34 protein-coding genes are annotated in these 42335 nt (G+C 47.1%); 15 read left to right on the top strand and 19 right to left on the bottom strand.

What is annotated here, in order from left to right:
• Positions 1 to 107: 107 nt before the first annotated feature.
• Positions 108 to 2819, top strand: a complete 2712-nt coding sequence (locus tag ACYVEA_RS14040) for an HD domain-containing protein (RefSeq protein ID WP_461114059.1) — start codon at positions 108 to 110, stop codon at positions 2817 to 2819.
• Positions 2820 to 3926: 1107 nt separating this feature from the next.
• Here ACYVEA_RS14040 and ACYVEA_RS14035 read toward each other — a convergent pair.
• The gene (locus tag ACYVEA_RS14035) at positions 3927 to 4208 is read right to left on the bottom strand and encodes a hypothetical protein (protein ID WP_461114058.1); all 282 of its coding nucleotides are present in this window, start codon (positions 4206 to 4208) and stop codon (positions 3927 to 3929) included.
• A 302-nt stretch (positions 4209 to 4510) separates the two neighbouring features.
• On the opposite strand from ACYVEA_RS14035, the gene ACYVEA_RS14030 reads away from it, so the two are divergent.
• Complete coding sequence (locus ACYVEA_RS14030; protein WP_461114057.1) at positions 4511 to 6088, top strand: PQQ-dependent sugar dehydrogenase; 1578 nt, start codon at positions 4511 to 4513, stop codon at positions 6086 to 6088.
• A 195-nt stretch (positions 6089 to 6283) separates the two neighbouring features.
• On the top strand, positions 6284 to 6487 hold the full coding sequence (locus tag ACYVEA_RS14025; RefSeq protein ID WP_461114056.1) for a hypothetical protein: 204 nt from the start codon (positions 6284 to 6286) through the stop codon (positions 6485 to 6487).
• Between the two features lie 84 nt (positions 6488 to 6571).
• Here the strand turns inward: ACYVEA_RS14025 and ACYVEA_RS14020 are convergent, their stop codons facing one another.
• On the bottom strand, positions 6572 to 6769 hold the full coding sequence (locus ACYVEA_RS14020; protein WP_461114055.1) for a hypothetical protein: 198 nt from the start codon (positions 6767 to 6769) through the stop codon (positions 6572 to 6574).
• A 166-nt stretch (positions 6770 to 6935) separates the two neighbouring features.
• Here ACYVEA_RS14020 and ACYVEA_RS14015 point away from each other — a divergent pair, with 166 nt between their 5' ends.
• Entirely contained in the window at positions 6936 to 7181 is a 246-nt protein-coding gene (locus ACYVEA_RS14015; protein ID WP_461114054.1) for a hypothetical protein, read from the top strand.
• Between the two features lie 675 nt (positions 7182 to 7856).
• Positions 7857 to 8282: a response regulator gene (locus tag ACYVEA_RS14010; protein ID WP_461114053.1), complete on the top strand. Its 426-nt coding sequence runs from the start codon at positions 7857 to 7859 to the stop codon at positions 8280 to 8282.
• 40 nt (positions 8283 to 8322) lie between these two features.
• On the opposite strand, the gene ACYVEA_RS14005 is transcribed toward ACYVEA_RS14010, so the two are convergent.
• The gene (locus tag ACYVEA_RS14005) at positions 8323 to 9234 is read right to left on the bottom strand and encodes an NAD-dependent epimerase/dehydratase family protein (protein WP_461114052.1); all 912 of its coding nucleotides are present in this window, start codon (positions 9232 to 9234) and stop codon (positions 8323 to 8325) included.
• A gap of 680 nt (positions 9235 to 9914) precedes the next feature.
• Between ACYVEA_RS14005 and ACYVEA_RS14000 the strand changes: the two genes are divergently transcribed.
• Complete coding sequence (locus ACYVEA_RS14000) at positions 9915 to 10172, top strand: hypothetical protein (protein WP_461114051.1); 258 nt, start codon at positions 9915 to 9917, stop codon at positions 10170 to 10172.
• Between the two features lie 240 nt (positions 10173 to 10412).
• Here ACYVEA_RS14000 and ACYVEA_RS13995 read toward each other — a convergent pair whose 3' ends face one another.
• Positions 10413 to 10853, bottom strand: a complete 441-nt coding sequence (locus ACYVEA_RS13995) for a DUF1810 domain-containing protein (protein ID WP_461114050.1) — start codon at positions 10851 to 10853, stop codon at positions 10413 to 10415.
• Positions 10854 to 11019: 166 nt separating this feature from the next.
• Between ACYVEA_RS13995 and ACYVEA_RS13990 the strand changes: the two genes are divergently transcribed.
• The 4 genes from ACYVEA_RS13990 to ACYVEA_RS13975 all read left to right on the top strand — a co-directional run bounded on the left by ACYVEA_RS13990 (position 11020) and on the right by ACYVEA_RS13975 (position 14275).
• Entirely contained in the window at positions 11020 to 11364 is a 345-nt protein-coding gene (locus tag ACYVEA_RS13990; protein ID WP_461114049.1) for a cupin domain-containing protein, read from the top strand.
• 278 nt (positions 11365 to 11642) lie between these two features.
• Entirely contained in the window at positions 11643 to 12230 is a 588-nt protein-coding gene (locus tag ACYVEA_RS13985) for a Crp/Fnr family transcriptional regulator (protein WP_461114048.1), read from the top strand.
• A gap of 263 nt (positions 12231 to 12493) precedes the next feature.
• Positions 12494 to 13465: an aldo/keto reductase gene (locus tag ACYVEA_RS13980; protein ID WP_461114047.1), complete on the top strand. Its 972-nt coding sequence runs from the start codon at positions 12494 to 12496 to the stop codon at positions 13463 to 13465.
• Complete coding sequence (locus tag ACYVEA_RS13975) at positions 13466 to 14275, top strand: helix-turn-helix domain-containing protein (protein WP_461114046.1); 810 nt, start codon at positions 13466 to 13468, stop codon at positions 14273 to 14275.
• A 207-nt stretch (positions 14276 to 14482) separates the two neighbouring features.
• On the opposite strand, the gene ACYVEA_RS13970 is transcribed toward ACYVEA_RS13975, so the two are convergent.
• The gene (locus ACYVEA_RS13970; protein WP_461114045.1) at positions 14483 to 15337 is read right to left on the bottom strand and encodes an NmrA/HSCARG family protein; all 855 of its coding nucleotides are present in this window, start codon (positions 15335 to 15337) and stop codon (positions 14483 to 14485) included.
• 57 nt (positions 15338 to 15394) lie between these two features.
• Positions 15395 to 15754 carry a nuclear transport factor 2 family protein gene (locus ACYVEA_RS13965; protein WP_461114044.1) on the bottom strand — a complete coding sequence of 120 codons (360 nt, stop codon included), beginning with the start codon at positions 15752 to 15754 and terminating at the stop codon, positions 15395 to 15397.
• Positions 15755 to 16031: 277 nt separating this feature from the next.
• Here ACYVEA_RS13965 and ACYVEA_RS13960 point away from each other — a divergent pair, with 277 nt between their 5' ends.
• Together ACYVEA_RS13960 and ACYVEA_RS13955 are read left to right on the top strand one after the other, a co-directional pair.
• On the top strand, positions 16032 to 16634 hold the full coding sequence (locus ACYVEA_RS13960; RefSeq protein WP_461114043.1) for a DUF305 domain-containing protein: 603 nt from the start codon (positions 16032 to 16034) through the stop codon (positions 16632 to 16634).
• A gap of 4 nt (positions 16635 to 16638) precedes the next feature.
• Positions 16639 to 18042: a YncE family protein gene (locus ACYVEA_RS13955; RefSeq protein ID WP_461114042.1), complete on the top strand. Its 1404-nt coding sequence runs from the start codon at positions 16639 to 16641 to the stop codon at positions 18040 to 18042.
• Between the two features lie 92 nt (positions 18043 to 18134).
• Here ACYVEA_RS13955 and ACYVEA_RS13950 read toward each other — a convergent pair whose 3' ends face one another.
• The 7 genes from ACYVEA_RS13950 to ACYVEA_RS13920 all read right to left on the bottom strand — a co-directional run bounded on the left by ACYVEA_RS13950 (position 18135) and on the right by ACYVEA_RS13920 (position 25874).
• Complete coding sequence (locus ACYVEA_RS13950) at positions 18135 to 18881, bottom strand: SDR family NAD(P)-dependent oxidoreductase (protein WP_461114041.1); 747 nt, start codon at positions 18879 to 18881, stop codon at positions 18135 to 18137.
• Between the two features lie 32 nt (positions 18882 to 18913).
• Positions 18914 to 19906: an alpha/beta hydrolase gene (locus tag ACYVEA_RS13945; RefSeq protein ID WP_461114040.1), complete on the bottom strand. Its 993-nt coding sequence runs from the start codon at positions 19904 to 19906 to the stop codon at positions 18914 to 18916.
• Between the two features lie 180 nt (positions 19907 to 20086).
• Positions 20087 to 20986 (bottom strand): oxidoreductase, encoded by a 900-nt coding sequence (locus ACYVEA_RS13940; RefSeq protein ID WP_461114039.1) that lies wholly within the window; start codon positions 20984 to 20986, stop codon positions 20087 to 20089.
• Positions 20987 to 20997: 11 nt separating this feature from the next.
• Positions 20998 to 21279 carry a GNAT family N-acetyltransferase gene (locus ACYVEA_RS13935; RefSeq protein ID WP_461114038.1) on the bottom strand — a complete coding sequence of 94 codons (282 nt, stop codon included), beginning with the start codon at positions 21277 to 21279 and terminating at the stop codon, positions 20998 to 21000.
• Positions 21280 to 21342: 63 nt separating this feature from the next.
• Entirely contained in the window at positions 21343 to 21954 is a 612-nt protein-coding gene (locus ACYVEA_RS13930; RefSeq protein ID WP_461114037.1) for an NADPH-dependent F420 reductase, read from the bottom strand.
• An 18-nt stretch (positions 21955 to 21972) separates the two neighbouring features.
• Entirely contained in the window at positions 21973 to 22836 is an 864-nt protein-coding gene (locus ACYVEA_RS13925) for a pirin family protein (RefSeq protein WP_461114036.1), read from the bottom strand.
• A gap of 419 nt (positions 22837 to 23255) precedes the next feature.
• On the bottom strand, positions 23256 to 25874 hold the full coding sequence (locus ACYVEA_RS13920) for a galactose oxidase (RefSeq protein WP_461114035.1): 2619 nt from the start codon (positions 25872 to 25874) through the stop codon (positions 23256 to 23258).
• A gap of 404 nt (positions 25875 to 26278) precedes the next feature.
• On the opposite strand from ACYVEA_RS13920, the gene ACYVEA_RS13915 reads away from it, so the two are divergent.
• From ACYVEA_RS13915 to ACYVEA_RS13905, 3 genes are read left to right on the top strand one after another with little or no spacing between them, the layout of a single operon-like run.
• Positions 26279 to 29458: a SusC/RagA family TonB-linked outer membrane protein gene (locus ACYVEA_RS13915; RefSeq protein WP_461114034.1), complete on the top strand. Its 3180-nt coding sequence runs from the start codon at positions 26279 to 26281 to the stop codon at positions 29456 to 29458.
• A gap of 12 nt (positions 29459 to 29470) precedes the next feature.
• Positions 29471 to 31261: a RagB/SusD family nutrient uptake outer membrane protein gene (locus ACYVEA_RS13910; protein ID WP_461114033.1), complete on the top strand. Its 1791-nt coding sequence runs from the start codon at positions 29471 to 29473 to the stop codon at positions 31259 to 31261.
• 12 nt (positions 31262 to 31273) lie between these two features.
• The gene (locus ACYVEA_RS13905; RefSeq protein ID WP_461114032.1) at positions 31274 to 32008 is read left to right on the top strand and encodes a DUF3823 domain-containing protein; all 735 of its coding nucleotides are present in this window, start codon (positions 31274 to 31276) and stop codon (positions 32006 to 32008) included.
• A 343-nt stretch (positions 32009 to 32351) separates the two neighbouring features.
• Here ACYVEA_RS13905 and ACYVEA_RS13900 read toward each other — a convergent pair whose 3' ends face one another.
• From ACYVEA_RS13900 to ACYVEA_RS13875, 6 genes are all read right to left on the bottom strand, one after another.
• Positions 32352 to 32576: a hypothetical protein gene (locus tag ACYVEA_RS13900; RefSeq protein ID WP_461114031.1), complete on the bottom strand. Its 225-nt coding sequence runs from the start codon at positions 32574 to 32576 to the stop codon at positions 32352 to 32354.
• Positions 32577 to 32701: 125 nt separating this feature from the next.
• Positions 32702 to 35230 (bottom strand): hypothetical protein, encoded by a 2529-nt coding sequence (locus ACYVEA_RS13895; protein WP_461114030.1) that lies wholly within the window; start codon positions 35228 to 35230, stop codon positions 32702 to 32704.
• A gap of 453 nt (positions 35231 to 35683) precedes the next feature.
• Positions 35684 to 37510: a helix-turn-helix transcriptional regulator gene (locus ACYVEA_RS13890; protein WP_461114029.1), complete on the bottom strand. Its 1827-nt coding sequence runs from the start codon at positions 37508 to 37510 to the stop codon at positions 35684 to 35686.
• A 249-nt stretch (positions 37511 to 37759) separates the two neighbouring features.
• On the bottom strand, positions 37760 to 38830 hold the full coding sequence (locus tag ACYVEA_RS13885) for an acyltransferase family protein (protein WP_461114028.1): 1071 nt from the start codon (positions 38828 to 38830) through the stop codon (positions 37760 to 37762).
• A gap of 216 nt (positions 38831 to 39046) precedes the next feature.
• A complete protein-coding gene (locus ACYVEA_RS13880) occupies positions 39047 to 39622 on the bottom strand; it encodes a dihydrofolate reductase family protein (protein WP_461114027.1) in 576 nt (191 codons plus the stop codon).
• A gap of 2052 nt (positions 39623 to 41674) precedes the next feature.
• The gene (locus ACYVEA_RS13875) at positions 41675 to 41884 is read right to left on the bottom strand and encodes a YtxH domain-containing protein (RefSeq protein WP_461114026.1); all 210 of its coding nucleotides are present in this window, start codon (positions 41882 to 41884) and stop codon (positions 41675 to 41677) included.
• Positions 41885 to 42335: the final 451 nt, after the last annotated feature.

The raw sequence follows: 42335 nt of genomic DNA, 5'->3' as shown, positions 1-42335 counted from the left end.
TCGGTCAGTGGTTGCCACTGCTTGGTCATTACTTTGTTTCTTGGTCGATACAAAGTTGACTCGGCTACCAGTCCTTATCAATTCCCCAACAAACTCTTAGTGGTATCGTGTATGAGAGTAAATTATATTTTTTTGATGAATATACAGATCATTCTACTGATCATATTCAAAAAGTATTGAGTGCAGTTGAAGATATAATAACTCAAGAAACATTTCTATTACTAAATTCTAAAGATATAACAGTTATAGTTTTGGCAGTATTATTACATGATATCGGAATGCATACCAGTTTTGCCACTTTCAAAGCACTTGTTGTAGATAATGCATATGATGATGTCCAAGAAGAATCAATTGATTCAAAAAAGTGGCACGTTCTTTGGGAAGAATATTTAGATGAAGCAAAAAAATTCAGTAGTAAACAAAGGAGTGCTATTTTTGGTGACAGTGAATTTGAATTTAGTAGACCGAATCTAGTTAGGAAAGGATCAATTACCGATGACGAAAAAAAATTAATAGGTGAATTTATTAGAAGGCATCATGCAAGGCTTGCTCATGAGATTGCATTTAAAGGAATTGTAGGAGAAAATGGGCAAACTATTGATTTTGCACCAAATCTACCAAAATTATTACGCCAATTGACCGCTATAGTGGCAAGAAGTCATGGAATAAATATTCGTCAAACTTATCCTTTTTTAGAATTAGTAGGGGACAAAGCTTGGAAATTACCTGACCAAGTGAATGTAATCTTTCTAATGGTGTTAATTAGAATTGCTGATTATTTTCAGTTTGGTTCTGATAGAGTCAATCCGAACGCCCTAAAGTTAAAAACCTTTGGAAGCCCTATATCTCAATTTGAACACGATAAGCATCTTTCTATAGATTTTATACAACAAGATACTACTGACAAGGAAACCTTATTTGTTAAGGCAAATCCTAAGACTAGTGTTATGTATGTAAAACTAAAAGATTTATTTAAGGATATTCAATATGAATTAGATTTATCTTGGGCTGTCCTAGGTGAAGTTTATGGATATGTTGACAGGGAATCACAGCCCAAGATAAAATATAGGAGAATCAATTCAAATTTAGAAAGTTTAAATTTTCTTAATAGTATACAATACATACCTGCCAAGATCACATTTGAAACGGATGTTGATTTACCAAAGTTACTAGTAGCTCCCCTTTATGGAAATGATCCATCTTATGGAGTTAGAGAAATGACACAAAATGCTGTTGATGCTTGTAGAGAAAGAGAGTTTGAAGAAATTAAAAATACTATTAGTTATTCCCCTACGATTACAATTGGAATAATTAAAGAAAATGATATATATTTCTTTATAATAAAAGATAATGGAAAAGGAATGACTTTATCTGAATTAAAAAACTATTTCCTTAAAGCTGGCTCGTCTTTTAGAAAAAGCCTTGATTGGCAATTGAAATACACCAATGAAGAGGGTAAAACACAAATCCAAAGAAATGGAAGATTTGGAGTTGGAGTATTAGCTGCTTTTTTATTGGGAGAGAAACTATACATTGAAACTCGAAACATGCACAGTACAGAAGGATATTCCTTTGAAGCTGAGATAGATACAGAGCAAATAGAAATTAACAAAAGGACAGATCTGAGTGTAGGAACATTCATAAAAATACATATAAAAGCAAACGTCATTAAAGCATTGAATAACCCTCAGCAAAAAATTTGGCATGAATGGTATGTTTTAAATTCCCCTTATATTGAGTATATTAATGAGTCAGACCTAAAGTTCAAACCTAAAGTTTTTAATCTACCAAATGACAACGATAGATTACCAAAAACTTTTCATTCAATAAAACCGAGCGGTTTAAATAAGGTTATTTGGACTTATGATAAAGATTACAGACAAAATAAATTAACATGTAATGGCATAGTAATTCCAACGAAACCAACAATTTCTTATCCAAAACTCCTAAATTCATACGAAACAGATACAATTATTAGAGTAACACCAACAATATCTATCTTTGATTATGATGGAACATTACCTTTATCATTAAATAGGAATAAGATTGATGGAATCCTTAGTTTTTCAGATGAATTAGTGAATGATATTTATAAAGATATAATTGCCTGTTTACTTTGTTTTAAATTCGAATCCTATTTAACTGAAAATCAAATTCATATCACAACTCAATCCTTTTATCACCCAGCTTTTTACGATCCAGGCAATGCTGTCAATCGAAGTGACATAAGTAATATTTTACATTCAAAAGACGGATTTATCTACAACTATGGATATTTTACGAATAAGCTTACATCAAAAACATTAATTAATATTTTCTCTAAGTCAGATGAATTAGATTTAGCATTCGAGGAATCTATCAGTAGTCAATACTTATTTAATATTCAAGTTGAACAGAAAGTTCGATTATCCTATAATGACAATATTGTCGAACCATTACAAAGATGGGATGTAGGAGGTCGAATTACAATGAGAAAACAGGATTATGATGCGGTATTTGATCCCACTAAAAATAGAGCACGTAAAGGGTTAAAAGATAATCATGTAATTGACTTAGAGAAAGATGGTTGGGTAACATATTCAGAGAAATATATTAAACCTATTAATAAAAAATTATTAAAAGTGTTTACTGAAAAGCAAGATATAGTAGCGATAAAAGAAATTCCGCTGATAAAAACAAAATCCGAAAAGATTTTTGATTCTTTATTGGAAAGATATATTGGAAAAAATGTGATTATTCCTTACGATATTGAATCGCGTCAAGATATGTTTAAAAAATCCTTTACTGAACTCGAAGTTTATTGTGAAAAGTATTTGTGATACTTCTGCTGTAAGTTTTTATTCAGCAAAATTTTTTTTCACAAAACTTCAATTTAGTTATAGTTATTTTTTGAAATGATGTGTGAATGAGCCTGTAAAGCTTATGATTGCTTGGTAGAGCTTCTAAAAAAGCCATATTACTTCTGTGAACCAACTACTTTATGGACTGATTCACGCATTAATAAACTATTTTAGAGTCTAATTTAAGTCAATCTTTTCCTTGTTACGTTTTATTTGTCGTATCCTTCTGTATTTTGCATGCTTCCTCACCTCGATAGTCCTTCAATAGTCTTCTGTGTAGACCTTCGATAGTCCTTCGAAGTCTTATTGAAAGTCCTGTCCAAAGTCCTCTTGTTATCAAAATAGGATGCATTTTAGTGTATACGGTATCATTTCGTAAAAGTCCCTGTAATTCTGCCATAAAGAGACATGCACTTTCACAAGTATTCTAAGCTACTGCTTCCTTGTAGGATTGTTAACACACCCCGCCCGTAAACAACAAATGCCCTTAGGTAAGGGCATTTGTTTAAATTTACTATCTGGTCAAAAGGTCATTCAAGATTGGATGTTCCGCTTTCTCCTTGCGGCTTTAGCACATCCATAACGGCAGTATGCGGAATCCATCCGTATGCTTTCATACTCACCATTACAGTGTAAACATATCTTTTGATAGTATACACTGCCGCTAATTCGTTTAACACGTAAGTATTTGAAATTTCGTACTGGTTTGGTCTCGTTTTTTGTTTCTACTTATCTGTTGTTTAGTCGTTTTTGGTCTCGATAGTCCTCTCATAGTCTTTCATTAGTCCTGTCAAGTCCTATTGAAAGTCCTCTTGGTATCAAAATAGGACGCATTTTGGACTTTGTAGTATCAGGATTATTTGGTGGCCTGCTTTATAAGACTGGGCGAACTACTGGCAAACAGAAACAATACCACTACGTAGTAGACTCGTTTCATAGGGCCTGCCCAGGGTGGTTTCCTGTGAATGAAGACCACGATCACTCAAGGCTCAACCTGGATTGACTAAACAGGCATAAAAAGCCCTGCATCGATGGGGATTCAGGGAGATCGATAAAATAGGGAAAGTCTCCTCTGCTCCGGCATGGCTAAGCTGGGCTGTCAATTAAAATCCAGAAGTTCGGGCTGAATTCATCACCAGCTATTTTTAGTATTGTATCCCCACCAACGGGTTTCAATTTAAACCATATGCCATCCTCTTTGTAGGGATCTTTGTTTATCTCAATAACACGAAATTGCGCGTTGGGCATAAAACCGCCAAAGTAGATGGTATCCGTACTGAACTTCCACGATTGAATCCTCTGCACGGAGATTTGCGTTTTAGGACAAACTGTATCTCCCACTTTGGGGGCCCGATTGGTGATGTACATTGATCTTATAGGAAGAAGTTAATTAGATAGGAAAGATAAAGCGCAGAATTATATCATATACCTTACCCAACTAGTGGCGGCAAAAGAAAGGGCCAGGTTGCTGGAATAACGTATCATTGACCATTGATACGTCTCATGAATTAAAGAAAGTGTTTTATCAATTAGTTGACTTAGTTATATCGGTAATTACTACTTTCGTATTCAGCAAGTTAATAAAAGCACAAATTATCTAAACAATTTACAATCCCTTTGGTATAAGTGATTTAACGTATAGTCTACCATAAGCCAAAACGACTACCGCTATGCATCGCTTTATCCGCTCACAGGGTCTATTGTCAACTCATTTAAGAGGGGCTTTCGTTAGTTTATGTCTATGGTGTCTGGTATTTTTTGACTGTCAGCCAGCAAACGCCCAGACGTTTCCAACCAACTTTACACAGGTAGCGGTGGCCACTGGGCTGAATGCCCCAACGGTAGCGGTGGCGGCCCCGGATGGTCGGATCTTTGTGGCGTTGCAAGGCGGAACCTTACGCGTTGTAAAAGACGGAACTCTGCTGCCTACTCCCTTCGTACAGCTCACCGTAAATTCAGCGGGTGAGCGAGGGTTGCTGGGCATCGCATTCGATCCGGCCTTCACCACCAATCAATTTGTCTACCTCTATTACACGGTTCCAACCAGCGGGACGGTTACGGTGCACAACCGGATCAGTCGCTTTACGGCCAATGGAGACGTAGCGGTAGCCGGTAGTGAAACCATCATCCTGGAGTTAGACGCGCTTAGTACAGCCACCAACCACAATGGGGGAACCATTGTATTTGGTCCTGATCAGAAACTGTATGTAGGCGTGGGCGAAAATGCTAATGGCAGTAATTCTCAAAATTTAGCTAATTACCTGGGCAAAGTACTACGTATTAATCCAGACGGTAGTGTGCCACCAGGTAACCCATTCACAACGGGGTCGGAAGCCCAAAAACGCATTTGGAGTTACGGTTTGCGTAATCCCTATACGCTTACCTTTCAACCTGTTACGGGCCGGTTATTTGTGAATGATGTGGGCCAGAGCACGTGGGAAGAAATCAACGAGGCCACGACAAAAGGGTTGAATTTTGGCTGGCCAACTGCGGAAGGAACGAGCAGTAATTCATCGTTCACCAACCCGGTGTATGCCTATCCGCATGGCAACGGCGACGGCGTTGGTTGCGCCATTACCGGCGGAGTATTTTATAACCCAACTACACCCAGGTATCCTGCTTCCTTTGTAGGCAAGTATTTCTTTCAGGATTATTGTAACAACTGGATTAACGTACTGGATTTAACTGGCCCAACCGCTGCTCGCTCTCCTTTCGCTACAGACCTGCCCGGTAATAGCTTAGGCCTAACGTTGGGTACGGATGGGTATGTGTATTATCTAAGCAAAAATTCGGCTTCTCTTTACCGAATTGTTTATACGGGCCCTGATTTGACGACGGTCTTGAACGTCACTCCCTCGCTGGCCTACAGCACGACGCCGGTAAGTCTGGTGCTTGACGTGTTTGAGATCAACTCAACCCCCACCAGTGGTACCATCAAGGTGTATATTACTAAAGACCCTCTTCTGACGCTAAGTTTCGATCCAACGGCCACAACCCTGGGAAGCCGCCCGGTGCAGAACAGCAACTGGAGTTTTGACGCGCTAAGCAATCCCAGCGCTTACGTACTGACATCAACACAGACCACCGGAGCCGGGGGTAAACTCTCGGTAGGGCTTAGCGGTACGCTCACACCGGGAAACACCAAAGGCAGCCTCAGTATCAGTGCCCTGGTGGAAGGCAGTGCTGTCGGTGAGGTGAGGGTGGTCAATAATTCCGATGCCGAGATGATCAACTATTTCAACAAGTGAGTTGGACTGGCGTAGGTAACTATTGAAAGGCCTGTAACGCCAGGTGTTCCACATACATGGTTGTTCGGTATATGTACTTAAGAACTGAACTTATCAGGAGTAGAATCAGAAAAAGGGTAGTTTAAATCTGGGCGTATTTTGTTGTTTAAATCGCTGAAAAGCTGTATCTTAAGGCAAACAACAACGACTAATAACATGCCACTTCGTCCAGATTATAGCCTGGTAAAAATTAACCATTGGCGACTGCTTTTCCGCAATCATTGGTCCAATCATTTCAACGAAAACTTTGTCTTTATCATGGGGAGTACATGGCAGGGCTACAACCTGAAAGTTTATCAGATAGGCCTTTTTAACTTTAGCCTGTGCCTGCTGATCGATCCCAGTTGGCAAAAGAGATGACTCGTTTTGCACCAGGCCAGTTCATAAAGCTGGGGTAATTTCAGGTATAAAGTACCTGAAAAACGAACAGAGATAGGTAAGTGATTAGGGGTAAAACACGGGCAGCGTATTGAAAACGTAGCGTTGTTCGAGTAGGTTACGGATGAGAATTGTAACCAGAGTCGGGCAGTTTGCCGTCTTGAGAATCAACGTAATAAGAAGAGTACGAAGCGTATGGGTCCAGATAGGCGAAGTACAATACGTATTGAGGGAAACCACAATAGCGTCTTCTTTGATTTTCAAGGCCTTATCTGCAATTTCAATAGTGACTTCACGATGATCTGACTAGTTATTTTGGCAAAGGGAGTTTTGCCTTGAACCAAATTCATTCGTCCGCAGGTAAGTTATGTTGAACCACTTAGGCTTATAAAGGTTGAGTGGGTAAACATACCTTTTAAATGATACGGCCATGAAGATGAACACGAAGCCTATAGTCAACCTGGAGGTGAGTCTTAAGGAATTGACCGATGCCTTTGCCCAGTTGCCGAACAACCCCGATGATCAACAACAGCACTATGCAGTCAGATTTCCCGTCACTGACGATTACGGCAATACGTCTGAACGACAACTGTTGTTTAGCTGGAACCACCACTACAACGACTGGGAGATCAATACAAAAGGGCACGATTTGCTCATCACGGCTTCCAGCCGCTAACTAGTCACGTAGCATAGCTATACATCAACCACTGGATGGACCATTACAGCAGGCATTGGTCGATTCAGTGGTTCTTTCTGGCACAGCGCCAGTTTAAAATTAGCACCAGCCTCTTCTGCTGCTGCTGACCGGGTGATTAACACGTATAGTAACGTTCGGCCTCATGCATTACTGAATTATTTAACCGCACCAGCTCCATCAAGTACATCAGCGAAAGCCTAAACTTCGCCGGAAGCGGTGCAATGGTGTTCATACAGGAAGGTGATATACGGAAGTGAGGATTATGAGGGGTTGTTCTGGTGATTTCAATACGTGCCCAACTCAATCGGTAGCCTATACGAGAGTGAGGAGCCGAATGACCGGCGAACCAGGGAGAAGTTGAGGAGTAAGCCCACAAAAGTGTGCAAAAAAGTCACCAATTTTCGTCAATACTAAGGCTTATACAATTGCTCAACCATTTGATTTACAAAATCTTATAACCCATTTACACTATTGGCATAATTTAGGTTAACCAACAGATGAACGAGCCTTTATCTCCAGTTGTTCGTTGCCCAAGGCAACCCTACCATAGATCGATATCGTTTTACTCAACGTTAGGAAAAACAAACATATTAAGAAGCTCGGTAGTGAACCGGGCTTTTATTTTAGCCTTATTTTACAATCCCAATAGCCACCATGGACGAGCACCCCATCATCTTTATTGACGCCGATGAAGATGATCATGATATGTTCAAACAAGCCCTGTCGGAGTTAGCCCTTTCTTATCCTGTAGTCGTTTTCGCCAATGGCCAAACCGCACTGGACTACCTGACGACAACCAATGAGATTCCCTTTTTAATTATTTCCGAAATTAGTATGCCGGGTATGAGCGGTCTGGAACTTCGGCAGCAAATTGATCAGGACCCTGAGCTTCGCAAAAAGTGTATTCCGTTTGTGTTCATGACCCACCCGATCGAAGATCAACTGGTAGAAGAAGCCTATGAATTAACCATTCAGGGACTCTTTGAAAAAAAGTCTACCTATACTGCCTGGAAATCTCAGGTAGGGGCCATCATCGCCTACTGGAGCGAGTGCCATCATCCCAAACGTTTTACGCGGTGAGTTTGGCTGGTTACCATAAAATACAGACAAAAGTCCATGATTACCGTAGGTTGTCCCCTGTCACGTATTGCTGCCAGTTATGCTGTTCAGTAAAGCCCAGCACGTCACGGATTTTGCGATTGGAAAACAAAGCTTCATGCTCACCTAGCTCACGCGTAATGGGCACCCCAGGAAAGAACCTTTCAGCCAGCTCTTTACTAGGAATAATAGCCCCGTTGTGATCGTTACCAGCATTGAAAATCTGATAGCCAAGGCCCTCTTTTTGCAAACATAAATCCACAATCTGGCCCAGATCACGTGCGTCGATGTAACAGAATGCATTCCGGCGTCGCACTTCAGGGTGCGTAAAATAATAGGGAAATAGCTCCGTGTATTCGTGCGGTTCGATTACATTGCCAATACGAAGGGCATATATATCAAAACCGGACCGGCGCTGGAAGCTGCGAGCGGTTTGCTCATTGACCACCTTCGATAAGCCGTAACTATCCATAGGATCCACATCATAATCCTCTTCCAGCGGCAACGATTTGGGATTGGTTTGTCCATCGGAAAAACAGATCCCATAAGTAGTCTCCGAGGAAGCAATAATAATCTTCTGAATGCCCAGTTTAACAGCGGCTTCAATTACATTGTAGGTACCCAGTGTGTTGACCCGAAAGGTTTCATTGTCCGGCTTGATTAAAATCCTGGGTACGGCCGCAAAATGGACAACCGCATCAAATTTGGGTACGCCGGTCCCTGGCTCCAGTTCAGCTAAGCCAGCATATGAACTCATGGCATTGAACATTTGTCCGGAATCAGTAATATCAGCGATCAGGTTGTCGACTCCTGGGTAATCCAGGGGCATCAGGTCTACATTCATGACGGTATGCCCTTGGGCAAGCAGGTAAGGAATGACGTGCCTGCCTGCTTTCCCCGATCCTCCGGTAAAAAATATTCGCTTTTTAGTCATAGGTGTGCTTCGGCTTGTGGTTGATCGTTAAAGCAACTGCTCTAACCAAATATGCATTTTTCAAGCCTGCTGTTATATAAACATTAGATTTGGAACCCTAAGGGCAACCTATAGTAGCGGTCAACTGCAATCAGTAGCACACAGAAACGAATCTGCTCAGCAAGCACACGTGCTCAAGTTTATCAGTTGTCATTGATACGTATTACTTCTCTGTTGGCAAGGCGATGGCCCTGTTTCATTAAAAAAGAGTGCTGTTCATAGCCCAGGGAATAGTGTTGCATTGCCCCAGTGGAAACGTCTATATAAGTGGGATTGTTTCCCTTCGTCCCAAACTAGCCAGGCCCGACACTTTTGGCCGGTAGTAATTCCGCTAAACATCCAGTTTCGGCACGAATAGGACAATAAAGTTTCTACAGGCGATAATTTATCTCGGCTAATCACACACGCACGTTTGAAGTGAATAAGTAGCTTTCGTTCGACACTACGCAGCAAGCGTCAAACTTCAAAGCCACCCACGTATCTTACAAAGCTGCGGATGCACTCATTCAGTTTACGGTCGATCTGGCGCAGGCGTATCCAAACGATGCGGGCGTGACCAGCGGGCAGCGAACGGTGCAATTAAATTGGGGTCAACATGTGCAGATTCAGGATGTCATTACACTTCTTTAACGCAGCATGTCATGACGTGCTATTCAGCCGAAGTTGGGAAACCCGGCGAATTGATCATTCATTATGCGCTAAAACTGGGACAAGCCAAAGACTTTGTTCTGACCTACAACCACCAACAAATGCAGCCTGCTATCGAGAAAATAAAACTGGAGGCTCCAGAAGATAAAGGCATTATCATGAAATGGGGCGATACTATTTATCGGATTAACTTTCAGATACTATCCCCGAAGACGTCCGACAAGCTGACGATCAAACTAGCCGAGAAGTGAGGCACTGGAGATTCTATCGACCTTTATCACCTAATAAACGGTTCGACTAAAGCACGTCGATTCAGTTTATGGCGGTTTGCGTTGCAGATTGAATCGCACTGGCATGACGCAAAAAAGCCCCGATGGATAGGACCATTGAGGCTTGAGACGTCTAATGAATTATAAACGCTGTTTTGGCTCTTTTATTGTGTCCTATGAAACAGAGCGGGCTTTATTTAGCACTATATTTATAGACGCTAATTAGCGTCCCGTTCCGTCTTTGGCTACCAAAGTAATTGTTTTTTGATCAGGCTGACCACTGAAAAATCTATCCAGTACCGCCTGAAAAACGGGGTCAGTGTTTTCTACCAGGCTGAATAAAGTCATGCTGGACCGCAGTTTCAAATCATCGGGACTTCCCAGGATCTGATTAGCCGTTTTACCCTGGATACGTAGCATCGCGTTGGCTATTTCAATCAGGCGACTTCCCAGAACAGGGTGGTCCAGGTACTCTTTGGCTTCGGCTAAATTGTTGATGGCATAGTGGGTGGCCATATGGCTAAAGCCTAACCCCGTAAGCTGGGGAAAGATATACCACATCCAGTGACTTTGTTTTCGTCCATTCCTGATCTCAGCCAGTGCTGTATGGTAGTCTCGCTCCTGGGCGTCAACAAATCGCGTCAAGTTGTTTTCTGATGTCATGATGATTCCGTTTACTGTAAACTTATGAAGGCGCATACTGATCTGGTAAACCTTTATTGGGCTCGTTTGTCTTACTCTTTAACCACTATTCATCGGTGGAAGTGATTTAGCTGCATCTGGTAGCCTGAAGCATTCACAAAACATCGACTCCTTAACGTAATCGCTTATGAATGATGCGCCATTAACCCTATATGACACTAGCGAACTCGCCCGTGCTGTCACGACCCGGTATGAAAACATCCTGCTTGCTGCGGTGAATGACCATGTAGTTAAACTAAGTGTCATGACGGAGCCCTATTACTGGCATTATCATCCCAACTCAGACGAGACCTTTATCGGGATGGAAGGTGTATTAATCATTGAGCTGGAAACAGAAACGATCGAGTTACGGCCTGGTCAACTGGTTACGATTCCTAAAAACACCGTTCATCGAACTCGGCCCCAAGGCGCACGTTCAGTGAATGTAACTATTGAGCATGACCAAATTGAAACCGTGCCGATTGAGATTTAAACAGGTGGGTAGCGGGTTACTTGTTTGTTATCAGCAACTAGTCCTAAAACCGGTCAGAAAAACCTCCGGTTTATAGTCGATAGTTACAACTATCATCTACGACGCTTACGCATAGGACAGCCATACGCTATTTATTTTCAGTCTGGACTGACTTCTGGAAGTCCAGGTTATACACAACTTTCTTTTTCGGTCAACTCTGGTTTGTCAGCCCTTATCTTTACAGGGCTAAATTTTTGTAACGTCCGTTCCATATACAACCTATTATATATTCCTGTTTGATGCTCACGTCGCTTATCCATTATATACAAGAACGGTCATCCAGTTTGCTTACCGAAGCAGATATCAGCTTGCTCGAGGAAGCGTTTATTCCTAAAAAATTAAGAAAAAGACAATTTCTGTTACAGGAAGGTGAAGTCTGCAAATACATTGCCTTCATTGTGAAGGGAGCTACCCGCCAGTATACCGTCGACGAAAAAGGGTACGAGCATGTACTCAACTTATGCATCGAAAACTGGTGGACCTCTGATCGCGAGAGCTTTCACAAAGAAATACCCTCTATCTACAACATAGATGCCTGGGAAGAAACCGAGTTGCTGTTATTACCCAAGGCCAATGGTTATTACGAACGGGTTAATACTATTCCTGCCTTCAACGAAATGCGGATAAAGCTCGATGATAATCAGCACATAGCGGCTCAGAAACGCTTGAATACGTCCATCAACTACACCGCTGATTATCGCTACCAGGAATTGATCAAACTATACCCCGAATTTTTGCAGCGTTTTCCGCAGCACATTGTAGCGTCTTACCTGGGTATAACCAAAGAAACACTTAGCCGGATTCGGCATCAATCGACAAAAAAGTAAAGTGGAACGGTTCGCTATAGCTACTCAATACGGCCTTTTTGAGTACAACAAACTATAAAACGCCTGTTCCTTCTCCTACAAAGAAGGGATTTGTGAAACGCCCTCATTTTCGACGTGGGCAGTTCCTCTTCTAACTAAACTTACTGCTGTGGTTTTGCTTCACCAACCAATTTTCCACGGTATATGTAAATTTGAGCCGCAGGGACAAACGATTTGAGCCGTAGAAGAAACTAATTCGCGTTTCGACGTTTGATCTTTGTGGCATGAAAAACAGCACAAAAATTCAGTTGGGCCCAAATGGCCCTTTCGTGTCTAAACTTGGTTTAGGCTGCATGCGCATGTCTTCCATCTGGGGCGGTTCCACACCTGACGAGTCAGAAAGCATCGCTACGATCCAGGAAGCCCTGAATCGCGGTATTAATTTTTTGAATACCGGAGACTTTTACGGGGCTGGTCATAATGAAATGCTGATCGGCAAAGCCATTAAAGGAAGGCGCGAAGATGCCTTCATCAGCGTTAAATTCGGTGCCATCTTCCACAACGGTCAGTGGTTGGGAATGGATCTGCGACCCATTGCTATCAAGAATTTTATTAACTACTCGCTGACTCGCCTGGGTATTGACACCATCGACCTCTACCAGCCTAGCCGAATGGATAATAGCGTGCCGGTGGAAGACATCATTGGAACCGTTGCCGACCTGATAAAAGAAGGTAAAGTGCGTACCATTGGCGTATCGGAAATTACGGCTGACCAGCTTCGTAAAGCGAACGCCATTCACCCCATCAGCGCGCTGGAAATCGGCTATTCGCTGGCCGACCGTCAAATCGAAAGCGACCTGCTGCCAACAGCCAAAGAACTAGGTATTGGTATAGTGGCCTTCGCCAACACGGCCGAAGGCTTATTGACCGGTGAACTGAAAGCACCGCTTGCCGAAAACGATTACCGTACCCATTTCTCCCGTTTTCAAGGTGAAAACTTAATCCATAACCTGGAAAAAGTCGATGTCTTGAAGCAATTAGCCAGCAACAAAGGATGTACGCCAACCCAGCTGGCCATCGCCTGGGTGAAGGAGCAAAGTGATCATATCATGCCGTTAGTGAGCATGAGTCGTCGGTCGCGCTTACCGGAAAATATCGCAGCGATGGATATTGTCTTTACATCGGAAGAAATGAACACGTTGAACACTACGTTTGCCATAGGCGCTATACACGGTGGCACTTACTTACAACGCTAAATGACTAGTCCAGCCGAAATTCTTCCGGGCGTGATTTTCTATTCGTACCTCTCCGCTGAGCGGAAGGAGAAAGTTTGTTTCTGGAACCACCATACCTTGATATTGCAGGTTTCGGGACAGTTTACCCTGGAAACCTCCGGGCAAAAAATTTCGATGACCGGGGGAGAAATGCTGTTGATCGGTAAAAATCAGTTGGGTACGCTCACCAAAACACCGCTCCCTGGCGGCCACTATGAAACAATCGTGATATCCCTGCAGGAGGACCTGCTGCGCAAGATCGCATTGGAAGACAAGCTCGAAGCAGACCGGAAATATATCGGTCCGCCAAACCTCCTGATTCCTTCCAACGAATTCCTGCAGGGCTATTTTCACTCTATTGTTCCTTACGCCCGAAGCTCAGGAGCGGCCATGACGGACGAAATGGGCATCCTGAAAGTGAAAGAAGGCGTTAAATTGTTATTGCTTGCCCTGCCAGGGCTTCGCAGCTTTTTATTTGACTTTTCAGAACCTTACAAGATTGATCTGGAAAAGTTCATGCTTACTAACTTTCATTTCAACGTTCCCATTGAAAGATTCGCGCAGCTTACCGGCCGCAGTCTGGCCGCTTTTAAACGCGATTTTGTGAAAACGTTCGGCGCCCCACCCCGTCATTGGCTACAGGACAAACGGCTGACTGAAGCAAAGCACCTCATCGAAGCCAAACATCAAACCCCCTCGGCCATTTACCTCGACCTGGGGTTTGAAAGCCTGTCGCACTTCTCCCATTCCTTCAAGAAAAAGTTTGGTATGGCCCCTACTGCCCTGAAGTAGGGGCTTTCTCCAGAATAATTTACCAGTTTCCAAAACAGTGGCTTAAACTGTCTCAGATAGGGATAAGAACCTGTGTGCTAAACGGGAAAGCCGGACGTTATGACAGCAAAGGGCATTACGTTACTATTCGTTCTGGTGGGAAATGGTCGATGAAAGTGGCGAATAGTACGTTATGATGCAGACTAAACTGGACTGTAAACCAGCCAGTTAGTTAGCACCCCAATTTTGGGCTAGATACCTATCAACGGAGGAGAGCGGGAAGAATATCGTTTCTAATTCTGTTACATTGGCCGAATAGCCAACGGTTTCAAACCAGGTAAACATAAGCGCTGTTTCTTCGCCTGCCTGTTCCCGGAAGCTATCAAACGACATTTGCTGATACCGCACGGGTTTATTAACTACCTGGCTGAATGTTTCGGCCAGTTTTGTCATCGGTATGTCAACGCTGGCTACGTCGATCTCTTTTCCAACAAATCGATCTCTGTCGGCAAACACCGTGGCGACCATGCTGCCGTAATCCTGCTCAGATAGTTGCTGTAATGTTGTTTCGGGACGTAGTGGAAGTTCGATAAGACCTTTATCAATCATATCCCGCATACCCCTGTAATTATACATAAAGTAAACAGGGCGTAGAATGGTATAGGGTAAGTCAATCATTCGGATATGCTCTTCGATGGCGTACTTACTCTCAAAATGCGGAATGCCCGTATGACGATTGGCACTACCCACCGACGAATAGACGAAGTGATTGACAACCGCTTTTTTAGCCAGATCGGCTAGTGTTTTTCCCTGTTTGACTTCCGTATCGGCACCGTGTGAGAAGTCCTGCATGGAAAAGACACCATAGGCGTCGAGTAGGGCCTCATCTAATGACTTTATGTCCTCAAAATCACCTTCTACTAATTCAGCTCCCAGCGATTCGAGTGCTTTTGCTTTCTCGCTCGCTTTATGCCTAACCAGCGCCCGAACCGTGAACGTCCCCTGTTCCAATAGGCTTTTCGTTACAGCACTCCCCTGATTACCGGTAGCGCCTGTAACCAGAATAACGGGTTTCACAGTCATGTGGTAGCTAATTTTAATACCAAAAAGAATGGCTTTACACTGGCCTGATGTAGTCCTTTACTGAGCATCCATGAACACAAACAGGTGCGCCACTTTTTCATTTTCCAGTACAAAAAAATCCATGCCGGTTAAGACATTCGGCTTGGGCCCGGTACGGATATCCCAGTATAGCCGAGCCCCATTTTGCGTACTTTCCATGGGTTTTGTCACCGTAAAGGTAAAATTGGCATCGCCCGCAAACAGCTTATCAATAAAGTCAGAAACGGCACTAGTGCCGGTAAGAATAAAATCCTTGTCATACATTTTTATCTCGTCGGCATAGATGGTTTGCATCAGTGCATCACGTGTTGTACGATCTTTTTCATTCCAGACAGCGGTATGGGTTTGCTGGAGCGTATTCATTAACTGGGCATCCATAAGTAGACTGGCTAGTTTGTTTCCTAAAACGATACGACATTACTGCTCAAAAGTAAGCGTTGTCGTTGGTGTCAAACGTTGATGTAGATCAACAAAACTAATTGCGTCACTCAGTTCTCCAGATCAAGATAGGCCCCCGAATGAACCTTGCGCCTGGTATCGCACTTAGTTATCATATATCAACAAGTGGCTGTGCGGCCCCAGGTTACCTTTGCCGTGGTTATGAATTACCACAGCACGTTTCTACTTTGAGAGGATCGAAGAATGCCATTTGCACATGAAAAAATACGGGTTTCTTATCGCCTTCCTGGTGTATGCTCAAGGTTTGCAGGCGCAACACCATCAGCACGTAACGCCGGATCAGACGCCTAAGCAAGTTTATCTGACCATGATGGATACGATGATGGTCCGCATGGGAGAAACACCGGCTGGCAATAGCCCTACCACTTCTTTTCTGCACCAAATGATCGTACATCATCAGGGAGCCATTGCTATGGCGAATTATGAAATCATTCATGGCAAAAATAGGGAGATGATTCAACTGGCCAAAAGCATCCGGGTCGAACAGAAAAGCGAAATTGAGCAGATGCAGCTCTGGCTGAAACAAGCTAATGCCGATGGTACGGGTACTCCCCCTCTGTTCCAGTCAGCCATGGACCAGACGATGGCCGTCATGATGAGCATGATGCCCCTAACCAATGCGCTGACGGATACCGATAAAGCGTTTGCCGCCGTCATGAAGCCACACCATCAAGCGGCTATCGACATGGCTAAAGTGCTGGTGCATTACAGCGGGAATGGGCCTGTAACCGCGTATGCCAAACAACTTATGGCCAGCCAGCAGATTGAAATTGACCAGATGTCGGACTTTTTAAAGTAATATGATGAACCAGAAACGTTTTCTTTTAGGCATGTTGCTATTGGGCAGCGTTACTACCCACGCCCAATCACGCTACGCACACGACCGGGTCTATACAGCCAACCAGGTGTCCAACACAGTGTCGGTAATAGACCCCTCGACCAATACCTTTTTGGGCGAAATCGACTTAGGTAAACCGTACCCCAACGTACTGTCGCCCTTGTATCGGGGGCAGGCGCTGGTGCATGGCCTGCGCTATCTGCCGACCAAAAAGCTACTGGCGGTGGTATCCATCGGCTCCAACTCCGTCACGTTTATTTCTACCGAAACCAACAAGGTGCTAAAAACGGTCTATGTCGGGCGCTCGCCCCACGAGCCGACCTTCACGCCCGATGGCAAACAGGTGTGGATCTCGGTGCGGGGCGAAGCCTATATCAGCGTGATCGACGTCGCCACCATGACCGAAGTAAAGCAGGTTCCGGTGGCTGATGGTCCGGGAATGGTGTCCTTTTCGCCCGATGGCAAGCTGGCCTACGTGTGTTCCAGCTTCACGCCTGAACTCGATATCATCAATACCACTACGTATAAGTCCGTAAAAAAGATACCCGTGGTCAGCCCGTTTTCGCCAAATATCTTCACCAGCCCGAAAGGCGAATGGGTTGCGTTTACGCACAAAGATGTCGGGAAGGTAACGGTATTGAATACCCGCACCCAGACCATCGCCAACGTGCTGAACACGGGGGCCATTACTAACCACGTAACGTTTACGAACGTTGGCAACAAACTGCTGATGCTGGCGACCGTGGGTGGCGAAAATAAAGTACGTGTGTTCGACCCGGCGCAGAATTTCAAACAAACCGATACGGTCAATGTGGGTACCCTGCCGCATGGCATCTGGGCGGCACCCGATGGGAAACTGGCGTATGTAGGCCTGGAGTATGCCGATGGCGTGCAGGGCATCAACCTGGAAACCATGCAGCCGCTACCGCCGGTGAAGATTGGGCAGAGTCCGCAGGCGTTGGTGTATGCCGGAAATGCCGTAACTGATATCAGGAACCCAGCCAACCTGACCCCATTAACCGATTCAGCCGCCACCCAGCTTATTACGCTTAACCCGGCAGGCAATAACGACCATGGACTGGGAAGGCTGGCCGTTCGTCCGGTTGGCCTAGCCGATCTAGTGGAACAGATTTTTTCAAATCTGCAACCCAATGGTACGTATATACTGGCGTTTACTCGCTCAAAAACAGCGCCTTACACAGCCGATTATGAGATTAATCGGTTCAAGGCAGATGACAAAGGAAAATACATGGGCCAGTCAACCGGCCTGGTCCGGTCAACCGAAAAAAAGGCAACTACGGACGCATATACGCATATCGTATTGGTTGACAATACAAGCCAGGACGTGGTTTTGATTGATCAACGCTGAATTAAAATAGACCGTAACCAAAAAGAGCACCTTTGACAGGTGCTCTTTTTGGTTAAATAATCGGCTATGTCTTCAGAAATAACGCGGTTACCTCACGTGGTCTGTCCGCCATCTACGTTCAGCGTTACACCGGTGATGTATTGAGCATCCTCACTCGCCAGGAACGCCACTGCAGCGCCAATATCTGCCGGGTTTCCATACCGCCCCAAAGCTACGGCTTGCAGCATGGCCGAACTATGCGGGCCATCAGCCGGATTCATATCGGTGTCGATTAGCCCCGGCTGAATGATGTTCGCGGTTATGTTTTTGCTTCCCAGATCTCTAGCCCAGCTTCTTGTATAGGCTGCCAAGGCCGCTTTGGTTGCCGCATAATCGCCTATCCCCGGATAAGCGGAGCGGCTGCCACCGGTAGAACCAATGCTGATGATCCGGCCTCCGGTACCCATGTAAGGCAATGCTGTACGAACGGTATGAACCACACCGTGTACATTGACATCCCATTGTTTTTTGAATGCAGCCTGATCGGTATCGGAAGCATCGATGGTTCCGGTAATAAACAAGCCTGCACTGTTGACCACAATGTCGATTTGGCCGAACGTTTCAACTACCAGTTGGATGGCCGCATTAATCTCCTCGTCGCTGCCAGTATCCGCTTTGATCGCCAGGACCCTGACGCCCAGGGTTTCAAGCTCAGTGGCCAGTTTTTCCGCTTTCTCTTGTGAACTAACGTAGGTAAAAGCGACACTGGCACCTTCTTCAGCTAACCGTTTTGCAATACCGGCACCAATGCCCCGGCTACCACCGGTAACAAAAGCAACCTTCCCTTGAAGTTTGGCCATAGTATTCTCGTCTTGTCTATTTTATGGAATGGTTAGGCCTTTAGCGCGGCTTTGATTACCGCAGCCGCCTGCAACAGGGCCGTTTGCACGGCCGGAACGGTGGCAATGGGGTTCAGCAACCCATAATCATGAATCAGACCGCTATACCGGGTGTGGGTTACGAGTACCCCCGCTTCGTTCAGCTTGCGGGCGTAAGCTTCGCCCTCATCCCGCAATACGTCATTTTCGGCGGTCTGTACCAGCGCTGGTGGTAATTCTTTCAGCTCATCCATAGTCGCCAGCAGGGGCGATGCATAGATCTCGTTTCGCTTGCTGGCATCAGGCAGGTAATTGTCCCAAAACCACTTCATCATGTTCTTGGTTAAGAATCGGCCGCTGGCAAACAAGTTGTACGAATCGGTATCAAAATCAGCATTTGTAACCGGCCACAACAGCACCTGCAACTTGATTTTGGGCCCGTTGTTATGTTTAGCCATCAAGGCCATAATTGCCGACATATTTCCGCCGACGCTGTTGCCTACCACCGCCAGATTGCCACCATCCACGCCTATTTCGCTGCCATGTTCCGCTACCCATTGCAGCGTTGCATAAATTTCGTTGATGGCCGTTGGATACTGCGCTTCGGGCGAAGGCGTATAATCGGGAAAGACGGCCACGGCACCACTATACACCACCAGATCACGTACGAGTCGTCGGTGCGTTGGATAGTCGCCCAGCACCCAGCCCCCTCCGTGAATAAAGATGAACACCGGTGCGCCCTCCTGAACCTGCTCGGGCTTTACAATATGGACGTTTACCTGATAGCCGTTTTGCGAAATCGTCTGTTCGGTTTCGGTGATACCCGAGTAATCGACCTCGACCGATTGTTGCGCACCGGTCAATACCTGTCGGGCATCGGCGGGGCTTAAGGTTTCTACGGGTTTACCATCGCCCGAATTTAGTGCCTGCAAAAAAGTCCTGACCTCCGAAAAAATCTGTGGATCTTGCTCGCCTTTAAAGGGACGTTCCTGTGCCGTACTGCTCATTACTTCTAGCGTTAAGTTTCTGAATGATAAATCCTGAGTAGTTTCTTCAGGGACGCGACAAAACTAGCGTTCACGAAAGCGGAGGGCGTTGAGGTATGATAAAAAACGCCGTTGATTTACATCAACAAAGCTTAATAAACACGGTTGTTATTTTACTGTTATTGTATGCCTTAATCCTGTTTATCGGTCGGTTGGAAACGAAACACCGGTTTCTTTTTCGGCGTAGGCCCATAAGGTCTCGGCTTCTGCTCTATTGGCCGCCGTTTCGTTGATGAACGCGGGTGCCGGGTAGCCTGTCAGTTCCTTTTCGCCATCGGGACCATAATAGCCCCCTTTAATAGCCTCGGGCGACGTAGCGGCAAAGAGGGCCGTTAACGCGCCCTGCCAGGGGTCCATTACCTCGTTATAAGTGTTCAGGGCCATGGCATCAATATGCCGCTGCAACCCTGTCCGAACAATACCCGGATGAGCCGCCAGGGAATACAGATCCCCACCGGTACGGTCCATTTTTCGTTGCAGTTCCAGCGCAAACAACATATCCGCCAGTTTGCTGATCCCGTAGTCACGAACGGGATCATACGATTTTTCGGAGCGCAGATTGTCGTAGTCAATCCCGGTTGCCCACTTATAGGCACCGCTACTCAATGTAACGACCCGTGCGCCGGGCGTTTGTTTCAGTAGTGAATAGAGATGCCCCGTCAGGGCAAAATGCCCCAAAAAGTTAGTACCAAATTGCAGTTCATAGCCATCATCGGTACGGCTTTGGGGCGGCATCATCACCCCGGCATTATTGATCAGAATATCCAGGTGGGCGTGCGTACTGACGTAATCCTGCGCAAACTGCTTTACCTGTGCCAGATTAGCCAGATTCAGGACCGCCGTTTCTACATTACCCCTACCCACCAGCTTATTTATTTCTTCGGCCGCCTGACGTAACTTCTGAGCATCGCGACCGGCAATGGTTACGGCAGCACCGGCCTTATATAAGGCTACCCCCATTTCATAGCCTATCCCTGAATTACCCCCGGTTACCAGTGCCTGCTTCCCGGCCAGATCAGGAATATTTTGAGTTGTCCACATCGTTTCAATTGTTAAAAGAGCACGTCCTGGTAATCAGGCGTTTTATCGAATACCGATCTGGCGAATGGACAAAGCGGCAGTATTTTAACTTGTTTTTCGCGGGCGAAAACGACGGATGCCTGCACCAGTTGTCTGCCAATACCCTGGCCTTTCAGGGCTTCGCTCACGCCGGTATGGTCGATAATAATTCGTTGATCACCCGCCCATACGTAGGTCATCTCAGCTTCTGTTTTACCATCTACCGCTACGTAAAACAGTCCTTTTTCTCCGTTGTCTTTATGCTGAATATCCATGCTAGTTACTATGCGTCTGCGCTACACTGTAAGCATTAGTCTATGCTGAAAGTAGACTAATGCTTAGCGATTTACCTTAATAAGTTCAATTCCGGATAAAGCCCCGCCCACATCCTGAAGGTGACCGCCCTGCCTGAACGTGCCTAGATCAAGCGGCTCAAAACCCATTGTTTTCGTAATCTCAGCTACTTCTTTTTTCGCGTCGGCATCATCACCACTCATGACAATAACCGAACTGCCCAGGCTGGTCTGCGATGGCTGTGCAAGCGTAGCAGCCGCGAGGGTATTGAACGCCTTAACAACCCGCTGTGCAGGAAACAGGCCCGCTACATACTCGCCCGTTGATTTACCCGCCGTATCGGCCAGCCGAAAGGGGCTGACCGAGACAATATTGTTGGTAGCATCGATAATAATCTTCCCGTTATAGCCATTTAATTCGCTGGCCAGATCCGGTAATTGGGTCCAGGGAACGGCGATAAACAATACGTCGGACTGGGCAATGGTTTGGCTAACCTCAGCGGCCGTCAATGATCCGCCAATGGAGGCCACCAGGTCTGTCAACGATGCGGGTCCCCGACTGTTGGTGATCAATACCCGGTGGTTTGTTTTGGCCAGATGCGTGGCCAGGCCACGGCCAATATGGCCCGAACCAATAATACCGATTGTGTAACTCATGCTCGTTTAGTTTAAAAGTTAGTAGATCAGTTTCTGGTCTTCAGGGGCGGTAGCGATATGTTTCATCGTTCCACTTCTGTATTGTTTATACAGGTCGGCAATCTCTGCCTGGGTGTCGGCAATAAAAGGTCCATAGGAAAAGATGTTTTCATGGGTTGGCTCTGCCGCATACAACACAAAGCGCACGCCGTCTTCACCTGCCTGCATCGTCAGGTTACTCTCTTCTTCGGAGTCGAATACATCCAGCCAGGCTACCTGATCCTGATTTATGTGTTTCCCCGCGATCCATACCGAACCGCTGATGACATACATAAAGGCGTTGAAACGGGCTGGAAACTGAACGCTGGTATCAACGCCTGCTTTCATAGTGAACTCGGCGACAATGAGGGGCGTGTAATTCTTTATCGGGGAATGAATACCGGCCAGCGAACCGCTGTACAGCCGCATGTTGACACCTTCTTTGTCCAACACCGGCACCTGTTCGGCGGGCAAGATCTGAATACGGGGCGTAACCCAGCGGTCTTTCCGGGGGAGGTTCAGCCACATTTGCAACAAACGCCCTTGGGTGGGGCCATCGATCGTTTCGGTGTGAACCGTGCCGCTACCGGCCGTCATGACCTGGAAGTCCCCCTTTTTCATGGACTCCATCATCTCTTTTATTTCCCCATCGATTAGAAGCGAGACTGTTTCAAAGCCTGCATGAGGGTGAGGCCCACCGGCGGGTTCATCATCTTTTTTGTCCAGCATGTCGTCCATCAGGAAAATGAACGGATCTGTTTGGGTGAAACCGCCGGTCAAAACGGTACGGGCCACATGACCAGTGCCCAGAAAGCCCTGTTCGTTGTGCGGTGTATATAGGCGATAAACGGTTCGTTGTCTCATCACATTTGCTCTTTTTATCCGGGAGCAAACTTACTCGTAGCTACCAGGGCAATCCGATGAGGTATGTTAATTAAATGTGTTGATGTAGATCAATAGTTTGTCAAATCAACCCATAGGCGTGTAGGGTCGCCTATCAACAAAAAAGGCTAGAATCGATTCGTACTTACTTCCCGGCTAGCCACATTGTCGTGGGCTAGGATCAACCTGGCAGTTAGACGCAGAAAGCCATTCAGGTAGCCGGCAGGGAAACTCCCTGAGGCCGTGATCTCTGCGTCTCGGCTTATCGGGCCGTGACTAAAACAAACCACATTGGCGGCCTGTTATCCCAGACGTTGGCATCTATTTTATCTTGTGGCGTTGAGTCTGGCCTTTCTGGTTCCAGAAAATAAACGTACCCCGGTAGGATATGATTCATTACCTTAATCAATGATAGTCGAGAACGATTGTTCGTAATCTTCGCCGTAGATTGCTTTGTAGTCTCTAACAAACTTCTCGAACGTATTTTTCGCCAGAGTATGTTTGCCCATCAGTGCCAGCGCTTTACACCTTAAAATGATGGCATCTTCGTTGACGGGGTCATAATCAAAAATAAAGGTCGTGATCTGAATCAAAAACTCCGGATCTTCACTAACAGGCAACGTATCAACGTATTTCAGAAATGTATTTATAAGTTTATTGGAGATATCCGCTTTAAAATCGTCCAGCCACGGGTACTCTGTATTCTGTAAAAAAGAGCCGCGCTTTGTGATTTTGCCCAGTTCAATAATTGTCTGTTTTGTAAGCGGGACTTTATCCTCAATAATGGCACTGTAGCATTCATAATCAACGTATAGCTGACTAAAATCAAACTCGATTTTCCAATAGCCGGATTCTTTGGAAAGCGAACAGAATGCCACCTTCTCCAATAGATTGCGCAGCTTTGTAATATTAACGGATCGGTTATTGCCAGCGTCTCGTTCCGACTTGTCAGGCCAAAGAATTTCGTTCAGCTTTTGAGAGGGCACCCCCCGATGTTTACCAATGCTGTTGAGCGCCAGCAACAGAAATAGCTCTTTCAGCAAGGGCGTAAACGCCTTGGTTATGTCGTAGCCTGTATGATCCAGGACCTGAAAATTCCCAAAAAAGAAGATGCTCGATGGTAGAGGCAATGGTTTCGTAGCCAAGGTAACCGCCTGTAGACCAATGACTTCCGGCGTAACTTGTTCTGGGTTGGCGTTTTGTAAAACCGCCCTGGGGATGTCGGGCTGATACGGCTCTGGCTGTTGGTCCCCTGCCGGTCGACGGCTTCGGCGGATGTACAGAAAGATGCCGGCACCCGCTACCAGGGTAGCCAGGGCAAGCCACACGTAGTTTATAGGATATGACTCCTCTTCAGCCGACTGAACCTCCAGCAGGTTCGGTGGGAACGAAATTGAAAACAATTTTACGTCTGTACTGTGGTTAGCCTCGTTCTGATACAACGTAACCACTATTAACTTTTGGCTGATTGGACAGTAGTATAAATCGGCGTACGAGTGAATATCGTGGAAGGAATAAGGAATGGGATTACCAATTACGTCATAGGTTGGTTTGGCTAAAGAGCCTCGAATGAGTTGGAGGTGAGATTTGAACTGGTGATTGGGGAAAATAAGCCCGTAATATTGGTTCGTTTTTGGCTCGATGACCAACGAATTAGCAAAGGCAAAATCCGTTTTAGGAACGTTCAGTTCGTAGAGTTTTCTGAACTCATTTTTTTTTACTACGTACTGCAGAAGGTCGTACGAATTTTTCGGATTGAGCATCTGTTCGCCCGTTATGCTACCATAGCCTCCCATCATATAAATGGTATCCTTAGTAAACGATGTGCCTAGCGCAGCTAGATAACGGGGTGTATATACGTCCTTCCCTACAGCGAGCGTATCCCATCTACGAGTGTTGAAATGATAGCGCAGGATACTGTTCTTGTACGTTAGCTGGCCGTAGCCACCAAGTACATACAGCGATGAATCGGCCCTGGCGATGAATTTGTTGGCGTGCCAGTATTCCGTTACCTGTACGTGATTGGGACTGATTGATTCGTTCGACCAGTTGCCTGTTACTGGATCGTAAACGGCGACCGCTTTTTGGTCCACAAAAAAATTATAGAGCTTTCCGGTAATGGGATTGTAAACGGCTTGACTGCCCCGGAAAAGGTTCGTTGGGTAAATTTTGTGAGGCAGACGGTTACCCTGACGCTTTTGAACCGCATACTGGTAGAGTTCATCCGACCCAACTACGTATATCGTTTCGGAGGTAGGGTCGAAGGCAACGTTGGCATATCCCTTGATCGTAAACTGATCGGTCAGTTTCCAGTCGTTATGCAGCGATTTTATCCAAACCGGGTTTTTCACCGAAGCGATCTGACCAGTAATTTCATCTTTGGCCGTCGTTCCGTCTATTTCCCGCAAAGGCCAGTAATATTTCCGCTGATCATCCTCATACAGGCTAATGTCTTTTAAGTTCATTGGGGGTAAATCCGTTGATTTGAATTCCCGGAACTCATTACTACCAAAAAAAACTTTAAAGCAGCCTGCTTCCTTAAAATATAGTTTGTCGCTGACAACCAGCTTGTTATTAACGAAGACCAGTAAGGTCTTATGAGGCAAATCCAGTTGAATCCTGAACTGATTCCACTGATTGAATAAGTGCGTTGAATCGAGTCGGATAACAGACTGGGAAAACCGTTCACCAAGTATGATTTTGAAGCATTTCGATTTCTGATCGTACAACAAATCAAGGTTCTGTTTTTCATCCTGGATCATCCGGAAGATATAGCCAAAGTAGGTTTGGTAATTAGGCATTAGCGCCATGTCGAATGTAAGGTCGACCTTGCCCCGAAGGCATAATGGTCGTTCTGAAGATAAGTCCAGCGATGTCCGGCTGTCCTGAATGTCTTCATGGCCCACAAAATGCAGGCCATACGACTGGGCATTAAGGCCTGACGGGAGCCATAGACACATAGCCGCCACAGGCAGGCAGATGCGCGCAAATAAGGTGTATATGTACCGATGAAAGGTCAATGTGTTTGTAGTTATGCTGCTACTCTTTTTTTGTCAGCCAAACGGGCTTTCAAGCCCCGTATTACTTCATTATCCCACAGTTGTTAGCCAGATTGATACGCTGCCTCTACTGCGTCTAATTTACCTAACATTCATTAGTCATCAAAACTATAGACTATTCTATTATTCCTGACAAAACCCATATTTTATTGCTCAAACAGTAAGAAAATTAATAAAATTTAGTCATATACTTCAACATTTAAGCTTTTGTTAAGGTATTTTTAATTGCCTCCCTCGTTCTTCGTGGCCTGTTTAATCCAAAAAAATCAGGATTTATGCAAAAAAAATTATCTAGCAAAAGGGGAGTAAGGCGAGCCGTTCGCCGATCGGTTTGGGTAAGCCTACTCCTGTACACTGCGTTTACGATGACGGTAAAAGCTCAGTCGTTGCTGGCGAGCCGGACCTACGTACCTGCCAGTACATTAACGGGTAGAGGCCTGATTCCCTCGTATAATCGTGCCCCAATGGACCGAACGATTACGGGTAAGGTTGCCGATGAAAAAGGAGCTGCTTTGCCGGGCGTGAGTGTTGTTCTAAAAGGATCGACCCGCGGTACGACGACCAGTGATAAAGGTACGTATTCGTTAAGTGTGCCGAATGGACCGACCGTATTGGTTTTTTCATTTGTTGGGTATGAATCGCAGGAAGTTGAAATTGGCAACCGAAACAGCGTCGATATCTCGCTGAAAGAAGATGCCAAAGCCCTGAACGAAATAGTCGTCGTTGGCTACGGCGTTCAGAAAAAAGTAAACGTAACAGGCGCTATTTCCACCGTTACTAACAAAGAACTCGTCATTAACGCCAACAGCGACGTAACCAATACCCTGACGGGCCGGGCGCCCGGTGTTCGGGTGACGCAACTATCCAGCCAGCCGGGCAAATACGATTCGCAGATCGATATTCGGGGGTTCAGTTATACCGATCCTAATGACATTAACGGCAATCAGACGGGTGGACCGCTGATTATTGTCGATGGCGTTCAGCGGGATAAAGCTGGCTTCGACCGACTGGACCCCAATGAAATTGAAAGCGTGTCGGTCCTGAAAGATGCTACGGCGGCCATCTACGGCGTCAAGGCAGCCAATGGGGTCATTCTGGTTACCACCCGAAAAGGAAGCCAGGGTAAAGTGCAGGTAAACTATACCGGTCACTACGGCCAGCAGATCATTACCCGATACCCAGCCCTGTCGAATGCCTATCAGTACGCAACACTGTATAACGAGCAGCAGATAAATAATAACATCAGCAATCGGCAGGAGATGACGCCACCGAAGTATTCTGACCAGCAACTAGCTGACTTCCAGAGTGGCAAAGTACCCAGTACGGATTTCCTGAAAGCGGTGATGCGCGACCGGGCGGGCCAGCAGCAGCATAATCTCACCGTTAGCGGAGGTACCGATAAACTCCGGTATTTTGCGTCGGCGGGTTATTTTGGGGAGAATGGCTTGTTCAACTCGGATATTATGATCGGCAAAAAATACAACCTCCGGTTGAATATCGACGCTGAACTGACAAAAGGCCTGACGATGGGGGCTAATCTGGCTTTTATCAACTCCGTCAGCCGGGAACCAAGTCAGGCGATCTGGGCCCTATTAAAGAATACCTGGCAGTGGGACCCAACGGAGCCACTCTATTCCAACAATGATCCAAACTACCTCCGGCAGCCGCTAAGTTCACTTAGCCACCCTGTTGCCGATTTTTCAGAGGCTTATAGCGGGTACAACCGAAACGACGAGAAATTTCTGACGTCCACTTTCCAACTGACGTATAACGTTCCTTTTGTGAAAGGGCTGACGGCCAAGGCCCAGTACGCATACGACATCAATTATAATTTTAGGAAGCAGTTTACCAAGAAATACAATCAGTACGATTACGTAGTTGACCCAACGACTAACCAGCTTACTCAGAAAGCGTATACACACCTGGCTCCTTCCCGCTTGACGGAAGCGTTTGGGCAGGGAAGCCGCAATGATATCCAGTTGTCATTCAATTACCAGAATACCTTCGGCAAGCACAACGTGGGCGCGCTGGGATTATACGAGCAGATCGACCGGGTAAATAATAGCAACAATGCCAACACGCAGTTTATCATCGATGCCGTCGATCAGTTGGTAGCCGGTAACCGCAAAACCGACGCTATCGGTTCGGGGTATAGCTCAAGTGCCAACATGAGTTACGTAGGTCGCGTGAATTATGACTACGCTGGGAAGTATCTGGCGGAAGCCGGTTTCCGGTATGACGGTTCATCCAGTTTCCCGAAAAACAGCCGCTGGGGATTTTTTCCTTATTTCTCGGCTGGGTGGCGACTGTCCGAAGAAGCGTTTATTCGGAACCATGCCCCCTTTATCAGTAACCTGAAACTACGTGGTTCGTACGGCATCCTGGGCGACGATGGCATTGCGGGCGCTTCGTTCCAGTTCCTGACTGGCTACACGTATCCAAGTAGCGGGTATCAGTTCGGAACGACCTTCGTGGGCGGCCTCGGGTTCAAAAACTCAGCCAACCCGAATATTACCTGGTATACATCGACCACAACCGACTTCGGCATCGAGGGCGCTTTCTGGAACGGCCTACTGTCGTTTGAGGCAGATGTATTCCGGCGCGACCGGGACGGTTTACTGGCGGACCGCATATCGACGATACCCGCTACCTACGGCGTAAACCTGCCGCAAGAGAACATCAATCAGGATCGCACGCAGGGATTTGAACTGGTGCTGGGACATCGCAATAAAGTCAAAGGCGTTACCTACTCGATCTCGGCCAACATGAGTTACGCCCGAACGCAGTATCGTTACCGGGAAGAAACCCCCGCCAACAGCGATTATGATTACTGGCGCAACCGAAACGCCGGCCGCTATAACGACATTGTGTGGGGCTATAAAACGGATGGGCAGTTTACCAGCTACGAAGAAATCCGGAACTGGCCCATTATGGATGGGGCCGGCAACCGGACGGTCCTGCCTGGCGACATTCGCTACGTTGACCTGAACGGCGATGGCCTTATCAATAACCTCGATGAAACGGTCATTGGGCGGGGGCAAAGCAAACCGTCCATTTATTTCGGTACCAACCTTACGCTGTCGTGGAAAGGCTTTGATGTCGCTGTGTTGTTCCAGGGCGCTACCATGTATCAGGTGGCTTATCAGGATCAGCTATCGAGGCCCTTTTATTTTCAGACGGCCAACCCGATATCTGCCTTCAACGACCGCTGGCACCGTTCGACAATTGCCGATGCCACCAGTGAGTGGATTCCGGGCAAATATCCCTCAACGGGCCAGCGCCAGAATTATAAGAGCAATGAGTTCTGGCGGTTCGATGCTACGTATCTGCGGCTCAAAAGTCTGGAGGTGGGCTACAGCCTCCCGAAGGGGTTGATCAGCAAAGCCCACATCAGAGGGTTGCGCGTTTTCGCAAACGGCTACAACCTGGCTACCTGGTCGAAGGGGCTTGATTTTGTCGATCCGGAATATACGGACGACCGGTTGTACAGTTACAATTATCCGCTGACGATGAACCTGAATCTGGGCGTCCAGCTTTCTTTTTAATCCGTAATGACCATGAAGAGTCTGAAAATATACATTATCCTGCTGTGCATCGGTGGCTTATATGCCTGTAATGACAGCCTGCTGGATAAACGACCGGTAGATTTATTGACGCCTGAACAGGTTTACAACAGTCCGGAAGCGGTAGAAGCCTATTTCGCTACGTTATACAAGGACCTCCCCATCGAAGATTTTAGCTTCTGCAACGGCCGGTTTGGCGAATTTCCGGGCAACGGTGATGGCTATACATCGAACTGGACCTGGGAAACCACTAACTCGACCAATGCCTCGAACAACGACGAGAACTGGGGGAAACTATACCGGGCCATCCGCAACGTGAATACGTTTATTAAAGAGATTGCCACGGTTAGTGTTCCTGAGGCTACTAAAAATGCCTATGTTGCCGAAGCCCGGTTTGTGCGGGCGTACTATTACCAGGAACTGGTAAAGTTTTGGGGTGGCGTTCCTATTCTGTTAGAACCGCAAACTATCACCAACGGTAACACGGCTGACCTCAACCTGCCCCGGAGTAAAGAATCTGAAGTCTGGGATCTGGTTGAGTCGGACCTGGACTTCGCGGCCGCCAACCTGCCCCCTGCCAGCGTATACGGCCGAGCCAATAAGTACGTAGCGTTGGCGCTATTGTCCAGAACCATGCTGCATGCCGGTTCTATTGCCAAATTTGGAACAGTTCAACTGGACGGTTTAGTGGGTATCGATCCGGCAAAGGCTACTTTGTATTTCCAGTCCGCCTACGATGCTGCCAGGAAGATCATCGATGACGGAAAATATAGTCTCTTCAACAAATACCCGACGGATAAAGCGCAGAACTTTCAGTTGCTCTTTTACGAACTCCAGGGTAATCCGGAAGCGATTTTCTGCAAAGGCTGGGACTATGAGTCGACCCGACGGACGCATTCGCAGGATCTGATGGCGTTGCCGGTGGTCATCCAGTCGCCCATTGGCTATGCCAACCGCATGACGCCCACCCTGGATATGGCCGAGCGGTTTGACTACGTGGACGGCTCACCCGGCACCCTGAATATTGGCACGCCCACTGCCTATGTTCATTATAAAAATCCCCAGGATGTGTTCAAAAACAAGGATCCACGCTTTTTTGGATCTATTATCCCGACCGGAAGCCCTTTCAAAGGAGTAGAGGTTACCGGTCAGCGGGGTGTTATTTACAATGGCATAAAATACAATGGCACCGCACTCAATCAATATTTTGACATTGACAAGAAGCAGATTTTAGCGGCACCAACGGCCAATTCTGTCCGAGCAACCGGCAATTCCGATAACGGTGCTATTACGTTCTGGCAGAAGAAGTTTTTAGATCCTACACGCCCCGCCAATCTATGCGTGGACTGGTCATCGGAAACCGACTGGCTGGATATGCGTCTGGGCGAAGTGCTGCTGAATTATGCCGAAGCCGCTTTTGAAGTTGGCAAGCCTGCTTCAGAAGCGCTGACTGCCATCAACCAACTCCGTACACGAGCCGGTGTAGCCCCCCTGACCACCATCGACCGGGATAAAATTCGTAAAGAGCGATCGGTAGAATTAGCCTTTGAAAACCGAACCTTCTGGGATCTACGTAGATGGCGCACCTTAACGACTGAATTCAGTGGCTGGATTCCTACTGGGCTCTATATCTATTACGACGTCAATGCGAAAGACTATGTCTTTGAGAAAACACCGAATGGTGGTGGAAAAACCTATCAGGCTAAGGATTATTACTTCCAGATTCCGGCTGCCGAACGTAGTAAAGCGGGCTCTAAACTAGGCAACGGAAACCCGGGCTATTAACTGTACTAAACGATGAAAACCCAACAACTCATTTTTGCCGTTTCAGCGCTGCTGAGCATTACGTTTAGTGGCTGCAACAAATGGGACAATTTTGTCCAGCCAGCATCTGGCATCTATGGTAAACTGACCGATGCCGAAAATGGCCAGCCGCTGGAACTTCGGCAGCCGGGCGGAGGAACCGTGCGATTTATTCAGTGGGATAAAGCCAAATACCCGAATCCAGGTACGACCGATATTGAATTAAAAGCTAACGGTGAATTCGCGTCCACCCAGTTTTTTGCCGGTACCTACAAAGCCTTCCCGCGCGACGGTGCCTTTCTGTATCAGCCCGCTGATTCGGCAACCATACAACTGACAAATGGAAATCGGACCGAAGTAAATTTTAAGGTGACCCCATTTTACCGGGTTACGGCGAGCGTATCCGACAGTACGTTTACATATACAATCACGAAACCGGCCGCTAACACGAGCACGAAGATTTCACAACTCATTTTCATGATCAGTGATTATCAGATTGTGGATGAAAGCGTCAGTTCCAATGCGTCAGGGTATTTTATTAACCTGTGGCGACAGGATATCCCGTCGGCAACAACGGATGCCAGCATCGTGGGCACTCCCCGAATTTTCACGTTCAAATGGGCAGATACCCATTTACCCAAGGGACAGTATTACTTTAGAGTCGGAGTCAGAACAACAGCCGTGGCAAAGTATAACTACAGTCCCGTTGTAAAAGCCACTGTTCGTTAGTATTGCTTATGAGCTATACTCCAGCGTTCCAGTCCGCTATGTAGATACGTCCGTTAAATAGATTGTAGGGACATCCATCTACCTGGCGGACTGGCAAAGGGTAAAAAAGAGCCAGGTAGATGGATGTCCCAGTGTTGAATTGAGACCAGCATAGAGTGCCCTTTGTCGGTTGCTGGAATCGTTTCAATCAGTTCTGTTTGTGCCAGGGTCACAAAATGCCTTTAATGCCTTTGTTTCAAAGTAAGACGATTCGCAGTGACAAGTGGTCCTTTTGTAGAGATATTGGATTAGCAAGAATAGAATTTGAGCTGGTTCATTAAACCCTATCTTCCGGTGGCTCTCTCTAATGCCTTTCAACAATGAATAACCATTCACCCCATTCCAGGTTTCTCTTTTCGCCTGTACACGTATTAAACTGGTCTGTTTCGACTTGATTCAATCGCTCATGTGTAGCCCAAAGTTGGTCGAACAAAACCCTTCCTGGCAGCGTCACACTGACACCGTGGGAAGGAAGTACCGGCATCGCCAGTAGAAACAGGAAGAGTAAACGCACGTTGGTCCGTCTCATTAATCGTCTTCGTTTGTGGCCTTTTCCAGATCAACCTGACCGCGTAAATCCAATACGAGCCATTTGACTAAGCAACCAAAGCGTATTCTTGCCGGGAGCGTACCTACTAGCAGTGGCGGTAGGCATCATTTATTAAAATAGTCTATCTTCTCTGCGTCCGTATTATTGGTAATGCGCACCTCCCCTCCACTGTCACCCTCTAGTACGGCACTTACACTCAACTGACCCCGCGTATTGCCCACCACCAGGCTGCCCACCAGCCCCACGGAAAGCTGACTACCTGACCCTAAAACCTGACTCGTGCGCAGCACATAAACGTCAGGATCGCTGCTGTCGAGTGACCATAGCTCGTTCTGAACTTTCCGAGCGCCAACCGTCGTGGCACTGGCCGGTAAACTTAACTGCAGCATCGGGTCCCGGCTGATTCGCAGGTTGATAGGGCCACTGGTGGCCAGGGTGCCCACATTGACTACTGATACGATCACGCTCACCGAGCTGGGACCATACACCAGGCCGGGGCTTACATACAGCAACGGCACCAGGTCGGAGGCCGGACAGGCGCCATCTGAGCGGACCGTCAGCGTAAAGTAATCCGACTGAACCGCACCAGGTCGACAGGCGTAGTTGATGTAGACCTGGTACGTACCGGCGTCGGCCCCACTCACGCTGGAAAAGCTCAGCACTGGGCCCGACTCGGCCAGCCGCTGGCCGTCTTTGTACCACTGGTAGCTGGCGGCCCCCCGAGCCACGAACGAGAAGCTGAAGGGGCTGCCCACGCAGGCCGTCGCCGAGCTGGGTGCCTGGCTGATGACCAGTTCACTGCCGGTGCCATTGCTACAGAAAGCCCCGAAGTCCCCTCCACCAGGCAGGTTAGGGTTGCCCGTAAAGTTGATCTGAGCCCGTCCGCACAGGGCCGTATAGTTGCCGGGGAAGCAGCCGCTCAGTTGGTTGGTATAGAGTTGCAGGTTCTGGAGCTGAGTGAGGTTACCCAGGCTGGCGGGCAGGGTACCGGTAAGCGCACTCTCATTGAGCAGCAGGTTCTGCAACTGGGTGAGCTGGCCCAAGCTGGTGGGGATGGTCCCCCCCAGTTGGGTGCGGCTGAGGTTGAGCGTTTGCAGGGCCGTCAGGCTGGCGATGCCCGAGGGGATACCGCCTGTCAGGGCATTGGCCCCTAATTCGAGGCTTTGCAGATTGGTGAGGGCCGATAGACTGGTGGGCAGCGTACCGACGAGGTTATTATTGATCAGATTAAGCCCCGTCACCCGGCCGTTGGTACATGTAACCCCGTACCAGCCGCAGGGCGAGCAGCCCGTCAGCCAGCCCGTTTTGTTGGTCCAGTTGGCTCCGCCCGTAGCGTTGTACAGATCAGCCAGGGGCTGGTAGTCCGGAGTTTGGGTTGTCACCGTCAAGCTGGTGGTGGCGGTGACTACACTACCACCGCTAGCCACGGTGAGGGTGAAACTCTGGGTACCTGAGCCCGTGGCCGTCAGGCTCTGGCTAAAGACGGTGCCCGTAGCCGTACCCTGTTTAGCACTGCCCGCCCCATTAGTAAGCGTATAGTTGTAGACTCCCGATACGTTGCCTACCGTAGCGTTGAACGTGACGGCGCTACCCACACACACGGGATTTGGGCTAGCGGATAGGCCCGAAAGGGTGGGCAGCAGGCTAAACCGCTGAATCCGATTGTTGTAAGGGTCGGCCACATAGACGTTACCGGCTGCGTCCACCGCTACATCCACTGGTTGAGTGAGTTGATTAGCCGCGTTGCCTGTTCCATTGCCTCCAGCCACAGTCGTGCCAGACGTAGCCCCGGGCGCCCACTTCTGGATGCGGTGGTTTAACTGGTCAGCCACATAAATGTTACCCGCTGGATCTACCCACACGTTCACAGGATTAGCTAACTGGTTAGCCGCGCTGCCCCGTCCATTGCCTCCGGCCACGATCACGCCCTGGTTGGACCCCGGGCCAAACTTCAGAATGCGACTGTTCCCCCCATCGGCCACATAGATATTGCCCGCTGCGTCCAAATATATGCCCAAGGCTTCAGGACCGCTGGCCACAGTCGTGCCACTGCTGGCACCCGGCACCCATTTCTGAACCCGGTGATTTTGGGCATCGGCCACATAGACATTGCCCGCTGCGTCCACCGCTACGTCGTCTGCAAAATAGAACTGATTAGCCGCCGTGCCCTGACCATTGCCCCCCGCTACGGTTACGCCCTGGCTAGACCCCGGCGCAAACTTCTGGATGCGGTAGTTGCCGAAATCGGCCACATAGAGGTTCCCCGCTGCGTCCACCCACACGCCTTGGGGAAAATTAAACTGATTGGCCGCGTCGCCTATCCCATTGCTCCCGGCCACGGTCGTACCGCTGCTGGCGCCCGGCGCCCACTTCTGAATCCGTTGGTTATACGTATCGGTCACATAAAGATTGCCTGCAGGGTCTACATAGATGCCTAGTGGGTTAAACAGTTGATTGGCCGCGCTACCTCGGTCATTGCCCCCGGCCACGGTCACGCCGTTAGGATTGTAGGATTGGGCCAGAACCGTCGGGATGCTCAACACTAACCACAAAATAGTTAAGGCGAGGACGGCTGAACGCTCTCCCAAATTAATTGCCCGGTGCAGCCAGGTAGAAATAAAACGTAAAGACATATCAAAAGTAGAGTAAGAAAAAGAGATTGGCTTGCTGGTGAAATGAATCCGTCGGAGCGGTTATGGGCTAACGCCTGCAAAGTTGGTTGTACGTACCCATCAGCGTTGGTACACAGGTAAAGTGGATTAGAGAATACCCCAGCACGGCGTACTGGCGTTAGCGACTCCCCGCAGGTCAGCCATGGCGCTTGCCGAATCCGCCTTCGGGTCTGTAAGTGGGTGTACGTTAGCGAATGGATTGAGCCCTAGCCAGCAGGGACAAACCCGGTGCCGACTTACCAAACAGCAGAATTGAGAGGCAACAAGAACAGGTTGTTTTCATAAATTATAATGCGCGTTGAGTTCAGACAGTAGCTTAGTTTAACTACGTCAAAAGACGGCTATAAACTATGAAAGCCCTATTTAGGGGCGTGGACAAACGCGTGGACAATAGTAAAAGGCACTGTCAGTCAGTCAACTAGGCGGGACGTCCTGTGATTCATTCAGCAGGGGTAGTAGCGGAGAATCACCGTGGATACCGAGTTTTTTGCGGAGCCGATACCGGGTTTTACGGAGTGATTCGGGCGAGATACCCAACATGCGGCTCATCTGCCGGGAATCTATCCGGAGTTGAGAAAGGGCAAGCAATCGCTCTTCAGCGGGGCTGAGATCGGAGAATTGGGTTTTCAGCTGCCAGAAAAAGCCCGGATGCACCCGCTCGAACCGTTGGCGAAACTCGTCCCAGTCGTCGTTGGTCAGCAGGCTGGAGTTAACCAAATGCTGGCGGGTATCAGCGATCGGGTGGGTGTTGGGGCCGGTCGTCTCTGAGATGGCGCGATCGGCCAGTTGAGCAGTAATGGTATCAATGAGGGACTCCTTTTGGCTTAGGTTATGCATGAACCCTGCCAAGTCAGCTTTGGCCCGGCTCAGTTCATCCTCGATTAATTGCTTTTCAAGACGTAGCGATTTTTCCTTTTCTGTATCAATAACCCGCTCCTGACGGCGTCGGATTTGGCTGAGGGAATAAAGCCGGATAAACAGCCCGGCCAGCAACGTCAGCCCGGCGGCTACCAGCCAGAACAGCGTTCGCTGGGATTTTTTTTCGACTTCAATAGCGGCTACCTCCGCTTGGTGCTGCTGAATCATGAGCCGTTGATTGACCAGCGACAGGCGTTCGGAGTTATAGCGTTTGTTGATGCGCTCCTTCAGTACCGTCAGGCTATCCAGGTATTCATAAGCAAGGGGCAAATTACCAACTGCGTAGTAGTAAAGCCGGGACAGGTCATAGTAGTTTACTGTACCGTATTCATCCTGTAGATTCGAAGCAAACTGGCGGGTTCGTTTTTGTTGACGAAATTGAGTAGTTCGTTGTAAATAGTAACGGCAGCTGTCTAATTGACCAAGGCGAAAAAACACATTACCAATCCGCAGGGCTGCCTCGTTGGGCAATTCGCGTGTTTGGCCGAACCGGCGAATAAGATCATAACCCACTCGGTATAACGGCAGTGCATCAGCCCATCTCTTTTGGTAGGCATATTCATTGGCCAGGTTGGTGGAAATAATACCCACCCACAACGAATCGCCATAGGTGATGGCTACCTGACGGGCTTTCAGGAAACTGCGTTCGGCCAGTACAGATCCGTCTGTTCCCGTCTTGGTATAATGGAACATGTTATGCGCCAGCCCCAGCGTATTGTAGTTTTGGATGGCCAGGTTCGAATTAAAGGGCGGGTAGCGGATCGCTTGCTCAAGCAAACGAATGGTCTTATCGTATTCCCTGAAATAATGATAATCGAACGCTAGTTCGTAGAGATACCGGCTGATTTCGGGGATGTGCTGGTAACCAATTTCCTGAAAAGCTTTGTTGGCACTTAATAGATGCTCAAATGCCTTACCATATTCTTCGTTCAGAAAAAAATACTGCCCGGCAAAGTGCTGGCAAACAGCCGCAATCTGCGGATCGTCGTTTTCAGCGGCCTGCTTGCCGACCGCGAGAAACAGGGCGGCTTTCTGAGCGTTACTTAGGGCCGTATTTTTAGCGTAGGTATCCCTTAAATAGCGGCTATAGCGAGTCAATTGATCATCGTCGGCTTTTTTTGCCAGACTATCAATCTCCTTCAGCAGTTGAAACGCATACGTTCGATTTTGGGTAACGACCACCGAGGTATCAAACTGATTTAGCAGCAGAATCACCCGGCGGGCAGGTGTCGCTTTTTCTAGTTGATGCAGAAATGGAGTAGCTGATACGAATAATGAATAAAATACACTAAGAAGTAATAAACAGATATAACGAGTAGCCATGAAATCGTCTTAACTAAAAACAGAGTTAACCAAATGCATTAAAAGACGGCTGGTCTGCTAAAACATTGGATAAACTACGAATTGTACCCAATATATATACGCTCCGGCGGTGTAAACCGGTTTTACCAGTAGGGCAAAAACCCGTTAAATGCCGTTTTTTTGCTCTACTGATTCGCTAAGCTGGATTAGCTAAAGCCTATCCTATTATTCACCACCTTATCCAGTTAGTATCGTGGCCACAGCTTTTGGTTACCGACGGCCGGACAAATAACGCCGAATGGGTTCATCATATAGGATCAGGACCAGATAGGCGAATGCACTAAGAACAATCACTCCACTAACCACGATTAGTGACAGATGTAAGGTATCCGGTTTATGACTGGCCAGATAGCTACCGAAAATCCACATAGCCCCGTAGTGGGTCATATAGAGCGGATAGGAAAGTTTACCCAGAAGCACACACAGTTTTTTAAGGCCAGGCGATAGGCTAGCCCCCGCTCCAACCGCAATAAGAGCCGGAAAATAGCCCAGCACAAGGATTGGTTCGGTTAACCAGTTCCACGGGGTAGAGGGCAGAAGAAAGGCCAGAATTAGCAGCACGGCCACACTTACGAAGCCAAGGTTATTCCTAAATATCCAGTTGGCCCGGTAAATAAACAACCCCGCCAGAAACGAGTACGCTACACGGGCAAAGCCATCCCAGAAATTGGATCCTGCCCAACCACCCAGCAGATTACCGGCCCGGTAGCTAACCAAACACAGGGCCACTGCGGCCAGTACGATCAATACCGACAGATAGCGACGGCTGATCCGGTAGAGGACAAGGGCATAGAGGATGTTGGCTATGTATTCCCAGAATAATGACCAGGCTGGCGCATTAAAACTAAAAAGGTTGAAAGCCCGCTCTTTCATGATGGGCAGCGGAATGAGGCACAGCGAGCAAATAAAGGTCAGCAATAGATTTGCCCGACTAGATGAATCAGGCTGGGCCGCAAAGGGATCGAAGAGAAACCCCAGCAAACCTATTACCGTTCCCAAAACGACCAGGGGGTGCAATCGGATCAACCGTAGTTTAAAAAAAGCTACGAGTCCCAATTGCCGAATCCGGTCGTCGTAGGCATAGCCAACGACAAAACCCGATAAGCAAAAGAAAAAATCGACGGCTAGATAGCCGTGGGCTATGAAATTGCGGCTGGGATCGGGAAACACCCACTCCATGAAATGAAAGACTACGATAGCCAGGGCCGCCACCCCGCGCAATCCATCCAGCATAGCAAAGTGGGGCTTTTGGCTTAACGTAGACGAAGTTATTTCTCCCATGTGTGCGATTGCATCTCGGCCTAGAACCGGCGCATTTACATTCAGTTAACCCATAAGTTTAGGCAACTTTACGAATAAGGATATAGCTTTTTTTATGTTAATCATAACGAGCGATTCGGCAACTTCGCACAACCGCTTTTTTTGACACCAGGCATTATAAGTAGTATAGATTTCGGCCAGAAGAGGCATACCTGATTAGTTTTTCCGGTAACAGGCTTAGGTTCGCAGCGATCCAACGTACCGGTACGTGTTTATGAACACCCCCGTGGACGTAACCTTCGTGCTGACCAAAGCCAGTTCGCTCGGAGCGCCACTGTCCGAAAAAAAGCGTTTGCCCCGGCCCAGCAAGACCGGGTAGACAAGCAGCACAACCTCGTCGACCAGTCCATGGTCGAGCAACACCGACGTCAACGTTGAACTTCCCCAGACGATCAGATCAGGGCCGTCCGTGGACTTAAGGCCGCGAATACCTTCTACAATGTCCGCGCCTAAGTGGCCGATCGGACCCCATTCAAGGCTATCAGGCCTGTGTGTGGCAACGTATTTGGTTGCAGCATTCAGACCGTTCGCTATCGGACTATTTCCGGCCCCCGACCAGTAGTTGGACCACAAATCGTAGGTACGACGGCCAAGCAGCAGATCGAATAGTTTGCCTTGTGCCTCAATGACGGCCTCTAACCCAGCCGGGCTTCGATAGGGTGTCGTCCAATCGCCATGCGCGAAATTTTCGTCGTTTTCGTGCTGGATCACGCCGTCCAGTGAAGTATGCTCCAGAATTTTAATCCGTCTCATGTTATTTGTCATTCGTTTACTATTTGTACAAAAGTAAACCGGACGAAGCACGGTCCTAAGGGGTAATCATGACAATACAAGGGTGTTTTTGTGGCCATTTGCAACTGCCCAAACCGAAACAATACTTTATGGAGTCATGAACAGGCTTATGCATACATGTTTCTAATAAACAGCAAATGCTCAAATTGAAGGGCATTTGTCTTATCATCCTAGTGGCTGTTGCAAAAGTCGATAGGGCCACAAATCAGCTAGTAAAATAGCATTATTTTTTTTCTCTTGGTCGAGCAATTAATGTACCCAATTCAGGCCCAGGTTGCCTGGCCCGGACTTTTGCAACAGCCATTGCACTTATAGTACAAGTGAAGAAGGGATAATATACCATATTCCAACTATCTGCTTTACAAGATGGTCTATAACCAAAATGCATAGAATATGAAAACGATAGGGTTTCTCTTGCTGATGACTTGTAGCGTAATAGTTAGCTGTAAGGAAGTACAACCTACGGAAAAAGCCGCCACCATAACAGGCCGCGATTATACGTATTGCGGATTTTGTGGCGGCTGGTTAGTTTCGGTTGATTCAACCACATATCGAGCAAGCCTTCCCCCCTCTTACGAAAAAGAAAATAGTCAGGTTTGGATACGCTATGAATTGAATGAAAGTCCAGGCTACAAAGCTGGTCATTGGATAAAGATTAAGTCAATTCGCGCGCGCTGATCTTATTACAGTTCCAAGTTTTGTTTCCGTCACTAAGTTTACCTTATTCTGCTTATATTTCCTTTACATACTCATAGTGGCTGTTGCAGAAGTCCTGATCAGAGCAAATAGGCGTTACTTGTACACTTTTCCCGTCCAGTCAAAGGCTAAAACACCCTGGTCAGGAAGCTCACACAAGCGAAAAATCGACTTTTGCAACAGCTATAGCGCTTATATAACAATTGAAATGATGACTACTATTCAACCTATCCGTACTCTTTTCATCAACGGTATTATCGTTTTGTTCATCCTATTAGTATTGGTCGAAGCTGTGACCTGGACTATTGCCAGCGAGGCTAAGTTGAGTTTTATCAAAGAAAATGGTGATATTTTGACTTACTTAGGTCTGTTGGTCAGAAACACTATACTGCCTGAAATGGTAACCGTCTTCTTCCTAACACTGTCGGTGAACGGGACTCAGCATTGGGTCAATTCAAAATTCGTTAATACGACTACGAAGTCATTGGTTTCCTACCAGCTTATCTTTTTACCGGTACTACTGGTTATCTACCTTATTTTCATTCCCTTCACCCAGTCTGTTCGCTATTTGCTAGTTGAGCTTTCCAATTACTCGTTTACTAACTACTGGCATAGATACATAACAGATAGTTACTCGTTCGCGTCCTATTTCAAATACCTATTTCCAGTCTTGTTTATTGGTTATGGTGCCCTCAATATATCTTTATTAACTAGATCTTTGAGAAACGATTCAGTAATGGGGTACTAGTAAATTTTAAAGACTCACCTAGTGGGTAGACTATGAGCACTCAAGATTTGATTTCATACCATAAAGTTGTGGCTGTTGCAAAAGGAAATGGTTCGTTCAGAAAGTCGAATAATAGCTAAGCTATGGGACTAATTTGCAGTAGAAAACCATTGGCAAACGGTAAAAATGGGTCGGCTCAGACTAGTTGCAACAGCCACCCTACTTACACGACAAAAGAAGGCATTTCGAATTACGTAGTATAGTTTGTTTAGTATCTTCGCCGACCATCATTAGTTTAGACAGCACTATGTTAGGAGACAGCCCCACCACCGATCAAGAGCCAGAACCCGACGAGGACCTTGACGATCCATATGTACATCTTGTATCAACCGAGGAGTTTGTGGAAACTGCCGAAAAGGGTAGCCAAGAGCACGAAGAATGAAAATCAGCTACGTGTGCGTATCTGAACTAGACCAGCATCCCGACCGATAGCTTAATACGGTATAAAAGATGAAGCCTTGATTACAAAAAATCAAGGCTTCGTTTTGTTAGGTCGGGCACATTCAACGTAGGCCGTTTGCCCTGTGGGCTCAAGGGCGCACACTGGCCATGGCGCCTTCGGCCATCTCTACGGTTTTATCCCACTGCTTACTCATGCTTTTGGTCAATTCCTTTGTTTTCTTATCAAAGGCCTTCACCATCTTTTTGCGATTTTTCTTCCCTGAATCAGGAGCCGTCAGGTAACCGATCACCAGTCCTGCAACGACGCCTGTCAGTATACCTGTCAAATAGTTTTTCATAGTCAATTAAATTTTAGTGGTGAATGATTACGCACAACTCTGCGGTAAAATCATGCCAATTAATTAAAAAAAGGCCATAATCTAACACCGCCGAGAATGACCCGCCATCATTTTCTTATAATAAAAGAAAGTGCTCAGGCCAGGCAGCTGTATTTGTTACCCAGAAATGTGGTTTTAGGTATTCTGAGTAGAAGCGTCTTCAAATAGGGAAATCAAACGTAGTGTTTTAAATTTAGTACTGGAAGTCTCTGACCAATTTATACAAGAGTCCTATGGAACAGGTCTTTTTTTATGGGTGATCGTTGACAATTAGTTTTTGATTTACAACGCTTTTCATTTCTAATCAGGTATGTCCTGAACTTCTCTTGAGTTGTACCCTTGATTAGTACTTAACACCCTTCCCGGCGATTCTCCACAGACATCCACTTTATGCTTACTCTGACAACTAAAA

This window comes from Spirosoma jeollabukense (assembly GCF_054777855.1).
This window is presented reverse-complemented; position numbering and strand designations above follow the sequence as displayed.

Bases quoted from the DNA above. Each gene is read 5' to 3' on its own strand.
- ACYVEA_RS13910 (WP_461114033.1), top strand. From the start codon at position 29,471: ATGAAGAGTCTGAAAATATACATTATCCTGCTGTGCATCGGTGGCTTA.
- ACYVEA_RS13905 (WP_461114032.1), top strand. From the start codon at position 31,274: ATGAAAACCCAACAACTCATTTTTGCCGTTTCAGCGCTGCTGAGCATT.
- ACYVEA_RS13990 (WP_461114049.1), top strand. From the start codon at position 11,020: ATGAATGATGCGCCATTAACCCTATATGACACTAGCGAACTCGCCCGT.
- ACYVEA_RS14010 (WP_461114053.1), top strand. From the start codon at position 7,857: ATGGACGAGCACCCCATCATCTTTATTGACGCCGATGAAGATGATCAT.
- ACYVEA_RS13975 (WP_461114046.1), top strand. From the start codon at position 13,466: ATGACTAGTCCAGCCGAAATTCTTCCGGGCGTGATTTTCTATTCGTAC.
- ACYVEA_RS13880 (WP_461114027.1), bottom strand. From the start codon at position 39,622: ATGAGACGGATTAAAATTCTGGAGCATACTTCACTGGACGGCGTGATC.
- ACYVEA_RS13915 (WP_461114034.1), top strand. From the start codon at position 26,279: ATGACGGTAAAAGCTCAGTCGTTGCTGGCGAGCCGGACCTACGTACCT.
- ACYVEA_RS14035 (WP_461114058.1), bottom strand. From the start codon at position 4,208: ATGTACATCACCAATCGGGCCCCCAAAGTGGGAGATACAGTTTGTCCT.
- ACYVEA_RS13895 (WP_461114030.1), bottom strand. From the start codon at position 35,230: ATGTCTTTACGTTTTATTTCTACCTGGCTGCACCGGGCAATTAATTTG.
- ACYVEA_RS13885 (WP_461114028.1), bottom strand. From the start codon at position 38,830: ATGGGAGAAATAACTTCGTCTACGTTAAGCCAAAAGCCCCACTTTGCT.
- ACYVEA_RS13965 (WP_461114044.1), bottom strand. From the start codon at position 15,754: ATGGATGCCCAGTTAATGAATACGCTCCAGCAAACCCATACCGCTGTC.
- ACYVEA_RS14025 (WP_461114056.1), top strand. From the start codon at position 6,284: ATGCCACTTCGTCCAGATTATAGCCTGGTAAAAATTAACCATTGGCGA.
- ACYVEA_RS13890 (WP_461114029.1), bottom strand. From the start codon at position 37,510: ATGGCTACTCGTTATATCTGTTTATTACTTCTTAGTGTATTTTATTCA.
- ACYVEA_RS14000 (WP_461114051.1), top strand. From the start codon at position 9,915: ATGACGTGCTATTCAGCCGAAGTTGGGAAACCCGGCGAATTGATCATT.
- ACYVEA_RS13875 (WP_461114026.1), bottom strand. From the start codon at position 41,884: ATGAAAAACTATTTGACAGGTATACTGACAGGCGTCGTTGCAGGACTG.
- ACYVEA_RS13985 (WP_461114048.1), top strand. From the start codon at position 11,643: ATGCTCACGTCGCTTATCCATTATATACAAGAACGGTCATCCAGTTTG.
- ACYVEA_RS13995 (WP_461114050.1), bottom strand. From the start codon at position 10,853: ATGACATCAGAAAACAACTTGACGCGATTTGTTGACGCCCAGGAGCGA.
- ACYVEA_RS13950 (WP_461114041.1), bottom strand. From the start codon at position 18,881: ATGGCCAAACTTCAAGGGAAGGTTGCTTTTGTTACCGGTGGTAGCCGG.
- ACYVEA_RS13955 (WP_461114042.1), top strand. From the start codon at position 16,639: ATGAACCAGAAACGTTTTCTTTTAGGCATGTTGCTATTGGGCAGCGTT.
- ACYVEA_RS13900 (WP_461114031.1), bottom strand. From the start codon at position 32,576: ATGAGACGGACCAACGTGCGTTTACTCTTCCTGTTTCTACTGGCGATG.
- ACYVEA_RS14030 (WP_461114057.1), top strand. From the start codon at position 4,511: ATGCATCGCTTTATCCGCTCACAGGGTCTATTGTCAACTCATTTAAGA.
- ACYVEA_RS13935 (WP_461114038.1), bottom strand. From the start codon at position 21,279: ATGGATATTCAGCATAAAGACAACGGAGAAAAAGGACTGTTTTACGTA.
- ACYVEA_RS14005 (WP_461114052.1), bottom strand. From the start codon at position 9,234: ATGACTAAAAAGCGAATATTTTTTACCGGAGGATCGGGGAAAGCAGGC.
- ACYVEA_RS13945 (WP_461114040.1), bottom strand. From the start codon at position 19,906: ATGAGCAGTACGGCACAGGAACGTCCCTTTAAAGGCGAGCAAGATCCA.
- ACYVEA_RS13960 (WP_461114043.1), top strand. From the start codon at position 16,032: ATGAAAAAATACGGGTTTCTTATCGCCTTCCTGGTGTATGCTCAAGGT.
- ACYVEA_RS13970 (WP_461114045.1), bottom strand. From the start codon at position 15,337: ATGACTGTGAAACCCGTTATTCTGGTTACAGGCGCTACCGGTAATCAG.
- ACYVEA_RS13940 (WP_461114039.1), bottom strand. From the start codon at position 20,986: ATGTGGACAACTCAAAATATTCCTGATCTGGCCGGGAAGCAGGCACTG.
- ACYVEA_RS14015 (WP_461114054.1), top strand. From the start codon at position 6,936: ATGAAGATGAACACGAAGCCTATAGTCAACCTGGAGGTGAGTCTTAAG.
- ACYVEA_RS13930 (WP_461114037.1), bottom strand. From the start codon at position 21,954: ATGAGTTACACAATCGGTATTATTGGTTCGGGCCATATTGGCCGTGGC.
- ACYVEA_RS13925 (WP_461114036.1), bottom strand. From the start codon at position 22,836: ATGAGACAACGAACCGTTTATCGCCTATATACACCGCACAACGAACAG.
- ACYVEA_RS13980 (WP_461114047.1), top strand. From the start codon at position 12,494: ATGAAAAACAGCACAAAAATTCAGTTGGGCCCAAATGGCCCTTTCGTG.